This window comes from Verrucosispora sp. ts21, from assembly GCF_002879555.1.
GTDB lineage: Bacteria > Actinomycetota > Actinomycetes > Mycobacteriales > Micromonosporaceae > Micromonospora > Micromonospora gifhornensis.
In genome coordinates, this window is record NZ_PNOZ01000039.1 from 1 (window position 1) to 57,319 (window position 57,319).

General features: G+C 70.3%; 49 protein-coding genes and 3 pseudogenes (1 of these 52 cut by a window edge). 31 read left to right on the forward strand and 21 right to left on the reverse strand.

What is annotated here, in order from left to right:
• The coding region (locus tag C1A38_RS17870; protein WP_233196883.1) for a cellulose-binding domain-containing protein at positions 1-526 on the reverse strand (526 nt) is incomplete at its 3' end.
• A gap of 281 nt (positions 527-807) precedes the next feature.
• Here C1A38_RS17870 and C1A38_RS17875 point away from each other — a divergent pair.
• Positions 808-2,523 (forward strand): cellulose binding domain-containing protein, encoded by a 1,716-nt coding sequence (locus C1A38_RS17875; protein ID WP_102658925.1) that lies wholly within the window; start codon positions 808-810, stop codon positions 2,521-2,523.
• An 86-nt stretch (positions 2,524-2,609) separates the two neighbouring features.
• Here C1A38_RS17875 and C1A38_RS17880 read toward each other — a convergent pair whose 3' ends face one another.
• Positions 2,610-4,760: an APC family permease gene (locus C1A38_RS17880; RefSeq protein WP_199180238.1), complete on the reverse strand. Its 2,151-nt coding sequence runs from the start codon at positions 4,758-4,760 to the stop codon at positions 2,610-2,612.
• A gap of 67 nt (positions 4,761-4,827) precedes the next feature.
• On the opposite strand from C1A38_RS17880, the gene C1A38_RS17885 reads away from it, so the two are divergent.
• The 4 genes and pseudogenes from C1A38_RS17885 to C1A38_RS17900 all read left to right on the forward strand — a co-directional run.
• Complete coding sequence (locus C1A38_RS17885; protein ID WP_233196884.1) at positions 4,828-5,196, forward strand: cupin domain-containing protein; 369 nt, start codon at positions 4,828-4,830, stop codon at positions 5,194-5,196.
• Positions 5,180-5,785 (forward strand): DUF6624 domain-containing protein, encoded by a 606-nt coding sequence (locus C1A38_RS17890; protein WP_199180239.1) that lies wholly within the window; start codon positions 5,180-5,182, stop codon positions 5,783-5,785. Before C1A38_RS17885 ends, C1A38_RS17890 begins: the two co-directional genes overlap by 17 nt.
• A gap of 26 nt (positions 5,786-5,811) precedes the next feature.
• Complete coding sequence (locus tag C1A38_RS17895) at positions 5,812-6,153, forward strand: hypothetical protein (RefSeq protein WP_146017573.1); 342 nt, start codon at positions 5,812-5,814, stop codon at positions 6,151-6,153.
• 142 nt (positions 6,154-6,295) lie between these two features.
• A pseudogene (locus C1A38_RS17900) lies at positions 6,296-6,766 on the forward strand (AAC(3) family N-acetyltransferase); the annotation flags it as partial.
• Between the two features lie 186 nt (positions 6,767-6,952).
• Here the strand turns inward: C1A38_RS17900 and C1A38_RS17905 are convergent.
• Entirely contained in the window at positions 6,953-7,699 is a 747-nt protein-coding gene (locus tag C1A38_RS17905) for an XRE family transcriptional regulator (RefSeq protein WP_233196885.1), read from the reverse strand.
• A 304-nt stretch (positions 7,700-8,003) separates the two neighbouring features.
• On the opposite strand from C1A38_RS17905, the gene C1A38_RS17910 reads away from it, so the two are divergent.
• A complete protein-coding gene (locus C1A38_RS17910; protein ID WP_102658929.1) occupies positions 8,004-9,143 on the forward strand; it encodes a helix-turn-helix domain-containing protein in 1,140 nt (379 codons plus the stop codon).
• Between the two features lie 87 nt (positions 9,144-9,230).
• Entirely contained in the window at positions 9,231-10,118 is an 888-nt protein-coding gene (locus C1A38_RS17915) for a class I SAM-dependent methyltransferase (RefSeq protein WP_102658930.1), read from the forward strand.
• A 98-nt stretch (positions 10,119-10,216) separates the two neighbouring features.
• On the opposite strand, the gene C1A38_RS17920 is transcribed toward C1A38_RS17915, so the two are convergent.
• On the reverse strand, positions 10,217-10,636 hold the full coding sequence (locus C1A38_RS17920; RefSeq protein ID WP_102658975.1) for an SRPBCC family protein: 420 nt from the start codon (positions 10,634-10,636) through the stop codon (positions 10,217-10,219).
• 252 nt (positions 10,637-10,888) lie between these two features.
• Here C1A38_RS17920 and C1A38_RS17925 point away from each other — a divergent pair, with 252 nt between their 5' ends.
• From C1A38_RS17925 to C1A38_RS17950, 5 genes are all read left to right on the forward strand, one after another.
• Complete coding sequence (locus C1A38_RS17925; protein WP_199180243.1) at positions 10,889-11,356, forward strand: hypothetical protein; 468 nt, start codon at positions 10,889-10,891, stop codon at positions 11,354-11,356.
• Positions 11,356-12,753 (forward strand): hypothetical protein, encoded by a 1,398-nt coding sequence (locus C1A38_RS17930; protein WP_102658932.1) that lies wholly within the window; start codon positions 11,356-11,358, stop codon positions 12,751-12,753. The genes C1A38_RS17925 and C1A38_RS17930 overlap by 1 nt, the downstream gene beginning before the upstream one ends.
• Entirely contained in the window at positions 12,750-14,114 is a 1,365-nt protein-coding gene (locus C1A38_RS17935) for a VWA domain-containing protein (protein ID WP_102658933.1), read from the forward strand. Before C1A38_RS17930 ends, C1A38_RS17935 begins: the two co-directional genes overlap by 4 nt.
• Before the next feature lie 14 nt (positions 14,115-14,128).
• Entirely contained in the window at positions 14,129-15,241 is a 1,113-nt protein-coding gene (locus C1A38_RS17940; protein WP_102658934.1) for an ATP-binding protein, read from the forward strand.
• Positions 15,242-15,318: 77 nt separating this feature from the next.
• Positions 15,319-18,084 (forward strand): DUF5682 family protein, encoded by a 2,766-nt coding sequence (locus C1A38_RS17950; protein ID WP_102658976.1) that lies wholly within the window; start codon positions 15,319-15,321, stop codon positions 18,082-18,084.
• A gap of 182 nt (positions 18,085-18,266) precedes the next feature.
• On the opposite strand, the gene C1A38_RS17955 is transcribed toward C1A38_RS17950, so the two are convergent.
• The 4 genes from C1A38_RS17955 to C1A38_RS17970 form a co-directional block, all read right to left on the reverse strand.
• Positions 18,267-19,478 (reverse strand): PP2C family protein-serine/threonine phosphatase, encoded by a 1,212-nt coding sequence (locus C1A38_RS17955; RefSeq protein ID WP_102658935.1) that lies wholly within the window; start codon positions 19,476-19,478, stop codon positions 18,267-18,269.
• 101 nt (positions 19,479-19,579) lie between these two features.
• Positions 19,580-20,008: an ATP-binding protein gene (locus C1A38_RS17960; RefSeq protein WP_102658936.1), complete on the reverse strand. Its 429-nt coding sequence runs from the start codon at positions 20,006-20,008 to the stop codon at positions 19,580-19,582.
• A 135-nt stretch (positions 20,009-20,143) separates the two neighbouring features.
• Positions 20,144-21,136, reverse strand: a complete 993-nt coding sequence (locus C1A38_RS17965; RefSeq protein ID WP_199180240.1) for a DUF1700 domain-containing protein — start codon at positions 21,134-21,136, stop codon at positions 20,144-20,146.
• A complete protein-coding gene (locus C1A38_RS17970) occupies positions 21,133-21,471 on the reverse strand; it encodes a PadR family transcriptional regulator (protein WP_102658937.1) in 339 nt (112 codons plus the stop codon). Before C1A38_RS17970 ends, C1A38_RS17965 begins: the two co-directional genes overlap by 4 nt.
• Positions 21,472-21,602: 131 nt before the next feature.
• Here C1A38_RS17970 and C1A38_RS17975 point away from each other — a divergent pair, with 131 nt between their 5' ends.
• The 3 genes from C1A38_RS17975 to C1A38_RS17985 are packed head-to-tail and all read left to right on the forward strand — an operon-like array spanning position 21,603 to position 22,767.
• Positions 21,603-21,950, forward strand: coding sequence for an ArsR/SmtB family transcription factor (locus tag C1A38_RS17975; protein ID WP_102658938.1), 348 nt, complete (start codon positions 21,603-21,605; stop codon positions 21,948-21,950).
• Complete coding sequence (locus C1A38_RS17980) at positions 21,947-22,381, forward strand: SRPBCC family protein (protein ID WP_102658939.1); 435 nt, start codon at positions 21,947-21,949, stop codon at positions 22,379-22,381. Before C1A38_RS17975 ends, C1A38_RS17980 begins: the two co-directional genes overlap by 4 nt.
• A gap of 29 nt (positions 22,382-22,410) precedes the next feature.
• Positions 22,411-22,767: a nuclear transport factor 2 family protein gene (locus C1A38_RS17985; protein WP_102658940.1), complete on the forward strand. Its 357-nt coding sequence runs from the start codon at positions 22,411-22,413 to the stop codon at positions 22,765-22,767.
• A 31-nt stretch (positions 22,768-22,798) separates the two neighbouring features.
• Here the strand turns inward: C1A38_RS17985 and C1A38_RS17990 are convergent, their stop codons facing one another.
• The 4 genes and pseudogenes from C1A38_RS17990 to C1A38_RS32445 all read right to left on the reverse strand — a co-directional run.
• Positions 22,799-23,935 carry a caspase family protein gene (locus tag C1A38_RS17990; RefSeq protein ID WP_102658941.1) on the reverse strand — a complete coding sequence of 379 codons (1,137 nt, stop codon included), beginning with the start codon at positions 23,933-23,935 and terminating at the stop codon, positions 22,799-22,801.
• Positions 23,935-24,324, reverse strand: a complete 390-nt coding sequence (locus C1A38_RS17995; protein ID WP_102658942.1) for a hypothetical protein — start codon at positions 24,322-24,324, stop codon at positions 23,935-23,937. Before C1A38_RS17995 ends, C1A38_RS17990 begins: the two co-directional genes overlap by 1 nt.
• Before the next feature lie 160 nt (positions 24,325-24,484).
• On the reverse strand, positions 24,485-25,051 hold the full coding sequence (locus tag C1A38_RS32220) for a GMC oxidoreductase (RefSeq protein ID WP_353505520.1): 567 nt from the start codon (positions 25,049-25,051) through the stop codon (positions 24,485-24,487).
• Positions 25,052-25,177: 126 nt separating this feature from the next.
• Positions 25,178-25,728 (reverse strand): annotated as a pseudogene (locus C1A38_RS32445) (GMC family oxidoreductase); the annotation flags it as partial.
• A 167-nt stretch (positions 25,729-25,895) separates the two neighbouring features.
• On the opposite strand from C1A38_RS32445, the gene C1A38_RS30890 reads away from it, so the two are divergent.
• Together C1A38_RS30890 and C1A38_RS18015 are read left to right on the forward strand one after the other, a co-directional pair.
• Positions 25,896-26,888, forward strand: a complete 993-nt coding sequence (locus C1A38_RS30890) for a helix-turn-helix domain-containing protein (RefSeq protein WP_146017574.1) — start codon at positions 25,896-25,898, stop codon at positions 26,886-26,888.
• Positions 26,872-27,582: a sigma-70 family RNA polymerase sigma factor gene (locus C1A38_RS18015; RefSeq protein ID WP_102658943.1), complete on the forward strand. Its 711-nt coding sequence runs from the start codon at positions 26,872-26,874 to the stop codon at positions 27,580-27,582. Before C1A38_RS30890 ends, C1A38_RS18015 begins: the two co-directional genes overlap by 17 nt.
• A gap of 81 nt (positions 27,583-27,663) precedes the next feature.
• Here C1A38_RS18015 and C1A38_RS18020 read toward each other — a convergent pair whose 3' ends face one another.
• Positions 27,664-29,025, reverse strand: a complete 1,362-nt coding sequence (locus C1A38_RS18020) for a cytochrome P450 family protein (protein ID WP_199180241.1) — start codon at positions 29,023-29,025, stop codon at positions 27,664-27,666.
• A 166-nt stretch (positions 29,026-29,191) separates the two neighbouring features.
• On the opposite strand from C1A38_RS18020, the gene C1A38_RS18025 reads away from it, so the two are divergent.
• Together C1A38_RS18025 and C1A38_RS18030 are read left to right on the forward strand one after the other, a co-directional pair.
• On the forward strand, positions 29,192-29,743 hold the full coding sequence (locus tag C1A38_RS18025; RefSeq protein WP_102658944.1) for a sigma-70 family RNA polymerase sigma factor: 552 nt from the start codon (positions 29,192-29,194) through the stop codon (positions 29,741-29,743).
• A 7-nt stretch (positions 29,744-29,750) separates the two neighbouring features.
• Positions 29,751-30,341, forward strand: a complete 591-nt coding sequence (locus C1A38_RS18030; protein WP_102658945.1) for an alpha/beta fold hydrolase — start codon at positions 29,751-29,753, stop codon at positions 30,339-30,341.
• A gap of 35 nt (positions 30,342-30,376) precedes the next feature.
• On the opposite strand, the gene C1A38_RS18035 is transcribed toward C1A38_RS18030, so the two are convergent.
• Complete coding sequence (locus tag C1A38_RS18035) at positions 30,377-31,720, reverse strand: BTAD domain-containing putative transcriptional regulator (RefSeq protein WP_158244911.1); 1,344 nt, start codon at positions 31,718-31,720, stop codon at positions 30,377-30,379.
• 312 nt (positions 31,721-32,032) lie between these two features.
• The gene (locus C1A38_RS18040) at positions 32,033-32,608 is read right to left on the reverse strand and encodes an MBL fold metallo-hydrolase (RefSeq protein WP_102658947.1); all 576 of its coding nucleotides are present in this window, start codon (positions 32,606-32,608) and stop codon (positions 32,033-32,035) included.
• Positions 32,609-32,982: 374 nt separating this feature from the next.
• Between C1A38_RS18040 and C1A38_RS18045 the strand changes: the two genes are divergently transcribed.
• Positions 32,983-33,450, forward strand: a complete 468-nt coding sequence (locus tag C1A38_RS18045; protein WP_158244912.1) for an acyl-CoA thioesterase — start codon at positions 32,983-32,985, stop codon at positions 33,448-33,450.
• Between the two features lie 588 nt (positions 33,451-34,038).
• Here the strand turns inward: C1A38_RS18045 and C1A38_RS18055 are convergent.
• Positions 34,039-34,662, reverse strand: coding sequence for a helix-turn-helix transcriptional regulator (locus C1A38_RS18055; protein ID WP_102658950.1), 624 nt, complete (start codon positions 34,660-34,662; stop codon positions 34,039-34,041).
• 365 nt (positions 34,663-35,027) lie between these two features.
• Here C1A38_RS18055 and C1A38_RS18060 point away from each other — a divergent pair, with 365 nt between their 5' ends.
• Entirely contained in the window at positions 35,028-37,754 is a 2,727-nt protein-coding gene (locus C1A38_RS18060) for an ATP-binding protein (protein ID WP_199180242.1), read from the forward strand.
• 19 nt (positions 37,755-37,773) lie between these two features.
• On the opposite strand, the pseudogene C1A38_RS32630 reads toward C1A38_RS18060, so the two are convergent.
• Both C1A38_RS32630 and C1A38_RS18070 read right to left on the reverse strand, forming a co-directional pair.
• Positions 37,774-39,193: pseudogene (locus tag C1A38_RS32630) on the reverse strand (FAD-dependent oxidoreductase).
• Entirely contained in the window at positions 39,084-41,849 is a 2,766-nt protein-coding gene (locus C1A38_RS18070) for an ATP-binding protein (RefSeq protein WP_102658952.1), read from the reverse strand. Before C1A38_RS18070 ends, C1A38_RS32630 begins: the two are co-directional and overlap by 110 nt.
• A 261-nt stretch (positions 41,850-42,110) precedes the next feature.
• Between C1A38_RS18070 and C1A38_RS18075 the strand changes: the two genes are divergently transcribed.
• Positions 42,111-44,255: an MMPL family transporter gene (locus tag C1A38_RS18075; RefSeq protein ID WP_102658953.1), complete on the forward strand. Its 2,145-nt coding sequence runs from the start codon at positions 42,111-42,113 to the stop codon at positions 44,253-44,255.
• Positions 44,256-44,654: 399 nt separating this feature from the next.
• The gene (locus C1A38_RS18080) at positions 44,655-45,257 is read left to right on the forward strand and encodes a DUF998 domain-containing protein (protein WP_102658954.1); all 603 of its coding nucleotides are present in this window, start codon (positions 44,655-44,657) and stop codon (positions 45,255-45,257) included.
• A 70-nt stretch (positions 45,258-45,327) separates the two neighbouring features.
• Here the strand turns inward: C1A38_RS18080 and C1A38_RS18085 are convergent, their stop codons facing one another.
• Both C1A38_RS18085 and C1A38_RS18090 read right to left on the reverse strand, forming a co-directional pair.
• Positions 45,328-46,101 (reverse strand): hypothetical protein, encoded by a 774-nt coding sequence (locus C1A38_RS18085; protein ID WP_102658955.1) that lies wholly within the window; start codon positions 46,099-46,101, stop codon positions 45,328-45,330.
• Positions 46,102-46,245: 144 nt separating this feature from the next.
• A complete protein-coding gene (locus C1A38_RS18090) occupies positions 46,246-47,109 on the reverse strand; it encodes a MaoC family dehydratase (protein ID WP_102658956.1) in 864 nt (287 codons plus the stop codon).
• Positions 47,110-47,251: 142 nt separating this feature from the next.
• Between C1A38_RS18090 and C1A38_RS18095 the strand changes: the two genes are divergently transcribed.
• The 8 genes from C1A38_RS18095 (at position 47,252) to C1A38_RS18130 (ending at position 57,306) form a co-directional block, all read left to right on the forward strand.
• A complete protein-coding gene (locus tag C1A38_RS18095; RefSeq protein ID WP_102658957.1) occupies positions 47,252-48,214 on the forward strand; it encodes an ABC transporter substrate-binding protein in 963 nt (320 codons plus the stop codon).
• On the forward strand, positions 48,211-49,095 hold the full coding sequence (locus C1A38_RS18100; protein ID WP_102658958.1) for an ABC transporter ATP-binding protein: 885 nt from the start codon (positions 48,211-48,213) through the stop codon (positions 49,093-49,095). Before C1A38_RS18095 ends, C1A38_RS18100 begins: the two co-directional genes overlap by 4 nt.
• On the forward strand, positions 49,092-49,922 hold the full coding sequence (locus tag C1A38_RS18105; RefSeq protein WP_102658959.1) for an ABC transporter permease: 831 nt from the start codon (positions 49,092-49,094) through the stop codon (positions 49,920-49,922). Before C1A38_RS18100 ends, C1A38_RS18105 begins: the two co-directional genes overlap by 4 nt.
• A gap of 83 nt (positions 49,923-50,005) precedes the next feature.
• Positions 50,006-52,015: a hydantoinase/oxoprolinase family protein gene (locus C1A38_RS18110; protein ID WP_102658960.1), complete on the forward strand. Its 2,010-nt coding sequence runs from the start codon at positions 50,006-50,008 to the stop codon at positions 52,013-52,015.
• A 2-nt stretch (positions 52,016-52,017) separates the two neighbouring features.
• A complete protein-coding gene (locus C1A38_RS18115) occupies positions 52,018-53,583 on the forward strand; it encodes a class I adenylate-forming enzyme family protein (RefSeq protein ID WP_102658961.1) in 1,566 nt (521 codons plus the stop codon).
• Positions 53,583-54,941, forward strand: coding sequence for an adenylosuccinate lyase (gene purB, locus C1A38_RS18120; protein WP_102658962.1), 1,359 nt, complete (start codon positions 53,583-53,585; stop codon positions 54,939-54,941). Before C1A38_RS18115 ends, purB begins: the two co-directional genes overlap by 1 nt.
• Positions 54,941-55,687, forward strand: coding sequence for an enoyl-CoA hydratase/isomerase family protein (locus C1A38_RS18125; RefSeq protein ID WP_102658963.1), 747 nt, complete (start codon positions 54,941-54,943; stop codon positions 55,685-55,687). Before purB ends, C1A38_RS18125 begins: the two co-directional genes overlap by 1 nt.
• Positions 55,684-57,306: a thiamine pyrophosphate-binding protein gene (locus tag C1A38_RS18130; RefSeq protein ID WP_102658964.1), complete on the forward strand. Its 1,623-nt coding sequence runs from the start codon at positions 55,684-55,686 to the stop codon at positions 57,304-57,306. Before C1A38_RS18125 ends, C1A38_RS18130 begins: the two co-directional genes overlap by 4 nt.
• 5 nt (positions 57,307-57,311) lie before the next feature.
• On the opposite strand, the gene C1A38_RS18135 is transcribed toward C1A38_RS18130, so the two are convergent.
• Positions 57,312-57,319: the 3' portion of an IclR family transcriptional regulator gene (locus tag C1A38_RS18135; protein WP_102658965.1), read on the reverse strand. The gene runs 820 nt beyond the window's last position; the window shows 8 of its 828 coding nt (coding positions 821-828); its start codon lies off the right edge, out of view; it ends in the stop codon at positions 57,312-57,314.

Genomic DNA, 57,319 nt, shown 5'->3' on the forward strand with positions numbered 1-57,319 from the left:
TCGACGACCACCGGTACGACGACGGCAGGTTGCAGGTGCCCGTCGGCGGCGGAGTCGTCGGGGGCGGGGTGGTCGGCGGCGGAGTAGTGCCGGGTGGCGGGGTGGTGCCGGGTGGCGGAGTGGTGGGGGTGGTGCCGCCGGTGCAGGTCACCCCGTTGAGGGCGAAGCTGGTCGGCACCGGGTTGCTGCCGCTCCAGGACCCGTTGAAGCCGAACGAGGTGGTGCCGTTGGTGGAGATGGTGCCGTTGTAGCTGACATTGCGGGCGGTTACCGCCGCCCCGCTCTGGGTCAGCTCGGTGTTCCAGAACTGGGTGACCCGCTGCCCGGCACCGAAGGACCAGGTCAGGGTCCAACTGGTCACCGGGTCACCGAGGTTCGTGATGGTGATGTTGGCGCCGAAGCCGTCCTGCCACTGCGACGGCACCTCGTACTTCACCGAACAGCCGGCAGCCGCGGCACTGGCCGGCAGGGCCACGATGGCCGCCGAGGACGCCAGCAGCGCGACCCCGACCGATGCCAGGTACATATTGGTTCGTCTGGATCTTGGCATAGCGCAACCTCCCGGCTGACATGACCGCATCGCATTGTCGAAAGTCGATGCAGGTTAACGTTAACAGCTGCGTCCGGTACATTACGGGAGCGCTCCCATCTCATCAACCACGGTCGATGTCGATCACCTCTCCGACCCAAGTCCGAAACACGAGTTGTGGCCGGGATCGTCCACCCAGGAGCGCACCGGGACCAACGCAGCGCGGCGTCGGGACCGAGCCGGCAGGTGAACGTTCACTCACGAAGGGCACGGCAGCGATGAGACACGTCAAGGACAGATTCAGGGTCAACGCCGCTCGGGTGACGACCGGTGCCGTGCTCCTGGCATCGGCCGCCGTCGCCGTGGCGTTGCCGGCCGGCGCGGCAGCGGCCGGCTGCTCGGTCACCTACGCGGTGTCGTCACAGTGGCAGGGTGGCTTCGGCGCCAACGTGACGATCACCAACCTCGGTGACCCGGTCACCAGTTGGACGCTCAACTGGAACTACAGCGCCGGCCAGCGTGTCGCGGAGGCCTGGAACACCACGGTGAGTCAGAGCGGCGCGGCCGTCACCGCCCGCAACGTCAGCTACAACGGCACCATCCCGACCAACGGCTCGACGTCGTTCGGCTTCAACGGGACCTGGTCGGGCAGCAATCCCGACCCGACCAGCTTCACGCTCAACGGCGTGACCTGCACCGGCAGCACGACCCCCACCACACCACCGCCGCCCACCACCCCACCGCCGACCACGCCGCCGCCGACCGGCCCGGCGGACATCACGGTCAACAGCAACACCCGCTACCAGACGGTCGACGGATTCGGCGCGGCCACCCCGATCTGGGGCGGCACCTGGTCGACCTCCGACACCCAGACCCTGGTCGGCCTGGGTGCCAACCAGCTCGGCCTGTCGATCGTGCGTACCGGCATCTCGCCGGTCTCCGGCGAATGGTCGACCCAGGTCAACGCCCTGCGTACGGCGAAGTCCGCCGGGTCGAACGTGAAGATCCTCGCCTCGCCGTGGACCGCGCCGGCGGAGTGGAAGACGAACAACAGCCGGGTCAACGGCGGCAAGCTGCGCACCGACCGCTACGCCGACTACGCCAACCACCTCAACAGCTACGTGCAGTACATGCGTAACCAGGGCGTGACCATCGACGTCACCTCGGTGCAGAACGAGCCGGACTGGCACCCCGACTACGACTCGATGGACTGGAGCGGCACCGAGCTGCGCAACTTCGTCCGCGACCACGGCACCCGGGTGCAGAACACCAGACTGATGGTCGCCGAGGCGGTGAACCTGAACTACAACTACACCGACCCGACCCTCAACGACACCACCGCCCGCAACAACATCGGCTACATCGGCGGCCACCTGTACGGCACCGAGGCTTCCGGCCGGCTGCGCTCGTACCCCCTGGCCGATCAGCACAACAAGCCGGTGTGGATGACCGAGTGGAACCTGCACGCGGCCGACGGCAACGGCTCCAACATCTGGGGCAACCCCGCCAACCTGGCGGTCTGGAACGAGACGCTCGACGACATCATGCGTACGGTGCACCGGTCGATGGAGGCGAACTGGACCGCCTACATCTGGTGGTACGGCAAGCGGTACTACTCGTTCATCGGTGACGGCGAGGCCGCCTTCGGCACCACGGCAGGAGCACCCCTCAAGCGCGGGTACGCCTTCTCGCAGTACTCGAAGTACGTCCGCCCCGGCTACCAGCGGGTGGCCCTGACCAAGAGCACCAAGGCCAATCCGCTGGAAGTGACCGCCTACACCGGCGGCGGGAAGACCACCCTGGTGATCCTGAACCGCTCGACCAGCGCGGTCAACAACGCCATCATCCAGGTACCGCAGAACGTCACCCAGGCCGAGCACTACCTGACCTCGCAGAACGCCAACGCGGCAAGTCAGTCGGTCAGCGTGAACGGCGGCCAGGTGAGCGTCAACGTCGGCGCCCGCAGCATCTCCACAGTCGTCCTCACCCACTGATCAACTGATCGGAAGCGGTGGCAGCCCAGCTGTCCGATATCCCACACACCGGCCAGCCCAACTGCCACCGCTCACCGAGAGCCTGCTCAGCGGGTCAGGTGGGTGGGCAGGCTGGTCACGACGATGCCGGGGTGTCGGCGCAGGGCCCGCCGCAGTCGCTGTTCGGTGCGGTAGTGCAGCACCCGCTGCCACGGATGGTCGACCACCACGTCCGGTACGACGACGGTGATGGTCAGGTCGGGGTGGGTCAGGCGCAGTGCGCTGGCGTACCCGGCGAGCGGTTGGATGATCACGCGGTGCGGCGACAGGATGGTCTCCAGCGGGATGTGGTCGCCCCAGGTGTTCCACTGCTCACGGAACCGGTCGGCTTCGGTCCGTTCGGGGCTGACGTGCAGCGCCAGCGCCGGTTGGCCGAGCGAGCCGACGTAGGCGAGGGTGCGTAGCGCCGCCTGGTTGAGGCGGGCCACCGGCACGAGGAAGAGGTGCCGTACCTGCTGCGGGACGACGGCGGGTGGCGCGTCCTCGGCCGGTTCCACCCCGCTCGGATGGTCGGGGTGCAGACCGAGGGCCTGCTGGACGTGGTCGTAGTGGCGGCGTACCCGACGGAACAGGTAGATCAGCAACGGTACGGCGAGCACCACCGCCCACGCGCCCTCGACGAACTTCGTGACCGCGGCGGTCACCAGCACGACTGCCGACAGCACCGCACCGACGCCGTTGATGGCCGCGCGTCGTCGCCAGCCGGGGTCGCGGTGGTGCCGCCAGTGGTTGACCATGCCGCTCTGGGAGAGGGTGAAGGCGAGGAAGACACCGACCGCGTAGAGCGGGATCAGGGAGTGCGTGTCGCCGCCGAATGCCACCAGGATCGCCGCGGCGGCGACCGCCAGGGCGATCAGCCCGTTGCTCAGCGCCAGCCGGTCACCCAGGTGCAGGAAGCGGCGCGGCACGTACCCGTCGCGGGCCATGAAGTACAGCAGGCGCGGCAGGTCGTTGAAGGCGGTGTTCGCCGCGAGCAGCAGCACCAGCGCCGTCGCGGCCTGGATGATCGCGTACCAGGGGCCGGTGGGGAAGGTCAGCCGCGCCAACTGCGACAGCAGGGTCTGGTCGGCACGCGGCACCAGACCGTTGAGGTGGAACAGCAGGGTCAGCCCGACGAACAGCACGATCAGGATGCTGATCATCCAGGTCAGCACGGTGCGGGCGTTGCGCCACGCGGTGGGGCGGAACACCGGCACCGCGTTGGAGACCGCCTCGACGCCGGTCATCGAGGTCGCGCCGGAGGCGAAGGCACGCAACACGACCAGCAGACCGAGCCCTTCCACCGCAGGCGTCGGCGGCGGGGCCACGACGGTGAATCCGCCGGTCGCGGCCCGGACGAACCCGGCGGCGATCAGCCCGAGCACGGCGACGAGGAAGACGTACGTCGGCACGGCGAAGGCGTTGCCGGCGACCCGGATGCCACGCAGGTTGCCGATCAGCAGCACACCGATGACCGCCAGCGCGATCGGCACCCGGTACGCGGCGAGGGAAGGCAGCGCCGAGGTGATCGCGGCAACCCCGGCGGACACCGACACCGACACGGTCAGCACGTAGTCGAGGACCAGTCCCGCCGCGGCAGCCAGGCCGGCGCGCGACCCCAGGCTGTCGCTGGCCACCAGGTACGACCCGGCGCCGTGCGGATAGGCCCGGACGGTCTGCCGGTACGAGGTGCCGACGGCGACCATCAGCACCACCAGGGCCGCCGCGATCGGCAACGACAGCCCGAGGGCACCGCTGCCGGCCAGCACCAGCACGGCCAGCATCGCCTCCGGCCCGTACGCCACCGAGGAGAGCAGGTCGGAGGCGAGCACCGGCAACGCGATGACCTTCGACATCCGCTCGCGCAGGATCGACGCGCTGGTCAGCGGCCGACCGAGCAGCAACCGACGCAGACCACCGGCGACCCGCCCCTGGGCGGTGTCGGGCCGCTCCACGACCGGGGTGGCGGTGAGCTGACCCGGGGCGTCCGGCAGGAAGAGCATGGCGGCCCGGTGTGCTCCGCCGACCGCCGACGAGCGGATCTCCCCCGCCTGCGGATCCACTGGCAACGCCCGTACCGTGTCGGTGATCTGCCATCGCGCGCCGACCTGCCGCAACATACCGAGGTCGGCCGGGGACAGCGGCGGCAGCTCGGCGGACGGGCTGAAGGTCGGCGACCCCGCGTCCTCTTCCGGGTCGTGCCCCGACCTGCCCACCATCCCCCCGCCTCCCGTCGGTGGTGCCGGCGGCACCGCAGACCAGGCCGGCCATGTCAGGATGGTGGATGTGACGCATGTAGCTGTCGACATCGCGGAAAAACTGTCCCGCTTCTCGCAGTACTGGTCACCGAAAGTGGTGGCGCGGCTCAACGACTACGAGATCAAGGTCGTCAAGGTGCAGGGCGAGTTCGTCTGGCACAGCCACGAGGACACCGATGAACTGTTTCTCGTGGTGAGTGGGGAGTTGACCATCCAACTGCGCGACGGCGAGGTGGTCCTGGGCCCGGGGCAGCTGTTCGTCGTACCCCGTGGTGTCGAGCATTGCCCGGTCGCCGAGGGTGAGGTCCACGCGGTCCTCATCGAGCCGGCCGGGGTGGTGAACACCGGCGACGCCGGTGGCCCGCTGACCGCCACCTACGATGCCTCCCTGCTCTGACCGGCGCGAAACCCACGCCCCGGCCACCGACACCCCTCACCGTCCGGTACCGGCCGATGTCGCCGCCGAACTGGTCGAGCGGATGGACCGGGACCAGCAGGCACGCTCCGGGGTGCCGGGCCGGACCCTCGATGACGTCTTCTGGGCTTGGGCGTGCCAGGTCGACGTCGACAACACGGCGTGGCTCAAACAGGTCATCGACCGGTACGGCTGGCCTCGGAGCAGCGACGTCGGGACGGAGGCGGCCGACGCCGCCTGGCTGCTCGCCCAGCACGCCGACCACGACCCGGACTTCCAACGCCGCTGCCTGGCCCTGCTCGATGAGGCGGTCCGCGACGGCGAGGCCAGACCCCGCCACCTGGCCTACCTCACCGACCGGGTGCTGCGCGCCGAGGGCAGACCCCAGCGGTACGGCACCCAGTTCTGGTACGGCCCCGACAACGCCGGTCCGCTGCAACCCCAGCCGATCGAGGACCCGGAGCAGGTGGACGATCGCCGCCACAGCGTCGGACTGGACACCCTCGCCGAATACACCGAACGCCTGCGCCAGCGGGAGTCCGGACACCAGCCCGCGACGACCGAGTCCTGAGAGCGGCGAACGATACCCTTGCCGAGGTGAGTGACGTCCAGGTTGGAGTGCCCTCACGCGCCCGATCGTGGCTCGCGGCGGCGACGGCCACCGTCATCGCGGTGGCGGCGTGGGCAGGCTACTGGTGGCTTGCGGTGCCACGCCATGACATCTGCGCGGCGGTCCTACCCGCTTCGGCCGGTTGCCGGATCGCCGACCGGGTGCCCACGGCAACGCTCTGGACGGTGATCGTCGCGGCGCTCTGGTCGGCGACCGTCGTTCTGGCCTTCGCCCGCCCGCGCGGTAGCCGGTTGCCGTTCGTCGCCGGCACCACGGTGCTGATCATCGCGGCTTTGCTGGGCTATCGGAGCGTGCTGTACCAGTCCTGACGGATCCTGCCGGTCCATTGCCTGCTCAGGTAGGGTCTGCCGATGATCAGCACCGACCTGCCCGCCACCCGCGCCTCGCTCGTCGGCGACCTGGCATCGCTCGGCGGGCAACACCGACCCCGGCGGTTGGCAGAACCCGCCCGTGCCGGAGTCCTGGTGGCCGGTGATCCGGGAACACATGCCCGCATTCGATCCGGCGGTGACCCCCAGCCAGTTCATGGGCGTGATCGCGGAAACGGTCCGCACCTGGCCGGGGGCCTGGCGCAGCGACCATCCGCAGGTGTCGTTCGCGGCCCTCGGCCCCGCCGCCGAAGCCGTGGTGACCGGGCACCAACTCGACGACATGCTGGGCGACCACTCTCCCCTGGGTGCGGTGTACCGGCTCGACGGTGACGTCCTGCTACTCGGCGTCGGACACCGCAACAACACCTCGCTGCACCTGGCCGAATACCGGGTGCCGGACCCACCGCGCCAGCAGGAAAGCTCCGCCGTACGCACCGACACCGGCCAGAGCTGGGCACGCTGGGAGGACGTCGCCACCGACGAGGGCGACTTCGACCAGTTGGGTGCCGCCTTCGAGGCCACCGGCCGGGCGAGCATCGGGCAGGTGGGCGCGGCCGACTCCCGCCTGATGCGCCAACGCGAGCTTGTCGACTTCGCCGTCGACTGGCTGGTCACCCACCGACCCCGGCGCCGACGGGACTCCCTCGCCCGAGACTCGACGCCATTGGCCCGATTGCGGCAGTGCAGCTGGTCCCGGCCCGGCGTGTCGAACAGAAGCACTGCCACACAAACGTCATCAGTGCTTCTGTGGATCGGCGGGTCTGCCATCGGCCCAGAGCGACTCGAAGTGCTCTACGTACCGATCGAATACTCCGCCGTCCTGCGCACGCCGCAGGTGCAGCGTCACCGAGTCCTGCCCGAGCCCGGAACCGATATGGGTGGCAACGATGGCCTCGTCGTCGAAGACCCACACGGACATGGCGATATGACGATCTGACAGCCGGACCGGAAGCGGCGCGTCGACCTTGCCGATCTCCGCGCGCGTCATCGCGATGCGCGTCGCCAGGGTGAGCGGAGTCGCTTCCAGCCGGTCGCGCTCGGCGGTGACGGGACTGTCCGGGTCGCCGAGCATGAAGCGCAGATCGACCCCGGCGTTGGCCTTGGCGGCGAGAGTGGTGGCCGCGTCGGGCATTTCCAGCCATACGAAGTAGCTGGTGTACCCGCCAAACCAGATTCGCGATTGGGCGCGCTCGATCGCTTCGCGGAAGACCGCTCGGGGCAGGTCTGCCCGGCGCGGGTACATGCCGACCAGTTCCCGATCGGTCCCTATCTTCGCAGCGCGTCGGATGATCTCAGGCCACAGCACACCTACATCTTTGCCCAGCACCGCTGCCGCACGCACCCTTGAGCGGGGGTGCGGCACGCGCCCTCGACTGACCCACCTTTCCACGGTCTTCGCGTCCACTTCGCAGCGTTCGGCCAGGTCAGAAGCGGTGAGTCCGGCTGTCACCATCGCTTGCCTGAGGCCATCGTTGCGTGCCATGGCAGGGGACCTTTCGTAGACGTCCCCTTATGGTCACACGCCAGCGGTGCAACCGTCCGTGACGCTCCGGCAACCTTTCGCATATGTCGCGAACTGCCATGAGGGGTCATGGATGCAGCGAGTCCGGCCCCTCGACCCCCGATTACGAGATGAGGGAGATCGTGCTTCACAAGGTCGTGTCGGTTGTACTCGGCGGGCTGTTACCAGGTTTCCTGCTCGGGCTGCTCGCGTTCAAAGTGAAGTCGCGGTGGTGTCCACGTTGTGGGGAGTCCACTCACACGATGCCGCCCGCCGGGGGCAGTCGATGACCCACCGGCGCGACCACAACTCCGTACCGCTCGGGCGGCGGGTGGCCGAGTTGCGGGCTCACCGGGGCATGAGCCAGCAGGCCTTCGCCGATCGGCTCGGCAAGTCGAAAAGCTGGGTCGACAAGGTCGAACGCGGCGTACGTCGACTCGACCGGTACTCGGTGATCCGGGACATCGCCGAGGTGCTGCGTCTCGACCCGCAGATGCTGCTCGGCCCCCGCCAACCACCGACCCCCGCACCCGCCGAGAACGGGATCGACGCGGTCCGGGCCGCCCTGGCCCGCTACCACCACCGACCCCAGTCCACGGTCGCCGCGCAGCAGGCCGGCGGCCAGGTCGCGTACGCCTGGATGGCCTATCAGCACGCCCGCTACCCGCAACTGCTCGGCGTGCTGCCCGACCTGCTCGACGCGACCCACGGGACCCGGGGCCTGCTGGTTTCCGCGTACCGGCTGACCGCCAGCGTGCTGGTCAAGCTCGACCATGCCGACCTTGCCTGGCTCGCCGCCGACCGGGCCGTCGCCGCCGCCGCCGGTGACCTCATCTGCACCGCCAGCGCGACCATTGCTGTCGCCCAGGCCCTGCGCGCCCTGGGCCACCATCGGATCGCCCTCACCGCTGCCCTGGCGGCGGTGGACCCCGCGGACGACGACGCCGTACGCGGCAGCCTTTACGTCCAGGCCGGACTCGCCGCCGCCGGCTACGGGGATCGCCGCAACGCCCACGACCTGCTCGATCATGCCGCCGCTCTCGCCGACCGGCAGGTCAGCGACACCGACCCCCATCACACCGGCTTCGGACCGGCTGCCGTTCAGACGGCCCGGTCCCTGGCCGCACACCGCCTCGGCGACACCGCCGAGGCGATCCTGCGCCACGAACATGTCCTCCGCAGCGACGCCTGGTTGCGCCTGCCGCCCGAGCATCGCGCCGCCCACCTCATCGACGCTGCCCGCGCCTACCTCGACGCCAGTCGCCACAGCCGAGCCGGGCAGACGCTACTGGCGGCTGACCGCATCGCGCCTGCCGAGGTCCGCAACCGTCCGGTCGCCCGTACGCTGCTCGCCGAGATCATCCGGGGCGGACCGGCGGCGGCCGACGTCGCGCGACTGGCCACGGTCGTCGGCCTCACCCATTGAATTCAGCTATCCGCCTGGATCGGAATGCGCGACGGAACCATTACTCTCCGCGTAACTGGTGCTCATCTGCCGTGCTAGCTTGCGTCGATGAGTTCGTCACCTGAACGCGTCGTCGTCTCCGGCCACGTCGATCGCGTCGCTGACTACTACGACGACAACACGCGTCGGTTTCTTCTGGTGGCCGAGAGCCCTGGCAGTGACGCTATCCACCGAGGTGTGTGGACGCCGGATGTCGTGAACGCGGCGCAGGCAATGGACACGGTCAATCGCCTGATGATCGAGCGTTTGCGTGGGCACATTCCGTCGGGCACCGCACAGGTGCTTGACCTTGGCTGTGGCGTCGGCGGGACGATGGTGCGCCTGGCCCAGGAGGTGGACGGGTCCATTTCCGGGGTGACAATCAGCCGTGTGCAGGCCGAGATCGCCGCGAAACGGTTCGCCCGCGAAGGATTGACCGACCGCTGTCAGGTGATCTGCGCCGACTTCGCGGAGCTGCCGGCGGAGCCGCATTACGACGCCATGGTCGCTGTCGAGGCGGTCGTCCATTCGCCGTCGTTGGAGAAGCTGCTTCCGTCCCTGGTGGATCGTCTGTGCCCCGGCGGTCGCCTCATTCTGTGCGACGACTGGATGACCGACAAGGATCGCGGGCTGGCCGCTCGTGAGCGGTGTCTGGACCAGTTCCGCGCCGGGTGGCGGGTCGGAAGTCTGCATACTGTCGCCGAACTGGGTGCCATGGCCGAGCGCGCCGGCTTGCGCCTGGTCGAGGATCTGGACCTGACCGCATATCTGCATCTCGGTCGGCCACGCGACCGCCTCATCAAGGTGGCGGTGGGCGCCACCGCAGTCGTGCCACGGCTTCGTGACCGTCTTGTGGAGATGCCGTTCTGGGCCAACATGATCGGCGGATCGGCGTTGCAGACCGGATTGTCGCGGCGGTGGCTGGAGTACCGCCTGATCGTGTTGGAAAAGGCATAGGGCACTGGTCGCGCAGTGGGTGGAGGCGCGGCCTCACCGACCCTTCAGGACCGCCGGCGGGGGGCATTTGGTGACCGAGTGGCAAGGGTGTCGCCCGGTCAGCTTTCGCTGCCTGCCTTGAGTCCGGCGGCCTCCAGCGCCAGGAACCGCCGGGTCCTGGCGCCGATCAGCAGGTCGAGCAGTCGCGCCACTGGCCCGGTCTGGTCCACGCCGACGGTAATCGAAGTGGTGCCGTCCGGGTTGGCGGCCAGCCGGTGGAACCCGGAGGTACGCACACCAGGCGAACGAGTCTCCCAAGTGAACGAGTCGCCAACCTGTAGCGCACTGACCCGCCAGACCAGGGCCGGCATGCCGGGCTGCTTGACCCGAAATCGGTGCCCGAGCGCCAGTTCGTCGCCGTCGAGCGGCTGCACCTCCCGCATTGAACTGGTCCACTGCGGCCAAGTGGTCACCGCGGCCAGCACCGCCCAGGCTCGCGCCTGATCGGCCCGCACCGTGATCGTCTGCTCATACCGCATGAACGGATCGTACATATCTCACCAACTACCGCCGCCAACCTCATGATCGACCGGCAGGGGCGGGGGCGGGCGGTGGTGTCCCGAGGCTCGGACGGCGGCGCTGAAGTGTCGTAGCCATCCGTCATGATCCTCCCGTCATGGCGGCGCCGACATCGGTCGGTGCGGCTTCACCACGCGCGGACGGTGTCCGCGACGGGGGCCGGGAGGACACAGGTGACGGACGCTGACGGGACGGCCTGGCGGCGCAGTAGCGTGCTGGCGGTGGTGCCGCCCGCCCGGCCACGCAAGTTGGCGAAGGTGCCCTTCGTCGAGTTGGCCGACGGGCGACTACAGGGTGTGGTCTCCAGCGGTTCGGACATCGAACGGGTCTACGTCTCGTCCGTTGCCGCCGGCAGCCACGCCTACCACTGCAGCACCAACAACAACCGGCCCTGCGGCGGGCTGCGCGGCGCGCCCTGCAAGCACCTGGAGGCCCTGGCCGAGGAGGCCGTCCTCCAGTACGGCGTGGACCGGGTCGCCCGCTATCTGCGGGTCGACGCCGGTGAGGGGGTACGCGGCGGAGCCGACCTGCTGGCCCGGATGGACACCCGACACGAGCCGACCCCGGCCGCGGTGGTGTTCAGCCGGTTCCTGCGTCACCTGGCGTACCTCGAACTGCCGGACAGCACCACCGCGCTGCCCGAGCTGCACTGGTTCCCGGCCACCGGGGCGGTGCGCTGATGCTGAGCACACAACTGGCGCAGCTGCAGGAGAACGTGCCGGTGGGGCTGGCCGATGCCGAGGCGGTGGTCGCCGGGTTCGACGACGCCCTGGTCGGTGGGTTCGCGCGGGTCGGTGACGAGCCTGCTGCCGCGCTGGCCGCCCTGGCCGGCGCGGTCGCGGGCACCCCGCTGCACGATCGGGTGGCCGAGGCGGTGGCCAAGGTGACCGCCGGGTCGTTCAGCCAGGAGGATCTGGCCGCCCTGGCCGGTGCCCGGTCGGCCCTGCTGGGTGCGGCCCACGACGCGCTGATCGGCCAGTTCGACGCCGCCGTCGGGCGCGAGCGGACGCCGTGGTCGGCGTCGGTGGGCGTACCGGCCGAGGTTTCTGCGCCTCGTGGCGCGGCGCGGGCCTGGTTGCACGAGACGGCCGTGGCGGGGTGGCGTGGGGTCGACCACGACCTGCTGTCGGCGGTCGGGACGCCGGTCGAGGCGGCCCTGGCCGAGCCGGGGCTGCGCCGGTTGGCGGTGCTGCTCGACGGTCTCGCCGCCGAGCTGCGGGCCAGCCTTCCGGTGGCGATGATGGCGCAGGTGCCGGCGCGGCGCTGGGCTGATCTGTGGTCCCGGGCCGTGCTGCTGGCCCAGGACTGGTCGACTCCGGCCGACGACGTCGAGACGATCTCCGGTCGTCTGCTGCCGCTCGGCGTGGACCTCCACGAGCACGGCACCGCCATCGGGGTGCAGGTGCACGGTGTCCTCGAACCGGCCGACGGCCGAGGCGCCCGGCTGGTGCGTACGACGGTGGTGGCGGCGAAGGTCGAGACGATCACCGGGCCGGCGGTGTGGCGCCTGTTGCAGGCACATCCGGTCCTGCTGGCCGCGCTGGCGCAACGGCGGGCGGTGACCGTCACCGACCTGCCGATGCACGGCGGGGACCTGCGGTGGATAGACGGTCAGGCCCGCGTCGGTGAGCCGGCCGACCCGTTCGCCGCCGCCCGGTTGCTGCTCACCACGGCGGTCACGGCGGCCACCGCGCCGCTGGACCGCCACCCGACGGCGATCGCCGAACCGGTGCTGCTGGAGGGCTACACGGTGCGGCAGGACGACGACGGGCTCACCGTCGAGTGGGACGGTCAGCAACTGCCGGTCGCGGTCGACCGGTTGCCGGCGGCTGGTCCGCTCACGCCCGCGCTGGTGGCTGCCTCGTCGTGCTGCCTCGGGTTGCTGCGCTTCGACGGGGGTCGCTGGCTGGTGCAGCCGTTGGCGGTGCAGGCCACCGTCAAGCGCAAGCCCGTGGAGGCGCACAACGGTGACTGGGCCGAAGGGATCACCGACCCGAAGGTGGCGAAGGTCGAGGCGAAGGCGGGCGACGCGGTAACGGTGCTGCGCGAGCGGGCGGGACGGTTGCTGCGCCGATGACCGACTCCGACCTCTCCCCCGACGACATCAGCCCCGGCGACCTGGCCGCCGCCAACCGCCGCCAGGTGCTCTACTGGCGGCTGCTGGGCCGCATCTTCGACCCGGACGAGCAGCCCACGCTGGAATCGGCGAGCATGGCCGTGGTCGACGACCTGGGTCTGCCCGCCATGCTGCTGGACCCGACGGTATCGGTGGACACCGTGGTCCAGCGGTTCCCGCAGCTCGCCGACGAACTACGCGGCCTGCTCGCGGACACCGAAGCCGACCCCGCCGACGAGGCCGCCGGGCCGCACCGGCCGGGCGAGGCCGAGGTACGCCGGGCGGCGCTGGTGTCGAAGCTGCTGCTCAACGTCTTCGCCACCGGTGCGGGGCCGGTCAGCGCCGGCCAGTTGGCCCGGTGGCAGTCCGACGCAGGCTGGTTCGAGCAGGCCCTCGGTGGCGAACCCGGCGAACTGCGTCGGCAGGGCACCGGGCTGGGTCCGACCCTGGCAGGCATCGAGGGTGACCTGGTCAACCGGATGCATCTGCGGGAGGTGCTGGCGGATTCGACGTTGGCCCGGCAGCTCACCCCGAGCATGTCGCTGATCGAGCAGTTGCTGCGGGACAAGGCCAACCTGTCCGGGGTGGCGCTGGCCAACGCCAAGTCGCTGATCCGGCGCTTCGTCGACGAGGTCGCCCAGGTGCTGCGTACCCAGGTGGAGCAGACCACGGTCGGTGCGATCGACCGGTCCGTGCCGCCGAAGCGGGTGTTCCGCAACCTGGACCTGGACCGCACCATCTGGAAAAACCTGCCCAACTGGAGCCCGGAGGACGAACGGCTCTACGTCGACCGGCTCTACTACCGGCAGACGGCCCGCAAGACCACGCCGTCGCGGCTGATCGTGGTGGTGGACCAGTCCGGGTCGATGGTCGACTCGATGGTCAACTGCACCATCCTGGCGTCGATCTTCGCCGGACTGCCCAAGGTCGACGTGCACCTGATCGCCTACGACACCCGGGCGTTGGACCTGACCCCGTGGGTGCACGACCCGTTCGAGGTGCTGCTGCGGACCAACCTGGGTGGTGGCAACGACGGGCCGGTGGCGATGGCGATGGCCCGCCCGAAGATCGTCGAGCCGAAGAACACCGTGATGGTGTGGATCTCGGACTTCTACGAGTTCGACCGCTCCCAGCCGCTGTTCGACGGCATCGAGGCGGTGCACCGGTCGGGGGTCAGGTTCATCCCGGTCGGCTCGGTCAGCAGCTCCGGTCAGCAGAGCGTCAACCCGTGGTTCCGGCAACGCCTCAAGGACCTGGGCACCCCGGTCATCTCCGGCCACATCCGCAAACTCGTCTTCGAGCTCAAGAGCTTCCTCACCTAGGAGAGACACCCCTCATGTCCGAGATGTTGCGTGCCCCCGCCGAGGTCAAGTACGCCGACGAACTCGACTACCTGGAGTCGGTCGACACCGGCCCCAAGCCGTACTCGTGGCGGCTTAGCCCCCGCATGGTCCGGTTGTTCGTCCTGGGTTCGGAGCGCGCCGACGGCCTGGACCGGGAGATCCCGCAGAAGTGGTTCGGTGACCGCAGCTTCGTCGAGCGCAGCATCGTCACGCTGGCCTCGGATCGGGGTCTGCTGCTCATCGGCGACCCGGGCACCGGCAAGAGCTGGCTGGCCGAGCTGTTGTCCGCGGCGATCTGCCGCAACTCGACACTTGTCGTGCAGGGCACCGCCGGCACCACCGAGGACCACATCAAGTACTCGTGGAACGTCTCCATGGTCATCGCCAAGGGGCAGTCCCGCGAGTCGATGATCCCCTCGCCGATCATGACGGCGATGGAGCAGGGGGTGATCGGCCGCTTCGAGGAGTTGACCCGCTCCACGAGCGACGTGCAGGACGCGCTGATCTCCATCCTGTCGGAGAAGTACGTCTCCATTCCGGAACTCAACGACGACAACATCGTCTTCGCCAAGCCCGGGTTTTCCATCATCGCCACCGCGAACAGCCGGGACCGGGGGGTCAACGACCTGTCCTCGGCGTTGAAGCGGCGGTTCAACTTCGTCCGCATTCCGGTGGTCACCAACAAGCGCAGCGAGGCGGAGATCGTCCGGTTCCGTACCGAGGAGCTGCTGCGCCGCCACCACGTCGAGCTGGAGGTGCCGCCGACCCTGCTGGACATCCTGTTGCAGAGCTTCGCCGACCTGCGGGCCGCCGCCACCTCGGCCACCAGCGACGACGAGAAGTTGGAGTCGGCGCTGTCCACCGCCGAGCAGATCGGGGTGCTGGAGGACGCCATCCTGCACAGTCAGTTCTTCGGCGACCGTACCCTGCGGGCCGGCACGTTGGCCGGGTCGCTTGTGGGGTCGCTGGCCCGGCGCAGCCCGGAGGACCTGGCGATCCTCAACAAGTACCTGCACGCGGTGGTGGAGCCGCGGGCCAAGCAGGACGGCGGCGAGTGGAACGACTTCCTCGACGGTGGCCGCCAGACGATCGCCGCCCTGTCGTGACCGCCCCCACCACCGCCGACCCCGCCGTCTCCGCCGCGGCCCCTGCCGCTTCCACCGATGTCGGTGCGTTCGCCGCGTTGCGGGAGCAGCTCACCGACGCCGCCGCCGCGTTCGCCGGCGGCCCGGACGCCCTCGCCGACATCCTCACCGGGATCGTCGACGACGTCGACCGGGCGTTGGGCGAACGGTTGGAGATCTTCCCGGTGTGCCATCACTCGCCGGCCTCCGCGCTGGCGATGGTGCGTCGGCTGCGGCAGAAGCAGCCCCGGGTGATCTACCTGGAGCTCTGCGAGGATCTCCAGCCGGTCCTGACGGAGCTGCGCAACTGCCGGCTGCCGGTGGCGGTGCAGGCGTTCGCCTCGGAACTCGACGGTTTTCCCGCCGCGTGGGCGCCGTTGAGTGTGATCGCGCCGGTCACCGAGGCGTCGGCGGAATACCAGGCCATCGCGTACGCGCTGGAGACGCCGGGCGTGGAACTGGTGCTGGTGGACCGCTCCACCGACCACGTCTTCCAGTGGTCGCCGCGCGACGAGTCCCCGACGTCGGAGGAGTCCACTGTCGACGGGGCCGATGACCAGGCCGCGCTGCACGGTGACGCGGTCGGGGTGGAGATCGGCGACCTGCGGCCCCGGTTCGCCGAGTTGGAGGCGTACCTGCTGCACCACGGCAAGGTGCGGCACTGGTCGGAATGGTGGGACAGCTACGTCGAACGGCCCCTGGCGGCCGCCGACCACGACACCTACCGCCAGGTGATGGTGCTGATCGGCAGCCTGTTCCGGCGGCTGCGTCCGTCGTCGTCGGAGCGTACCGACCGCGACGAGGATCGCGAGCGTTACATGTGGACCAGGATCCGGCAGCACCTGGCCGCCACCGGCGCGGACCCGGCCGACTGTCTGTACGTCTGCGGGGCCTTCCACGCCGCCAGCCGGGTCGAACAGTTCGGCCTCGACTCCCCCGCCCCCGACTTCGACATCACCGCCCGCACCGCGACCCGGTGGCAGTACGGGCTGATCCCGTCCAGCCACTCGGCGATCGAGGCGCAGTTCGGTCTCGCGCCCGGGTCGGTGTCGATCGCCGCCGCCACCTGGAGCAAGGCGGTGAGCGTCTCGGGCGTGACGCCGTACCGGTTGGGGGGTCAGCGGGGCGCGACGGGCCGTAAGCGACGTGGCAAGCCGGAGGCGGTGCCGGTCGGGCCGGTCACCGACCGGCTCTCCGGTTTCCTCGCCGCGCCGCCGACACCGGACGGGTTGGACGAGGCGGAGCTGCGCAGGTGGTGCGTGGACATCGTCCGGCTGGCCCGCCGCAACGGGTACCTGGCCAGCACCGCCGACGCGATCGCGGTGTTCGAGACCTCGATCCTGCTGGCCGGGCTGCGCAACCGGGCCCGACCCACCCCGTACGACTTCACCGACGCGGCGGTGACCTGCATCGAGAAGGATGTCGTACCGGGTCGGCGGGACGTGCGGCGGCTCTGCGAGATCCTGCTCGGCGGGGACCGGATCGGCCAGGTCGGCTACGACGCCCTGCCGCCGTTGGCCCGTGACGTGCTGCACCGACTTGAGCCGCTCGGGCTGGACCTGGAGAAACGCACCGTGCAGCGGGCGCTGCTGGACCTGCAGGGCAGCCCGGAGCTGGCCGGCTGCTCGGATCTGCTGTGGATGCTGCGGCACCTGCTGCCGCCGGGCGCGGTACGCCCGATCATGGGTGAGCGTCGGCTGGGCCACCGGTCGATCCAGGAGAGCTGGGATCTGGCGCTGGGTCGCCACCAACGGGCGCTCATCGAACTCGGCTACGAGGGGGTGACCGTCGAGCAGGTGCTGGAGCAGCGCCTGCGGCGGGCGGCGCACGGCCCCGAGGCGACGGCCGTCAGCGCCCTGACGGCGGTCGAGGACGCCATCACACTGTTGAACAGCCCTCGGCTGGTCGAGGAGTTGGGTGCCCGGGCGGTCGAGTTGCTGGCCGGCGAACGTACCGTCGACGACGCCCCGGACGTGCTGCGCCGCATCCGCCGCCTGCTCGCCCACCACCAGGCCACCGCGCCGAAGCTGCCGGCCTGGTGCGAGGCGTTCGTGACCACCGGGTACGCCCACTACTGCACGTTGCTGCCGACCGCGTTCGTCGATCAGGAGACCGGCGTACGGCAGGTCGGGGCGATGCTCGGTTTCCTGTTCAGCCTGGAGAGCCTGGCGTTGTCGCTGGGCTGCGACCGGTCCCAGCTCGAACTCGCGGTGGGCCAGTCCCATCCCGAGGCGCCACCCAAGGTCGCCCTGCTCTGGGCCGCCCACCACCAGCTCGGCATGCTGCCGTTGACGCAGTTGCGGCAGCGGTGCCGGGAACTGCTGTCCAACCCGCTGGTGGTGCCGGCCTTCCCGCAGTACCTGTCCGGCTTCGTGCACGCGCTGGAACCGGTGCCCGGGCTCACGCCGTTCGTGGTGGAGACGATGTCCACCGCGTTCGCCCGGCTACCCGACCCGGTGCTGCTGCCCTGGCTGCCCAACCTGATCACCGCGCTGCGCGAGCACGGGCCGGAGTTGGTGCCGTTGCTGGTCCGGGAGGCCGGGCGGACCTTCCCGGGCACGCTGTCCACGCTGGATTCCTGGGTGCCGCCCTGGTCTGGCACCGCTCCCGCGGCCACACCGGTCGTCCGGCAGCGGCCCGTGGGGCAGGTGCACGGCTTGCTGTCCGACCACCGGGAGCCGGTGGACGCGGTCGCCGCGCTGCTCGGTGTCGAGGGTGGTTGGCAAAGCCCCGACGACGGCGCGCCGAATTCCGCCGCAGCCGCTCTCGTGCAGGCGCATCCACGATCCGCCGAGGCGATCGGGTTGGTGTTGCGCCTGCCGTGATCCCCGCGCCCTCTCCCGCCCCGAAGCCGCTGCCAGCCGTCGCTCCGGTAGCGGCCGGGCTGGCGGGCGCGATCTTGCACTCTTGGTCGCCCTTATGCGGCATTCGCCCCCTCATGTCCCGACCGAAAGTGCAAGATCGATCTTCTTGTCGGGCGGGGTGGGTGGCGGGCCTGTCCGCCCGCTCAGTCGGGGCGGCGGATGGCCAGCAGGGCGACGTCGTCGGTCGGGGGCTCGTCGACCGCTGCCGCCATGATGTGGTCGCACAGCGCCTCGGCGGGCCCCGACTCGATGGCGTCGGCGAGACGCGCGATGCCGGTGTCGATCAGTTCGCCGCGGCGTTCCACAAGTCCGTCGGTGTAGAAGACGAGCGTCGCGCCGGGCGGCAGGTCGACCACTGTGGTGTGGCGGCCGGCCGGGGGCGTGCCGACACCGAACGGTCGGTCCACGACGACGTCCACCAGTCGGGTGGGCTCGCCGGGCACGGCCAGCAGCGGTCGGAGGTGACCTGCGCAGGAGAGGTGCACCGTGGCGCGGTCGGGTGCGATGAGGGCGTAGAGGGCGGTGGTGAGGGTGCCCGCCTCGAAATGGTGGATCTTGCGGTCGAGGGCGGTCAGCACCTCGGCGGGATCGTCGCGGTCGAGGGCGTAGGCGCGTAGCGCACTGCGAATGCGCCCCATCACGACGGCGGAGGGCAGTCCGTGACCGGAGACGTCGCCGATGACCGCGCCGAGCCAGCCCGACGGCAGGTTGAACACGTCGTACCAGTCGCCGCCGATGCCGAGGTCGTGGCCGGGCACGTACCGGGCGGCCAGGTCCAGGCCGGAGATGTCGGGCAGCCGGCTGGGCAGCAGGCTGCGTTGCAGGGCCAGCGCCGCCTGTCGGTCGAGGATCTGCGCCCGGACCTGCCCGGCGGAGCTGGCGCGGTCGGCGACGAGCTGCAACAGCTGCACGTCCTCGGGACCGAAGCGCCGCAGGGTCAGGGAGCCGACGTGCAGCACGCCGACGAGGCTGCCGTTGGCGAGCATGGGCACGCCCAGCAGGGCGCGTACCCCCGCGTCGAGCAGGATCGGGTTGACCACGTCGTTAGGGGTGACGTCGTAGATCATCACGGGGGCGGTGGTGGCCGCGACACGGCCGGCGAAACCCTCGCCGACCCGGATGCGGAATCCGCGGCGTACCTCTTCTTCTAGGCCCTTGGCCGCGGTCGCGACGAGTTCGCCGGAGTGCCCGTCCAGCAGCAGGATGGTGGCGGTATCTACCTTGAGCAGGTCCCGGACCCGATCGAGCAGCTCATCGAACAGATCGACGATGTTCAGACCCGACAGAGCCCGGTCGGTGATCGCCTCGAATCGGCGCAACCGCTCCTCGTTCGTCATCAGCTCGCCTTCGGCCACGCAGGCAGCCTAGCCGCCGAGGGACCGTCGATGCCCCTCAGGAGCCGGGCGCGGGCTCGGCGTGGCAGAGCACCCTGGGGCCAGGTCCCACGGTTGTTCGGCTACCTCGGATCGTCGTCTCGCGCTGCGGCTTCCTCGGCGGGCGGGTCAGCCCGCCGCACCGCGAAACGCAGGCGGACGATGGTGCAGTCGGGCTCGGCGTACGCGGTCACCTCGTCGCAGAGGCGCGCCACGATGGCGAGCCCCCGTCCCCGCTCCGCATCCGGCGTCGGCATGGCGCGGGGCACCGTGCGCATCGGGCCGCTGTCGACGACCTCGCAGTAGACCGACGTGTCGTCGCACCAGATGCGGACCTGCCCGCCGCCGCTGGTGTGCTGCAGGGTGTTGGTGACCAGTTCGTTGACCGCGATCGCCAGAGCGTCGGTCGAGTCGGCCGTCAAGCCGAGACGATGTGCCTGCTCCCGTACGAAGGCCCGAACCAAGGGAAGATCGTCGACGACGCGGTAGGGCATCACGGTGGCGTTGCGCATGGTCTCGTTTCGAGCGCCTTGTCGGAAGCAGGAACCTACCGTACCGCGCGACCCCGCCAGGGTGTTCGGCCTGCCTCGGCACTGTCAACCGCGACCGGCCGGATCCCCCACCGCCGCAGCCGATCGGGTGATCGGTCAGCCGGGCGAGGTGGAGGTGAGTCGACCTCGGCCCGCCGGAGGTCGCGGCTCGCGGTGACGCCGCCGGGCCCGGGCGGTGACGAAACCGCTGGCTCCGATCATCAGGTACAGTCCGCCGAACAGCCAGAAGGCCGCGAACAGCAAGCCCCGGTCGACCATCGCGAAGACCATGACCAGCGCGCCGGCCAGCGCGGTCAGCGCGTAGCCGGCCCGCAGGCCGTACGCACACAGCGCGCCGATGACGAGCGGCCCGACGATCCACAGCAGCACACCCACCCACTCGACACCCACCGAGCCGGTAGCTGCCGAGAAGGCGAGCAGCAGCCCGGGCAGGAGCACCACCGCCGTGGCGGCCAGGCGCCAGGACCGTACGGCGACCCGGCCGGGGTTTCGCCGCATCGCCCACGGCACGACCGTCGCCGCCCAGAGCATGAGCACGAGGGGAACGTAGTAGAGGCCGATCTCGCCGCCGGCGCAGGCGAGCGCGGTGAGCATCCCGGCACCGGCGAGCCCTGCCCCACCGCGCAGTCGGGCGGGCAGCACCATGGGCGCAGCCGCGATCAGCGCGGGCAGCAGGGTGAGCAAGGCGAATCCGGGGCCGAACCGCTGCATGATGCTCTGCCCGTCGGGGCCGGCCTGGGTCAGGTCCGACGGCAGTGCGGCGGACGGCAGCAGGAAGCTCACGCAGACGGCGGTCAGTACGCCGAGCGCCACGGCGATCGACCGCAGGGTCCGCCCGGCACGGGCCGCGCGGTCCGTGGTGCCGTCGGCGAGGGTGAGTTCGTCGCGCGCCTGCCTCGCCACGTCCTGTGGGCTGCCGAGACCGGCCAGGGCCTGGTCGATGCTTCGTCCGCTGTCCAGGGCGTCGACGATGTGCGCGCGGACGTCCTCGATGATCTCGCGCACCGTGTCGGGTGGCGCGTCGGCCAGTTCCGCGCCGAGCGCCCGCAGGTAGCTCTCCGCCGCTTCGGGCAGCGCGCCGTTGCTCATGTTTCCTCCGCTATCAGTTCATCCACGTGCGGCTGGATGTCACGCCACACCGCCGCGAACACCCGCAACTGCGCCCGGCCCTGGGTGGTGATCGCGTAGTACCGCCGGGCATGCCCCTGTTCGGGGGTCAGCCAGTGGGTCTCGACGCTGCCCGCCTGTCGCATCCGGGCCAGCAGCGGGTACAGGCTGCCCTCGCTGGCGATCAGACCGCGGGCGGCGAGCCAGTCCGCCAACTCCAGGCCGTACATGTCGCGTTGCGAGAGCAGCGCGAGCACGCAGTACTCAAGGACGCCCTTACGGATGTTTGTGGTGATCCGCTCGCGCGTGTTGTCCATGACAACAAGATACCTTGCATAGCAAGACCTCTGGCGAGGGGGTGCCGGTCACGAGCAACCCGAGGATCACCGTTGGCCAGCTATGGCAAACGTACGTTTGCACAAACGTACGTTTGCATTAAGGTGGGCCCATGGCACCCTCGCCCGTCGCGTCCGGGTCAGAACTCGACTCGGCCTTCGCCGCCCTCGGTGACCCCGTCCGCCGCGCCCTGGTGACTCGCCTCGCGCGCGGCGACGCCACCGTGGGTGAACTCGCCCAACCCTTCGACCTGACCCCACAGGCGATCTCGCACCACGTCGGTGTCCTGCGCCGGTGTGGTCTGGTCGAGCAGCGGCGCGAGGGCACCCGACGCCCCTGCCGGCTCAGGGTCGACCAGCTGACCCGGCTCGGCACCTGGATCGACGAGCAGCGCCGCGCCTGGGACGACCGCCTCGACGCCCTTGAACAGCACCTCAGCCAGGACGGAGCGACCCGTTGACCGCCGGCGCCAAACGTCGTGGCGACGAACTCATCGCCAGACGTCGTCTCTCCGCCGAGCCGGAGCGGGTCTGGGCCGCCCTCACCTCACCGGCGAGCGTGGCGGCCTTCTGGGGCGGCTCGCACGCCACCGTGCCGCCCGATTCGGTGACCCTCGACCTACGCCCCGGCGGGGAGTTCACACTCGACACCCGTGCTCCGGACGGCACGACCCGCCGGCTCCGGTTCGTCTACGTGTGCGTCGCCGCACCACACGAACTCGTCTTCGACGAGCCAGTCACCGGCCTGCGCACCACCATCAGCCTCCGCCCTGCCGACGGCGGCACGGATCTCACCGTCCACCAACGTCGACTGCCACCCGAGTTGCAGACCACCCAGGCGGCCGACGGGCTCGCCGCGATCCTCGACGCCCTCGCCGCACACCTGGCGTGACGCGACGCCGCACCATCAGGGAGAAGACAATGAGCCAGCAGATCCAACGCCACCTCGTCGCGGAGTACTTCGAAGGCTTCCGGACGAGCGATCACCAGCGCATCCTCGCGACCCTCACCGACGACGTCCAGTGGGTCATACACGGCCACCGGATTACCCACGGCAAGGCGGAGTTCGACGCCGAGATCGAGAATCCGGCCTTCACCGGCAGTCCCGAGCTCGACATCGAACGCATCCACGAGGACGGCCCGGTCGTCATCACCACCGGTGAGGGCCACGGGACCAGCGTCGACCACGGGCCGTTCCGGTTCGCCTTCAACGACCTGTTCACGTTCCGCGACGGGCTCATCGCCCGCGTCGACTCCTACGTCGTCCCGCTGCCCTGACCTGCCGTCGGTCACGCCCCGCCGGTACGCCTCAGCAGTCGCTGCCGAAGATGCGGTGTTCCAGGGTGTCCGCGCTCACCGCGAGGTGATAGCAGTGCGCCGCCAGTTGTTGGCTCGACGCCCCGGCCAACAGAGTGAACGACTGCGCGACGACCTGCGGAACTCCCGTGTCCGCGCTGACCAGCGCGATACGGCCGTAGCCGGGCCGGGCCGACCCGGCGAGCAACTGCTCCGGGGTGGTCAGCATCGACAGCGGCCCGACTTCGGCCTCCATCCCGCAGAGCTGCACACCCTCGATGAACGGCTCGGCGCCCTCGACGACGAAGATTCGCACCAAGTGGCTGCGGTCCTCCGGCAGCGGGACGGTCAGCTCGTAGTGGGTGTCGTACTCCTCCCACTGAGCGCCCAGCTGCGCGGCGATCGTGGGGATCCGTCGCTTCAGCGGGCCGCTGCGCCCGCCGGTCACGGCGGCCGGCGACAGCCCGGTCGTCACGACCGGCGCCGGGATCGGGTCGTCGGTCATCAGCCAGCGCTCGATCAGGTCGTCCAGGCCGATGTCGTTCTTCCGCTCCGCGTCCAGGAACTGCACCGCGCGTTCGATGGTCACCGGACGACCCCATCCGGCGATCAGCGGATGTCCACCCAGCGCGGTACGCCAGGCCGGCGCATAGGCGCCGACGTAGCAGGCGCCGAGGACCACCAGTCGCAGCCCGGGTGAGACGGTGCCCGGGTCGATGCCGTCGGGCGAGATCCTCGCCCCGTCGCAGCACTCCAGGCTGCCGTCGTCACCGCCGTGGGAACTCCAGTAGATGCCGGCCGGGACGAGGTCCTCGACGCCGGCGCCCTTGCCCGCGACCGCCTCCCGCAGGTCGTCCCCGGTGGCCTGGGTGTCGACGACCACCGTGTATCCGGCGGCGCGCAGGGTCTCGATGTCGTCGTCGATCTGGGCGAGTTCCTCGGCCAGCATCGCCCGGTCCTGCCCGCTGCCGGTCTTGAAGCCGAACAGGAACAGGAAAGACTTCCCCTCGCCCGGACCGGTGCCCGTCGGGGTGTGCACCACCCGGGCCGCCGGGTCGTCGGTGCGGCCATCGTCGGTCCAGCGCTTCGGGCCACTGCGGACGTTCTCCCAGCCGGGCGGCAGGAACACCTCGTCGGCACGCTCGGCCATCAGAACTCGTCCCCGGCGGTCAGCTGGTGCTCCAGTTCGTCGGCCGTGGCAGCGATCACCTGCAACGGGATGGCGAACTCGTCCGGGTCGAGCGTGGCGAGCAGCGCGTTGTGGATGAGGGCGTAGTCCCCCTCGTCGTCGAGCGCGAGCGCACCGAGATCGAGGTCGTCGTTCTTGCGCAGCGCGACTCGCGGCTTCATGTCCTTCCCCCCGCAGACGTAACTGCGGAACTCGATCCACTCCCGCTCGTGCGCCTCGTAACGGCGCACGGTGATCTTCTGGGTCCGGTCCGACTCGTACGTCCAGATCAGCGAGAACCAGTCGTCCTCCAGATCTTCCAACGTGTACTTGGTGCGTGCGTGTTCGCGCAGTTCGTACCAGGTCGGCATGGTGTCCTGTCTCCTGTCCGCTGAGACCCGAATCAAGTTCGATGACACCTTAGCGGCATTAGTCCCTTATGGACACATCTGTGCTGCGGGACCACGTCACTGTCGACGACGCATCGCCAGGCCGCCGGTTCACTGCCGACGGACCCGGCTCGGAATATCCCTAGAAATAGGTGGTGCGGATCAGGTCGGCGGCCTTCTCCCCGATCATCATCGTCGCCGGGTCCGGGCCGACGCTGACGATCCGTGGCATGACCGAGGCATCGGCGACACGCAGCCCGTCCAGGCCGTGCACCCGCAGGTCCGGTGCGACCACCGCATCGGGCCCGGTGCCCATCGCGCAGGTGCCCACCGGGTGATGAGCGGGCCCCACGCCCCACCGCAGGTACTCGCGTCGCGCCGCAGGGTGACGAACGTCGGCGCCGGGCAGCACCTCATCGCCGCGCCATCCGGCGAACGGTTCGGCGGCGGCGATCGTGCGGGCCACCTCGATCCCGTCCACGAGCCGCCGGACGTCTGCCTCGTCTGCGAGGTAGTTCGGGTCGATCATCGGAGGGGCCGACGGATCATCGGAGACCAGGCGTACGGTGCCCCGCGCCTGCGGCACCGTCGAGACGGCGAAGGTGAAGCTGTTCGCCGGGGCGTGCAAGGTGGGCCGGTGCGACGGCACGTGCAGGAAGACCAACCGCATGTCGGGGCCGGGCATCCGCGGGTCGCTGCGCCACAGCATCGACGCCTCGGCCTGGTTGTACCACCCGGGCGGAATCGGCTTCGTCGCCTCGTAGACCACGCTCACCACCGGATGGTCGTGGAGGTTCCGGCCGACGCCCGGCACGTCCTGGACCACCGGGAGGCCCAGGTGTTCGAGTTCCGACGCGTCCCCGATGCCGGACAGCATCAGCAGCCGCGGCGAGTCGACCGCTCCGGCGCTGACCACCACCTCGTAGTCGGCGTACGCAGAGGTGGTGTGCCCGTCGCGGGTGAAGGCGACACCCACACACCGTCCTCGCTTGAGGATCAGCCGGTGTGCGCGCGCCCCGGTGAGCACGGTCAGGTTCGACCGCCGACCGATGATCGGGTGCAGATAGGCGTCCGCGGCGCTCTGCCGCCGTCCGTCGACGACGGCCAACTCGTGCCAGCCCACCCCCTCGGCGAACGCGCCGTTGAAGTCGCCGGCCGGGCGAAGCCGGCCGCGACGGCCGCGTCCACGAACGCCTCCGACAGCGGATTGGGATCGGTCGGGACGGCGGGGCGCATCGGTCCTCCGTCACCGCGGAAGAACGGGTCGTTCCCCTCGATCGTCTCCATCCAGCGGAAGTACGGCAGCACCGAGGCGTAGTCCCAGCCGGTGCACCCCATCTCGGCCCAGGCGTTGAAGTCGACGGCGTGGCCGCGGAGGAACACCATCGCGTTGATGCTGCTGGAGCCGCCGAGGGTGTGTCCGCGCGGCCAGTGGTGGGCGGTTGCACCCGTGCCGGGCTGCGGGACCGTTTCGTAGGAGTAGTCAACGGCGCTGCCCGCGAGCGCAGACCTGTTCCGCCTGAACTTCCGCGTTCCGGCACGTCGGTAAGGGTGTGACTGCCTTTGACGCTGAGTTGTGGCGCCAGTCGTTGAGTGCGGAGTTCGGTGGTCTCGCGGCCGACAGCGCAGGCGAGCCGACCGGCACGATCTGCGGCACGGCACTCGGCCCGCTCACCGCGTACGACATCAGCGCAGGTCCGCAGGTCCTGCGCCGTACCCCGCAAGCGGTGCGACGCGAGCCGTTCGATCGGCTGGCGCTGCTCATTCAGCTGGCGGGCGCGGCCACGGTCGGCCAGGACGGCCGGCTGGTGCCCGTCGAGCCGGGGCAGATGGCCCTGTACGACGCCGGTCGGCCCTACGACCTGCTGCTGGCCGGGCAATGGACCGGTGTGGTGCTCACGTTCGCGCGGGACGCCCTGTATCTGCCGGACAGTGTCGTACGGCAGGCCAGGCAGCAGGTCCAATCACTTCTTGCAGGGCCGGGTGCGGTGCTGGCGAGCTTCGTCGCCTCGGTGACGGGCCAGCGCGCCTCGATCGGCGCCTCGGCCACCCGGCTCGGTGAGGCGGGGCTTCACCTCGTCGCCGGGGCGTTGGGGATGTCGCAGCCGCTGGAATCGCCGCCGCTCGACGGCGAGGCGGTGGCGGAATCTCAACGGATCCGGGTCCTGGAGTACGTGGGACGGCACCTCACCGACTCCACCCTGAGCCACGATCGGGTCGCCGCCGCACACCGGATGGCTCCGCGTACCCTGCACCGGCTCTTCGAACACAAGCCGTACACCGTCACGGAGTACATCCGTCTGCGCCGTCTCGAATCGGCCCGCCGCGACCTGGCCGACCCGTTGCTGAGTCACCTCAGTATCGCGCGGGTGGCGGCCCGATGGTGCTTCGGCAGCCAGGCCCATTTCACCCGGGCATTCCAGGCCCGGTACGGGGTGCTGCCGTCGGGGGTACGGCCACTCGGGCAGGTCCGGCGTCCGGCCCTGGTCGGCGGCGATAGCCGCGTGCGGCAGCAGAGAGAGGGCATCGATGAGACGGTCGGATGACCAGCGGGCGGCGCCGCACGAGGCGCTGGTCAGGCAGATCTGGCAGGAGCACGGCCGGGCGATGCTGGCGTACGCCGTGCAGGTCACCGGGAACCGCGCGGACGCCGAGGACGTCGTGCAGGAGACTCTGATCCACGCCTGGCGTCACGCGCACCACCTGTCCGCGCGTCGGGACTCCACCCGAACCTGGCTACTCACCGTGGTGCAGGACATCGTCGCTGCCCGCCCGCGTGCCGGGTCGGCCGGCACCCGACGGGCCGGCACGGAACCGTCCGACGTCACGGCCTTGCACGACCACGCCGAGCAGGTGGTTGACGCCATGGTGGTGGCCGAGGGCGTGCGCCGGCTGATACCCAAGCATCGTGTCGTGATCGAACTCATCTACCTGCGCGGCTATTCGCTGGCGGACGCCGCCGACGCCCTCGGCCTGTCGACGGACACCGTCAAGACGCGGGCCTACTACGCCCTGCGGGCACTTCAAGGGATGTATCCGGATCTCCCGCGTTCCGCCTCCCGCAGTCGACCGCTGGTCGAGGACACCGAAACCACCGTCGACCGCCACGTCGCGGGTCGGTGTCTGCCCGCCCGGCCAGGGCCGGGACGGTCGACGATCCGACGCGTCAGCGGCGGACGCTCTGCTCGGCCGGTGACGCCCCCGATTCCGAGCCGGACACCCGTCGACGGCGGTGCTTGACGACGACGTGCCAGTAGAGGAGGCCGACGCCGCGCAGAATCCAGGCGGCAGCGATGACGACGAGGGTGCGCATTCGAATCCTCAGCTCGTTGTCACGGGGAGTTCCTCGAGCCCGTGCATCAGCGCGCTGGCCCGCCAGCGGGGGGTGAATCCCTCGGCCAGTCGCAGCCCGGGGAGCCGCGCCGCCAGCCTGGTGAAGGCGATTCGTGCCTCCAGGCGGGCCAGCGGAGCGCCGAGACAGTGGTGGATGCCGTGCCCGAAGGCGAGGTGCGGGCTCCACGCGCGGCCCATGTCGAAGGCGTCGGGATCGGTGTACTGACCGGCATCGCGGTGCGCGGCCAGGATGGAGAGCAACACCGTCGATCCGGCCGGGATGATCTGATCGCCGTACGTGACGTCCTCGGTGGCCTTCCGATGGGTCCCCAGCTGCACCGGGCTCTCGTAGCGCAGCACCTCTTCGATGACCTGGGGCAACTGGTCCGGGTCGGCGCGGATCTGGCTCCACCGCGTGGGGTCGTCCAGCAGCAGCCAGGCGCCGTTGCCGATGAGGTTCCCCGTCGTGTCGTAGCCGGCGAGCAGCAGCAGGTACACCGTCGAGACGAGTTCGTCCTCGGTGAGCTGCTCACCGCTGTCACGCATGGCGATCATGGCGGAGATCAGATCGTCCCCGGGATGCCGGCGTTTGTTGCCGACCAGGTCGCGGATGTAACCGATCATTCCGATCATGGCGCCGGGCAGCTCGCGGATCCGGTTCGGGCCCGAGGCGATGATGCTCGCCGCCTCCATGAAGCTGCCACGGTCGTCGGCAGGGACACCGAGTAGCTCGCAGATGACCGTGATCGGGAGCGGAAACGCGAACTTCGAGATGAGATCGTGCGAGCCCGGGGTGCTCAGCTCGTCGATCAGATGATCGGCGGTGGCGGTGATGGCGGGCACGAGACGTCCGATCCGCCGCGCGGTGAAGGCACCCTGGATCAGCCGACGCAGGCGCGTGTGGTCCGGGGGGTCGACGGTGAGCATGTTCTGCGCGGTGGCGGCGTAGATGTCGGGCGGCAACTGCGGCCGTAGTCCGAGCGGGGAGAGCTGACCGTCCTTGACGAGCCGAGGATCGGCCAACGCCTTGCGCACGTCGTCGTGGCGGGTCAGGAGCCAGCCGGTCCCCCCGCCGGGCAGACGCAGCGGCGTCACCGGCCGTTGCTCCCGGTGACTGGCCAGTTCGCGGTGCACGTCACCGCGGAAGAAGCCCAGGAAGGGCTCCTCCTGCATCGGTGCTTGCGGGGTCTGAGGCTCCATACCGATGCCGACGTAGTGAGCCGCGGTGAGTTCACCCGTCAGCCCACCGCAGCCGAAGCTGCCGTCGCCGCCGTCGCTCGCCGGCCGGATGAACGTTCCCGGTGAGCCCTCGTCGAACAGAACGTGATGCCCTTTGGGCAGGGCGTCCAAAACCCTCGACTCCGTTTGGATATTGGCTATTCACCGAGTGTTGAATAAGCGACAGAAGCTTCGTGAGCCCCATCACTCACAACGAAGTAACAAGCAATAAAGTCGTCTTTCACTCACCCCTCATAGGCTTGCCACCCGATCTGCTGAAATTACTGGGGGATAAGCCATGACCATCGCCACTGCGCCCAGGAGCGCAGAACTGCCCGAATCCGAGGTCTGCCTTCAGGAAATCCACCGCAACAATGGCCGCGCACTGCTGCGTTTCCTGCGGAGTCTGGTGTCGTCGGACTCCGCCCACACCGCCGAGGATCTGGTGCAGGAAACGATGCTGCGCGCCTGGCGCAGCCTCGACGCGGTGCCGATCGAACCCGAGTCTCAGCGCCGCTGGCTGTTCACCGTGGCCCGACGACTGGCCATCGACGCGTACCGCAAGCGGCAGTCGCGACCGGCGGAGATCAGCCTGGTCGACACCGAACCCGTCGGTGTCGGAAGCGAAGCTGCGGAGACCGTGATCGCCAAGTTGACGTTGCAGCAGGCCATCGCCGGGCTGAGTCCCGCGCACCGGTCCGTTCTCGTCGAGTTGCACGTGAAGGGGAACTCCCTCGAGCAGGCCGCAGCACGGCTCGGCGTTCCCGTCGGCACCGTCAAATCACGCGCGCACTACGCCATGAAGTTCCTTCGAGAGGCGCTCGACGGCACCGAGACATTCCGCCGGTGATCGACGGATGGACCCGACGGTTGTCCTGGTGCAGGGCGCGTGCACCGATGCCACCCGTTGGCAGCATGTGACCAGGCGGCTGCGCCGAGCGGGACCTCGGGTGATCGAGGTCGCCAATCCGCTGCGCAACCTCTCCGGGGACGCCGCGTACCTGTCGTCGGTGCTGGCGAGCATCAGCGGGCCGATCGTGCTCGCCGGCCACGCGTACGGCGGTGTGGTTGCCACAGACGCCGCCACCGACCACGACAACGTCAAGGCGCTCGTCTATGTCGCGTCGATCGCGCCGGACAAGGGCGAGAGCGGGCCGGACCTGACCGGGAGGTTCCCTGGCACCCTGCTCGACCAGGCGATGCAGGTGAACCCGGCCAGCGGCGCCGCACACGGCGAGCCCTGCGGCGAGCCTGCCTGGCGGTTCATCCCGTCCTGGTTCATCTACAGCCGGCGCGACCCGGTCATTCCGGTCGAGGCGTCCCGTTTCATGGCTGATCGGGCCGGTGCCCAGGAATCCGTGGAGCTCCCGGGCGCCGCACACCCTCTCCCGGCGTCACGGCCGCAGGCGGTCGCCGGCATCATTCTGCGGGCTGCCGCCGCGGTCTGATCCGTCGGACGACAGCCGGCAGAGGTGAGCCCGCACTACCTCTGGGCGCCACGCTGCGACTGGTCGCTGTCGGAGCTCTCCGCGAGGTCGACAACCGCGACATCGCGCAGGAAGACCGCCCAGGCCGCGGCCGCGTCGTCGACCAGTCGCCGTTGCGCGATGTCCATCAGCCCCGTCACGCTGGTCACCACGGCAGCCAACGCTCCGTCGGACCGTCGGAACAGTGACTGGACGAGCCGAACAATCTTCGGAGACGGGTACTCGAACCGGGTCACGACATCCACCTCGTCGCCGAGAACCAGCTCGCGCAGGTATTTGATCGATACGTCCAGTTCCACCGGCCCGAGGCCGGCCGCTGCCAGTTCTTTGATGGACAGCCCGGCATCGGCGAGCGCCGCCCACCGGGCATGGATCGAATAATCGAGGTATTTCGAGCTGCGAACATTTCCGTTGGTGCCGATGTCGTCGGCACTAACGGTGATCGACGCGGTATGAGTAACGCCGTCATAATGTGATTGCAGATTGCGGTCGGGCGATTCGCTCGCTTGAGACACGGCGTGGCAGGTGTCTGGTCTCTGCTGTGCCGTACCGGTTATCTGTTGGCGCTGCTCGGTCTCCTGCGGCGCGCTGGAGTGCTGAAGAAGTTGGCGATACGCCAACTGAAGTTCGGGGCCAGGGTCGACGCCGAGTTCGTCCCGGAGCTTTCGACGGAGCATGTGAAAGCGGGCGATCGCCTCCGCCTGCTGACCGACGGCAGACAGCACCATCATGAGCCTGGCCTGGAGCCGCTCGTCATAGAGGTGATGCGTCGCCATGCGCCGCAGCGGGAAGAGCACGGCGTGACCGGAGCCCAGGCGCAGCGACAGGTCCACCGCGTCGATGGCATGCCCGACGCACTCCTGGTCGACGGCGCTGAAGGCGTCGAACCGCTCCGCCAGCAGGTCCGGGGCTCCTGCGCACGGGCCCCGCCACATGTCCAGGGCCTGGGAGTACGCGGTCAACGCCGATTCCGGTCGTCCGGCGCCGATCGCCGCGCGTGCCTCCAGTCCCAGCCTGCGGAAGGAGAGGAGATCGAGGTTCTTCTCGTCCACGTGGATGCGGTAGCCGGATGCGTCGGAACAGAGCCACTGTCCCCGCACCCGAGGCCCGATGTCCGGTTCGAAGAGGCGGCGCAGGTTACCCACGTAGCGATGGACGATGTTGACAGCACTGGCCGGCGGCTGGCTGCCCCACAACATCGAGATCATGTCTGCGGTGCCGACGGGCTCACCCCCACGGGCAAGCAGCAGAGCCAGGATCAACCGCTGCTGACGGGGGCCCAGGTCAAGTTCCTGGCCGTTACGCCGGACCCGGATGGGGCCGAGGACCTCGAACAGCAAGGGCGGGGACCTGTCAGCGTCGTTAATCACGGATAAACCTTTCTGCCGTGGATCCTGCACGTATGTCAGGGTCGTCTGATCGGCTGCGACCTGCCCGCGGCATCGTCTTCGTTCCCGTTCCGGGGCCGATCCATCTCGTCGTTCCTGACCGATGCGCGTGCGTCTCACCGGCTGCACCTGATGCTCCAAGCACACGTCGTTGCTGTGCTTGTCGAAGTCGGCAACGCGCTGGTCGAGACAACCCTGACCCGACGACTTCGGCTGTGAGGGTCGTCGCATACCGCGGCCGGCCAGGGACTTCGGACACCGGACCTAGACCGGTGTCGCCGAGCCGGGGATGAAGGGCGCTCCGTGCCCCGGCACGATGAGTCGTGGTTCCAGTGCGAGCACCCTTTCCCGTGACCGGCGCAGCACGTCGCGGTCGGCGGCAAAGGGATCGTCCGCCGGTCCGGCTTCCGACCACCACAGATGCGTGCATGCCACCAGACCGTCCTCGGTTTCCACGAAAGTCGTGACGTCCTGCGCGGTATGTCCGGGTGTCCGCACCATTCGCACCGAAGGAGCGAGCCGGCTGTCGCCGGACTCTTCGTCGAACTGGCGGGGCACCCACAGATCCCGGTGATAGGTGGCCTGGAAGTCGTGGACACGGGCGTTCGGGAACAGCGCCGCGTTGATGGTGTGGTCCGGATGGTGGTGGCTGAACAGGACATCCGTCACGTCGTCGGCGCCCAGCCCTTCGTCGGCGAGTGGGTCGAGTATCAGGGCCCGGTCGGCCACCATGCCCGGATCGATGACGGCGATGAAGTCCCCGTCGCGCACCAGCACGACGGTTCCCGCGACTCTTTCACCCGCGTAACCGACAGACAGAATTCTCAGTTCAGCGCTCACAGCAGATCCTCTACTCGGGTGCGGGCCGACGTCCTGGTAGCCCACCTTCTCAGCAGGCGTTCGACCCTGAATCAGTCATTCATCCCTGCGAAAGAAGGCGCGCCAGCGCCGGCTCCACGGAGGTACGGGACCGGTCCGACGCTGCCCGCCATGCCGGCGCCGTCGATTGCCGCACATCATCACCCCACCGGTCCTGGCGCGGACCGAGAAGATAGGTCATTCAACTGATGCACCTCGTCACGCAGGTCGAGGCCCTGGTCGCAGCAGTGCGTCGACGTCACGACCGCCGGCCACGACCGCCACTGAACCCGGGCACTTCCCACACGTTGGTACAGGTCAGAGGACACCTCGATGCCCCTGACGACGGAGACACCATGCCGCACTCGACACACATCATCATCCGTAGCGACGACATCGATGCGAACGGCCACGTGCAGAGCGCCCGATACCTCAACTACGCCCAACACGCCCGCTGGATCGCCGTCGCGCAGGCAGGGCTCTCGGTCAGAAAGCTTGCCGCAGCGGGTCTCAGCCCGGTCGAACTGGATGTCTCCATCAAGTACCTGCGCGAACTCGTGCTCGGCGATGAAATCGACGTCGAATCGCGGTTCGATTTCCCGTCACCGAAGACCATCCGAACCGTTCAATCGCTCGTCCGGCGCTCTGACGGTGCCGTGGCTGCCACGGTGACCAGCGTGACCGGCCTGATGAACCTCACGGAACGCAAGCTCGTCGACGATGCCGTCGGCGTCTGGCGTACGTTCCTCCGTGAGCCGTCCGTCGTCGACCTTCCGCCCCTGGATGAGGTGTTGACGCCGGCCGAGGCATCGGCCCAGCCCTGATCGCGGTGAGCGACAGCGCCGCAGCCCTACTCGTCCTGATCGGTGTGAGTGTGCGGAACCGGGCCCCCACCCGGTGGCACACTGGCGCCGGCGGTCTGAGCCGCCTGGAGACGCATCGTGTAGCCGTGGCCGGCGAACCGCCTGGTGATCCCCTCACCAGCCGGCACCTGCCGGCGCTCGGCGCTATCGGCACTGACGTCAATCCCGACAATGGAAATGCTCACGGAACCCCCCTGGCAAAGGCGTTGTTCACCGGAGCAACGGCGGTGAACTTGCTTCAAGCAGCGTAGTGGCGGGCGCGGCCGCCAGCCATATTCTGCGAATGGTGATCGCGGTGAGGAGTCACACCGGCCGGGTCGTGAACCAGAAAGCGTCGTTGTCCGTTTAAGCACGAACCGGCCCCGCCGACAACCAGCACAGAAAAGCGTACCGTCGGTGACGGCGGCATCCCTTCCGGTATTCGTCCGATACGCCGGCCGCCTCCGCGACGGTCGTATCCAGGGGTGCCACATCGGCTGGCCCGGCCCGAGCAGCAGGGCGGCGCACCGCACGACCAAGGTCCGGAGCAGCCTCATTGCCCGCAGGTCCTCAGATCAGACCCGCGCGCACCGCGTACGCGACCACATGTGACCGACTACGGAGCTGGTACCTGTCCATCACCCCGTAGATGATCGTCTTCACCGTCCGTACGGAGTACCGGATCTCCTCGGCGATCTCGGTGGTGTCCAGTCCGTCGGCCATCAACCGCAGCACCTCGATCTCGCGGGAGGTCAAGCCGGCCAGGGTCAGGCCGTTGGGCAGCAGCACCTCCCGCTGGAGTCGCCGGAAGTGTTCGAGCAGGCTGCCGATCAGGTGCGGCGGCATGATCCCGGCGCCCGCCTCGGCGGCCTGAACACTCTGGACGAGGCGTTCCTGGTTGACCGAGGCGCGGGGAAGGATGGCAACCACCCCGCACTCCACCGCGGTGATCAGCTGCAGCTCGTCGATGTCCGAGATGACCAGCACCACGGGCCGCGCGGCGGTCGCGGCCGTCAGGCGCAGCATCCTGATCGCCGCGGTGGTGAATCGCTCGGCCGCCACGACGGCGACGTCGAACGAGTCCGGATCGTCGGCCTCCACGACGGTGATGTCGGGATGCCCGGCCAGGTAGCTGGACAGTCCGACGGTCAGCAGCGGGTCGGTCGCCTGCACCAGAACACGCGTCTCCGCCACGACCAGCAGCCCCCAAACGGTAGTAGGTCTCGTCTCCTGTGAGGACGCGTGCTCTCGGCAAAAGTTCACTCGCGCTCGCCCATGACGGATTGCCGACTTGTCGCCCCTGGCCGCGTTGACAACGACTGAAATGTCAAGTGCAATATACCGCAGAACGATCTGACCGCTGCTGGCTCGCTCGCCGCTCCGCACCAAGATCCAAGACGCGTATCCGCGAACGAACGTCGATGACCTTCCGCTTCCGCGGCAGCCGATCCATCGACGGTCCGACCTCGCAGGACCGCGGACCTCAGCCGCACATCCCCGCTCGGCCTCAGCCGACGGGTCGCCCGACGGCCGCCATTCGACCTGACCGGAGTTTCGCCTTGGAACTGTTCGGACGCGAGGTAGAGCTGGCGCAGATGGCCCATTTCCTGGAGTCGGTACGCCGCGGCGGTGATGTGCGGGTGGTCCGCGGCGAGCCGGGTATCGGCAAGTCCGCGCTCCTCACCGCCGCCGCGACACTCGCGACCGACGCCGGCATGCGGGTCCTACGGGCTTCCGGCTCCGAGTTCGAGGCCGACATCAGTTATTCGGTTCTCAACCAGTTGCTGCTGCCCCTCTACAACGAGATCCAGCGGCAGCCGCCGGGGCTGCGTGACGCGCTGAACGTCGCACTGGGCTTCGGCCCCGGCGCGCCGCCGGCGGCCTTGCTGGTGTGCAACGCCGCTCTGTCGTTGCTGTCCGCCGTGGCGCGCAAGAAACCCGTCCTGCTGCTCGTCGACGACGTGCAGTGGGTCGACCGGCCGAGCGCGGTCGTGCTCGGCTTCATCGCGCGGCGGGTCCAGGGCAACCCGATCGGTGTCGTGGCGTCCTCACGCATGGATGCGGAGGGTTTCCTCGACCGCGGTGGTCTCACCGAGATCGTCGTGCCGCCGCTCGACCGGGAGGCCGCCACACGATTCGTCGAGGCGCGTCACCCGACCATGCCACCGCAGCTGCGGCAGCGGCTCCTCGATCTCGCGCAGGGCAACCCGCTCGCCCTCGTCGAGCTACCCACCACCCTCACGGACACGTCCCTACCCGGTTCCGATGTCGTCCCGCTCAACGATCGGTTGCAGGCGGTGTTCGCCGCGCGGGTCGGTGGGCTGCCCGACGCCACCCGGCGACTGCTGCTGCTGGCGACGTTCGAGGGCAGCGGCGAGGTCCGGGTCCTGCGCGGCATAGCCAGCCTCGCCGACCTGGCCCCCGCCGAACGCACCCAACTCGTCCAGGTCGACGACGCCACCGGCCGGATCGTCTTCCGCCACCCCCTGATCCAGTCGGCGCTGGTCGCCATGTCCACCCACGCCGAGCGGCGCCAGGCACACCTGGACATCGCTGCGGCAATGCCCGGTGACTGGGAACGCCGCGCCTGGCACCTGGCCGCAGCGGCGGCCGATCCCGACGAATCGATCGCAGCCATGCTCGACGAGGCGGCCCGGCGTGTCATGCAGCGTGGTGACGTGCTCGGTGCGGTTTCGGCCCTGGTCCGGGCCGCGGAACTGAGCGCGTCCGCGGAGAGCCGCGCACGACGCCTCGCCGAGGCGGCCTACCTGGGCGCGGAGGGCGGCGGCGCAGGTGCCGACCTCAGTACGCTGCTGACCAACGCGCAGACGACGAACCTGGGCCCCTCCGGCGCACTGCACGCGGCCAACGCGGCGGCGCTGTTGATGATCAACGGCGACGGCGACGTGCAGACCGCCCACCGGCTGCTCGCCGGGGCGATCGAGACCGGACGGCACGGGTGGCGCGGCGACGACCCGGCGCTCGACGAGGCCCTGCACACGCTGCTGCTGCTCTCCTGGTATGCGGGCACCCCTGAGCACTGGGCCGTTTTCCACCGGGCCCTGGACCGGCTCACCCCCGGGCCGTCGGACATTCTCGCGGTGATGAGCAAGACCTTCCCCGACCCGGTACGCACCGGCGCTGCCGCGAAACCCGCACTCGACGCGCTGCTCGCCACTCTTGCCGACGAGGACGACCTCACCCGGGTCCAGCGGATCGGCACCGCCTCGGTCTACGTCGACCGGCTCGCCGAGTTCCGGGACTCGGCCTGGAATCTGGTCCGGCAGGGCCGTGACGGCGCCGCACCCCGCCGACAACTCGGTGCGCTCATGCACCTGTGCCTCGACGGCTATCTCACTGGCCGCTGGGACGAAGCCGATGAGCTGGCCAAAGAAGCCCAGAAGGTCTGCGGCGAGGCTGGCCTACCCTTCCTCACCTGGTATTTCCTCTTCAACCGCGCGAACATCGCGGCCGGCCGTGGCCTGACCAACGAGGCGTACGCGCTGGCCGACGAGATAACCCGCTGGGCACTGCCGAGGGGAGTCGCCGGAGCCGTGGCCATCGCGCACTACCCGCGTACGCTCGCCGCCGCGGCCGACGGCGACTACCAGTCCGCCTATCTGCACGCCACCGCCATCAGCCCCGCCGGGGTGCTGGCACCGTACGCGCCGATCGCCCTGTGGGCGATGCTCGACCTCGTCGAGGCCGGGCTGCGTACCGGACGGACGGCCGAGGCCCAGGCGCACGCCGAAGCGATCCGTACGGCGGACGTGGCCGCGATCTCACCCCGGATGGCGCTGATCCACTGCGGCATCGACGCGCTCGTCGGAGATGACGATGAGTCCGGTAACCGCCTCGAAGAGATGCTCCGCTCCCCCGCTGCCGAACGTTGGCTCTTCGAGGCGTCCCGCATCCGGCTGGCCTACGCCGAGAAGCTGCGCCGGGGCAAGGCCTTCGCCCGCGCCCGTGAGCATCTACTCAGCGCGCAGACCGGTTTCACCGCCATGGGTGCCGAGCCGTGGCTGGCCCGCACCGTGCAGGAGTTGCGGGCCACCGGTTACCGACCGGCCATTGCCGACGGGCCGGGCCTCGCCGCGCTGACCACTCAGGAGCTGGAGATCGCCCGGCTGGCCGCGAGCGGCCTGAGCAACAAGCAGATCGCCGAGCGGTTGTTCCTGTCTCATCGCACCGTCGGCGCCCACCTGTACCGGATCTTCCCGAAACTCGGCATCTCCTCCCGGGCCGGCCTGCGCGATGCGCTGTCCGCCCGTGGCCTGACGTCCTGACCGCAGCGCTGTGCGCCGGTCAGGGCGTCAGCCGCAGCGCGGCGGGAGAATGCGCCGGGATGGCCGGCTGCCGAGGGGCGACCGGTTCGACCGGCAGGTACGCCTCGCCGACCGGGGGACGGGGATCGGGGTCGCCTGCGTTGGGCCAGAACGCGGCGGCCCGCTCGGCGAGCGCGGTGATCGTCAGGGCCGGGTTGACACCGAGGTTCGCCGGAATCACCGACGCGTCGAAGATGTGCAGACCTTCACAGCCGTACACCCTCTGGTAGGCGTCGACCACGCCGGTCGCCGGCGAGTCACCGATCGTCGCTCCACCGAGGATGTGCGCCGTGGTCGGCTTGTCGAAGATGTCGCCGACGGATCCGGCCGGCTGCCCCTGGATCTTCGCGGCGACGCGTCGGGCCACCTCGTGTCCGATTGGGATCCACCGGGGAACGGGGGCTCCTTCGTCGGGGCGGTGACGAGCCGGCCGCGCCGGGTCCGCCTGATCGTGAGCGAGTTGTCCAGCCGCTGCATCACCAGCAGCATCACCGTCCGGTCGCTCCAGCGCCGTTTGTGCATGCTGCGAAGCAGGGCCACCGGATGGCGCAGGGCGACGCCGATGAACTTCAGCAGCCGTGGTACCCGCCCACCGCCGTCGACCAGCAGCGTCGTCAGGAGACCACCGGCGTTGCTGGTCGGGCCGGCACGCCGGCGGCCAACACCACCTGGTCGCACCGGAAGAGCTGCGATCCGGCGGACACCTCCCACCGCCGCCCACCGCCGGTCGGCCGTAGCGCGGTCACCTCCGTCTCCGGATGGACCGTCGCGCCGGCCCGCTCGGCCAGGTGCAGATAGTTGAGGTCCAGCCGGTTCTTCGCGCCGATCCGGCATCCGATCAGGCAGTCACCGCACTGCGTGCAGCCGCTCCGGTCCGGACCGGCTCCGCCGAAGTAGGGGTCCGGCACCCGGTGGCCTGGTGTGCCGAAGAAGACCCCCACCGGGGCGCGTACGAAGCTGTCCCTGACCCCCATGTCCTCGGCGACGTCCCGGATCACCCGGTCCGTCGGCGTGATGCTCGGCTGCCGGACCACGCCCAGCATGCGCGACGCCTGCGCGTAGCAGGGCGCCAACTCCCGCTGCCAGTCGGTGATGCCCGACCACCGCCGATCCGCGAAGAACTCGGCCGGCGGCTCGTAGAGGGTGTTGGCGTAGATCAGTGACCCGCCGCCGACGCCGGCCGCCGAAACGACGATCACGTCCGGCAGCACGGTGACACGCTGCATCCCCCGCAGCCCGAGCGCCGGCACGCAGCGACGGTCACCCCGTTCACTCGCCGCAGCGGATCTCTCAGTTGCCGGTGCCGTCCTCGGGTGGTGTCTGTCGCCTGGAGAGGGCGTCCCGCAGCCCGGCCCGTGAGGCGATGCCGAGTTTGCGGAAGGTCCGGTGCAGGTGGGCACCGACGGTGCGATGGGACAGGAACAGCCGCTCGGCGATCTGCTTGTTGGACAGCCCGCCGGCAGCCAGGTGGGCTATCTCGCGTTCCTGGGCGGTCAGGGCGGCCGCCGTGCTCCGGGCGGCGGCGGGCCGGTGACCGGTGGCCCGCAGTTCGTCCACGGTACGGGTGAGCCACGGTTCGGCACCCATCGCGGCGAACCCGGTTCGCGCGTTGAGCAGGTGAACGCGGGCGGCCGGGAACGCCTTACGGCGGCGGAGCTTCTCGCCGAAGGCGAGACGAATGCGCGATGCGTCGACGAGCCAGCGTTCGGCGGCGGAGTCCGCCAGGGCTTCCTCCAGCCGTCCGTCGGCTTCCTCGTCGTCGGAGACCAGAGCGTCGACCCCGCGTTGAACGAGCGCCATCCGCGGCGAGAGCGCCGACACGTCGGCCGCACGCATGGCGTCGGCGTGTGCCCGTGCCTCGGCGGTGCGGCCGGTCCGCAGCGCCGCTTCGACCAGGTCGAACATGACGTAGGTCGCGGGCCCCACGTAGGGTGCCAGCAGGCCGGCGGGGCTGATCGCGCAGACGTGCCGGTAGGCCGCCTCGAAGTCGCCCTGGGCGGCAGCGGCCAGCGCACGCGGGTGGTGGGCGATGGTCGCGGTGACGCCGACGCCGCGCGGTCTGCCCCACAGGGTCAGCTCGTCGGCCAGTTTCACCGCCTCGCCGACGCGCCCTCGACCTGCCGCGAAGAGGGCCCGGCAGTACAGGAAGTTCCAGGTCAGGAACTTCAGACCACGGGTGGTGCAGAGGTCCTGTCCCTCCTCGGCCAGCTCCTCACCCTCGTCCCAGCGGCCGGCGAAATAGTCGTCCAGGCACAGGTGCATCAGCGCGCCGAGTTGCCGGCGGGGCGCGCCGCCCTCGCGGCCGTACCGGACCAACCGCCAGGAGAGGTTCCGCATCTCACCGAGTCGGTCGACGTACACCGCAGCCGATCCGACGCGCTGGATGCGAGTGAGGTCGTCCCCGTCGGTGAGGGTGGCGAGCAGGGCGTCGAGCGCGGGAAGGGCGGGGGCGGCGGTGCGTACCGGATCGGGGATGGTCCTGCTCATCACGGCCAGCACATCCGACGGGGCTGGTTCGAGTCGGTCCACCAGACGCAGGAAGGTCGCCCAGTCCTCCGGGGTGTACCGGTACCAGCAGAGGTTGAGCAGGTGGTGCATGGCTTCCTCGAGCGCCGGATCGTCGGCGCGCCAGGCGTGGTCGCCTGTCTCGATCGCGCCGGCGAGCAGCCCGAGCGCGGTGCGGACGTCACCGTCGTTCTCGAGCATCAGCAACACCGCCGCGGTGGCCGCCGGCAACGAAGCGACGGAGTCCGGGCTGGTCGCCCGCGCGGTGTCCAGCAGGGCACCGATGCCGTAACCGGCGCCGCCGGCCTCTGCCCCGAGGTAGGCCGCCTGGACCAGCCGTCGGGCCCGTTCCGCGGTGGTGGCGCTCAGGTCCGCCGCCCGCACCAGGGCGGCGATCGCCCCCAGCGGGTCGCCGCGTTGCAGGATCTTGTGGGCCGCCCGGTCCAGCAACGTCGCCACGTTCTCGTCCGGTCCGGCCGTGGCCGCTGCCAGATGCCAGGCACGGCGCTCCTGGTCGGCGGCGAGGGCGTCGGCGAGGACCAGGTGGGCAAGGCGGCGTTCCTCGTGCGTCGCCGACGCCACGATCGCTGACTTCATCAACGGGTGGCGGAACACGAGACGGCCGTTCGCGTCCTCCACCCGCAGGATCTGCGCGCGTTCGGCGGGGGCGAGATCGGTGAGGTCGGAGATGCCACGAAGGAGACGGATGTCGCCGTGACCTTCGAACGTCGCGATCAGCAGCAGCCGTCGGGTCGCCTCGGGCAGGTCGGAGATCCGTGCGGAGAACAGCTGCTGTAGCCGTTCGCTCAGCGGCACCACCTCGTTCGGCTGCCAGTTGTTGGCCTCCGACTGCAGGAAGGTGGCCGGCAGCTCGACAAGGGCGAGCGGGTTGCCGGCCGCGAGGTCGAGCACACGCTGTCGCAGCCGAGCAGGCAGTTGCGGGAAGCGGGCCGCGACCAGCCGCTCGGATGCCTCCCTGCTGAGCGGAGGCACCTCGACCTCGGCGAGGCCCCGCCACTCGAGGAAGTTCTCCGTGGCGGTGCGGGTGGAGACCACGAGACCGATCGGGTGACGTTGGACGCGTCGGGCGATGAAACTCAACGCCACCGCACTGGGACGGTCGACCCACTGCACGTCGTCCACCATCAGCAGGATCGGCTTCTGTTGTGCGGCTGCCGCCAGCAGTGACAGGGCTGCGTTGCAGACCAGCAGGGCGGCGGGCGGCGAGCCGGGGCCGAAGCCGAGGGCGACCGTCAGCGGATCGCGCAGCCCCGCGGGAAGGTGGTGCAGCTCGTCGCGCAGCGGCAACAGCAGTTGGTTGAGCACCGAGTAGCTGATGTCCACCTCGAACTCCGCGCCGGTGGCACGCAACACCCGCAGACCCGCATCGTTCGCGAGGTCCACAGTGGCGTTGAAGAGTGCGGACTTGCCGACGCCGGGCTCACCCCGGACCAGCCGGGTGTCGCCCGTCGAGCGCACCGACTCGAGGAAGCGGCCGATGCGGGCGAGCTCCACTTCCCGTCCGTACAGATCGTCCAACAGGTCTTCCATGACACGCCCCGATCGAACGCTGCATCCGCCGCTGCCAAGCCTCAGGCACGAGGTGGAACACCATCAAAGAGGTGGTCATCAAACCATGCCGCCGGAGTCTCCCGGAGCGAGTGTGACTACGGCGTGAAACTCACTGATTCGGTGCAACGGCCGTGAACGCACGCGAATTCGGCACGTCGTCGTTGGCATGAGGTTGAGCTCAATGTTGGACGTGCTGACGACGGCACCCGCCCTGACATCGCATCGTGAAAGGGCCGGCCGGTGAACCGTACGCTGCACCGCATCGGCGCGATCTGCGCCGCACGTCCCTGGTTGACCCTCTCCGCCTGGGTCGCCACCCTGGTCCTGGCGCTCGGGCTGGCGGCCACCGTCGGCGGCACACCCCGCGACGACTACGACGTGCCCGGCACCTCGTCGCAGGCCGGCACCGACCTGCTGCGCGAGCGGTTCCCCGCCCTGTCCGGCACCGAGGCGCGGGTGGTCGTGCACGACCCGGACGGCGGCCAGCTGGATCCGGCGCTGCTGGACCGGGTGATCGGCGAGCTGCGCGGCGTGCACCAGGTGGGCGTGGCCGGCCCCGCGCAGCCCTCGACCGACGGGGACACCGCGATCATCGACGTCCGCTACACCGTGCCGGTGACCGACCTGGACGACGACGCGATGGACCAGCTGCGCGCGGCCACCGGGCCCGCACGGGACGCGGGCCTTCAGGTGGAGTACGCCGGTCAGGTGCCGGAGGGCGACAAGTCGACGAGCCACACGGGCGAGCTGATCGGCGTGCTCGTCGCGCTCGTCATCCTGATCATCGCCTTCGGGTCGGTGGTGGCGGCCGGTTTGCCGATCATCGCGGCGTTGATCGGGCTCGGCATCGGCTCGTCGGGAATCCTGCTGCTGGCCGCGCTCACCGACATCGGCACCACGGCGCCACAGGCCGCCGCGATGGTCGGTCTGGGTGTCGGCATCGACTACGCCCTGCTGCTGGTGACCCGACACGTCGAGGGGCTACGTGCCGGCCTGACGCCACGAGCGGCGGCGGCCCGGGCGACCGCGACCGCCGGCCGGTCGATCCTGGTTGCCGGCGCGGTGGTGCTGCTGTCCCTGTTCGGGTTGGTCTTCTCCGGCCTCGCCGCGTACCGGACCTACGGGTATGCCACGGCGATCGTGGTGGCGACGGTGATGCTGGCCGCCATCACGCTGGTGCCGGCGCTGTGCACGATCGCCGGTCGGCGGATCGTCCGCCGTCGACGCATCGAGGAGACCGCCGAGCCGCAGCGGCCGCCGATGACCGCCCGCTGGGCGGCGCGGGTGGGTCGACGGCCCGCCGGTTGGGCCCTGCTCGCCCTCGCGGTGCTGCTGCTGCTCGGTGCTCCCGCGCTGACCATGCGGACCTGGCCGCAGGACGCCGGTAGCCAGCCCACCGAGAACACCGTCCGGCGGGCGTACGACCTCATCGCCGCAGAGTTCGGACCCGGCGCGTACGCCCCGCTCGTGGTGGCGGTGGACCTGACCGAGGTGTCGCAGGATTCCGTACCGGCGTTGCGGGACCAGATCTCGGCGGTGCCGGGGGTGGCGACGGTTTCCAAGGCGCTGCTGTCGCCCGATGCCACGGCGGCCGTGCTGAGCGTGCAGTTGGAGTACAGCCCGCAGGACGCGCGCTCCGGTGAGCTGGTCGACCAGCTCCGCGCCGACGTGTTGCCGGCCGGCGCGGAGATCACCGGCGTCACGGCGGTCTTCGTCGACATCGCCGACCTGCTGGCCGAGCGGCTGTGGCTGGTGGTCGGCGTGGTGGTCGGGTTGTCGCTGATCCTGTTGACCGTGATGTTCCGCAGCGTCCTGGTACCGATCAAGGCCGCGCTGGTCAACCTGCTCAGTGTCGCCGCCGCGTACGGCGTGCTGACCGCGGTCTTCCAGTGGGGCTGGGGCAGCCAGCTGCTCGGCGTCGACCATCCGGTGCCGGTCTCCACCTGGGTTCCGCTGCTGCTCTTCGCCGTCCTGTTCGGGCTCTCGATGGACTACGAGGTGTTCCTGCTGTCCCGGGTCAGGGAGGAGTGGCTGGCCACCGGGGACCCGTTCCAGTCCGTGGTGCGTGGTCTGGCCGCCACCGCCCGGACCATCACCGCGGCAGCACTGATCATGGTGGTGGTGTTCGCTGGCTTCATGACGAACGCCGACATCGTCACGAAGATGATCGGTGTCGGGCTGGCCACCGCGGTCGCTCTCGACGCCACGATCGTCCGGCTCGTGCTGGTGCCGGCGACCATGATGCTCTTCGGTCGGGCGAACTGGTGGCTGCCGGGGTGGTTGGACCGGCTGCTGCCGAACCTGGAGCGGCGACGCGCACGCTCCGGTGCACCTGTCGACAAGGATGAGACGGACCGTCCGATGGAGCCGGTCAGCGCCGGTTGATCCACGCGGCATCACCGGCCCAGGCGTGGTGTCCGGGGCCGGTGATGCCCGTCCGTATCCGGTAGTCCCAGTCCAGCGGCTGCCGCCATCGACCCATTCGGCGAAGACCCGGGGGATGCCGTCGATGCGGCGTACGTAGGCGCAGCTGACCACCTGTGGGTGCACACCCAGACCGACCCATGCCTTTCCTGGGTGATCGCCTCGGTCAGCGCGCCGGATCGACACAGCCGCTCCCCGCACGCTTTGCCATCACTGCGATCCTATCGGTGAATGTAGTCGTCGAGCGGCCCCCGTTGTCCGGGCCGTGGATGCCATGACCATCGGCACTGTGGCCGCGGCAGCTCGCTCGATGTACTGGAACCGCCGGAGATTCCGGCACGCAGTGGAAAGAGGACGCACGTGGCCTTGTGGGCGGGTGCCGCCGGTGCGGTGTTGTTCGTGCTGGTGTTCCTCATCGACGGCGGGAGCCGCCCGCACTACGCGTCAGCACGCCATCCGGTCAGCGCGCTGACACTCGGCAGCCGAGGCTGGATCCAGACGGCCAACTTCGTGGTCTGCGGTTCCGCCATCACGGCAGGGGCGGTCGCAGTGATCGTCGAGGGCCTGAGCGTCCTACTCGGTGTTGTTCTGAGCATCTTCGGGCTCGGTCTTGTCGCCTCCGGGGTGTTCCGGATGGACCCGATGCTCGGCTACCCGCCGGGTGCCCCGGCCGGCATACCCGAGCGGCACAGCACCGCGCACCGGGTCCACGACATCGCCGGTGCCGTCGTCTTCCTGTCCCTGCCCCTCGCCGCGGCCATCAGCGCGTTCACCCTGTCCGTGACGTCCTGGCGGGTTGCCTCGGGTTGCGTCGCGGTGGCCCTGTTCCTCGGGCTCGGTCAGTTCGGCAGAGCCTGGGAGCGGGTGTCACCGCGCATCGGCCTCATCCAGCGCGCGATGATCATCCCGGGATGGAGCTGGCTCGCCGCGCTGTTCACCGCGCTGGCGCTCGGGCTGAGCTAGTCAGGGTGCCGACCCGCACCTCGGGCGGAGCGGGTCGGCACCTGTCGTGCCTGCGGACCGCGCTGCCGGGTCAGCAGCCGATGCGCTTGGTGGACAGCGCGATGTCGTCGATCCAGAGGTCGAACTCGCCCGGGGTGGTGCCGCCCTGGTAGAGCTGCCAGCCGATCTTCACGGTGTTCACCGTCGGCAGGATGAACGGCACGTCGTTGCCGCCGTGCTGCGTGGTGGAGGCGGTCAGCTCCGGGTTCGCCACCCCGTCGATCCACACCACGACGCGGTTGTCCTTCGGGTCGAGTTGCCACTCGAAGCACTGCCAGGTGTCTTCGACCACGGGCGCCGACTCCCGCCAGTTGGTCCAGTCGCCGGTCGGTCCGCCGTCGGCGCCCACGCCCCAGAAGATGCCGGGGACCGTGGGTGCGTACTGGCCGCCGATCGGTCGGACGATCTCCGAACTGCCGGTGCCGGTCGCCTCCACAAGTGTGAAGTGCGCCCAGTCGGGGGCGGTGGGGAAGGCGTCGACGCGCAGCCGCATCCGGCCGTAGAAGCGGTTGCCCGGTGCGGCGAAGTCGTCGACGCGCAGGAAGGCGCGCCCGTTGTCGACGGTGTGGATGTGCAGCACCTGATTGCCGCGGCGGGCGCGTTCCACGGTGAGGGTGCCGTTGCGTGTGTCGATGCCCCAGTCCAGGGTGCTGGCGCCGCCGGGGCGTAAGCCCTCGAAGTCCTCGCAGAAGAGCAGGTGCCGTGGACAGGAGCCGTGGTGTGCGGCGTTCGCGGCGTCGGTGGGCACGCTGCCGGCCGTGACGCCGAGCATCAGGGCGGTCAACGCGGCAAGAAGGTTACGCATGGTTCCTCCGTGAGTTGGTTCCCAGCGTGCCGGGGACAGGCCGCCCGTGGAAGCGTTCCCATATATAGCAGACATTCGATGCCTCGGTGGCCCGTCGCCCGCTACCGGTGCGCCGCCGCACGGGGCGGCAGGTCAGCCTGCCGGCTACCGCACCCCGGCAGTACCTCGGTCGAGCACGACCCGGCCGGTGGCGTCGACGACCTGGAAGACGGCACCGAGGCGACGCCGCCAGATCCGGATCGTCAGGGTGGTGCCCGGATACACGGGTGCGGTGAAGCGGGCGTCGACGCCGCGCAGCCGGGCCGGATCCGATCCGGCTACCGCGTGCAGCAGGGCACGTCCCGCGTAGCCGTAGGTGCAGAGTCCGTGCAGCAACGGCTGCGGCAGGCCGGCGCGTGCGGCGACCGTCGGGTCGCTGTGCAGCGGGTTACGGTCGCCGCTGAGCCGATAGAGCAGCGCCTGATCGCGGGGCACCGGGTAGTGGATCTCGCGGTCGGGCGCGGTGGTGGGAGTCGGCCAGGCCGGGGCGGACGCCCGGTCGCCACCGAAGCCGCCCGCGCCGACAACGAAGAAGCCCGCCCTGGCGGTGGCCAGTGGGCGACCGTGCTCGTCGCTGATCCGGGAGAGAACCCGGACCAGGGCGCCGCTGCCCTGGTCGTGGACGGCGGTGACGGCGGCGGTGACGCGGGCGACGCCTGCGACGGGTACTGCGCGGTGCAGCAGCAGGGACTGTTCGGCGTGGCGGACGTTCGCCGGGTCACCCAGGGGCGGCGGGTCGGCGGCGAGCAGGGCGGCGAAGGTCGGCAACGCGGCCTGCGGATGGCCGACGGAGTTCTCGGTGGTGAAGCGCAGCTCGGCCGTGGGGTCGTCCTGGCCGGCACCGACGCCGAGGGCGTACAGCAGCGAGTCGGTGCTGTCCCAGTGCCGTTCGACGGTGCACCTCCAGCGCAGCAGCGACGCCGGGTGCGGGCGGTCGTCGAGCGCTTCGGGGTCGGCAGTCAGGGCCATGGGACCTCGTTTCTGGGCCGGTGCCAACAAAGTGCTGGTCAGCGCCTTGGGAATCTCTTGACGCTGTGGTTGGCAGCACAGTACCGTCCCACATTAAGCAACACGGACCACCATATGAGCCAGTCGAAGGACTGAGGTAGCCATGAAGATGCGCACGTTGCGGGTAGCAGCCGCGGCCCTGCTGATTACGGTCGCTGGGGCCGCATGCGCGGAGAACCAGACGGCAGACGGCTCCGGTGGCTCCGCCGCCGAACCCTCCGCCAACGTCACGTTCGGTGTGGGGGTCGACCCGGCCTACTCGCCGATCTACCTCGCCGACCAGGAAAAGCTGTTCGCCGAGTCGGGGATCAACGTGACGGTGACCCAGTTCCAGGAGGGCACCGGCGGCCTCGACGCGATCCTGGCCAAGCAGGGTCAGTTCACCGCCAGCACCGAGTCCAGCCTACTCAACCGGGCTACTCGCGGTGACATCAAGGGCCTGGCCGTCTTCTCCCAGTCGCCCAGCTTCATCAAGCTCGTCGCCCGCGACGGAATCGCCGACGTGACAGGCATCAAGAAGTACGGCGTCGTGCCCGGCACGGTCAACGAGTACGCCACCAACAAGGTGCTCGCGGCCAAGAACATCAGCCGGGACTCCGTCGAGTTCGTCAACGCCTCCCCCGCCGAGATGCCGGCGCTGCTGCAGCGCGGCGACGTCGACGGTTACATCATGTGGGAGCCGTGGCCGTCGCGCGGCGTCGCCAACGGCGGCAAGATCCTGCTCACCAGCGGCGACATCGGCTACGTCTACAACCTCGTGATCGGCGTGGACGGTGCCTGGTACGAGGCGAACAAGGACGCCGCCAAGAAGGTCGTCGACACCATCGGCAAGGCGTGCGAGCAGCTCACCGCCGACCCCGCCAAGGCCGGCTCGGTCACCGAGAAGGCGATCAAGGTTCCGGCCGCCGAGGCGGAGACCCTGCTCAAGGGCGTGGAGTGCAAGGTCCGCGACTTCACCGACGAGGACCTGAAGCGCTACGCCGAGATCGCCCAGTTCCAGCAGGACAGCAAGATCGTGGAAAAGGCCGCCGACCCTGCGACGGTGATGATCAGGGGTCTGGTGTGACACCCCACGGCACCCGTACGGCAGCCCCGACCGGCCGGTCGTCGTCGACCGGCCGGGGCGGGGCCCCCGTCTCCCTGCGCGATGTCGACATCCGCTTCGGCGACTTCGACGCGGTGCGCGGGGCGACGCTCGACATCGCGGCAGGCGAGTTCGTCTGCCTGCTCGGGCCCAGCGGTTGCGGCAAGTCGACGCTGCTCAACGCGGTCGCCGGGTTCGTCACACCGGCCGGCGGCGAGGTCACCTGCGGCAACGCCCCGGTCACCGGGCCGGACGTGTCGCGCGGTGTGGTCTTCCAGAGCGCGGAGGCACTGTTCCCCTGGTTGACCGTCCGGCAGAACGTCAGCTTCGGCCCCCGGATGCGGCGCATGCCGAAGGCGCAACGCGCCGCCGTGGAGGACCGTTACCTGGCGATGGTCGGGCTCAGCCACAGCGCGGACAAGTTCCCCAGCCAGCTCTCCGGCGGCATGCGACAGCGGGCGCAGCTGGCCCGGGTACTGGCCAACGAGCCCTCCGTCGTCCTGATGGACGAGCCGTTCGGGGCCCTGGACGCGCAGACCCGGCTGGTCATGCAGGTCGAGCTGGACCGGATCTGGCGCGACACCGGTGCCACCATCCTGTTCGTCACCCACGACATCGGCGAGGCGATCCTGCTCAGCGACCGCATCGTCACCATGACGGCGGGTCCGGCCGCCGCCATCAAGAACGTCTACCCGTGCGACCTGCCCCGACCGCGTGACCTCACCGACCCGGCCAGCGCCGCCCTGTTCCGGCAGCTGCGCGAGGACATCGGCGAGGAGGTGGCCCGGACCCTGCGGGCCCAGGGGCTCGACGACGGGCACGACGGCCGGTCGACCGGCGATCAGAAAGGGGCGGGACGATGACCGTCGACGTACGCACCGACCCGGCGCCGGCCTCGGTCGCGCCGCGCCGGCCGACGCGGCGCCGTAGCGCCAAGCCCCGGCTGACCCGGATCGGGCTGTCGGTGCTCTCCGTGGCCCTCGGCATCCTCGTCTGGGACCTGGTCAGCCGCAACTACACCGCGTTCTTCCTGCCGTCGCCGATGCTGACCTGGCAGGGCGCCGTCGACCTGATCCGCGACGGCACCCTGTGGGACTCGATCACCGCCTCGTCGACCCGCATCCTGACCGGTTGGGCGCTCGGTGTGGTGATCGGTGTGCCAGTGGGGCTGCTCATGGGATGCATCCCCTGGCTGCGGCTGATGCTCGACCCGTACATCCAGTTCTTCCGGTTCGTGCCGCCTATCGCCTTCGTCACCCTGGCGATCATCTGGCTCGGCCCGGGCGAGGCGTCCAAGGTCGCGCTGATCTTCTACACCACCGTCTTCATCGTCGCGCTCAACACCCTTGCCGGTGTGCTGGCCGTCGACGATCTGCGGTTGCGGGCGGCCCGTGCGCTGGGCGCCTCGCCGCTGCGCACCCTCGTGTCGGTGGTGCTGCCGTCCACGGTGCCGCACGTCGTCACCGGTGCCCGGCTCGCCATGGGCAACTCGTTCCTGACGATCGTCTCCGCCGAGATCGTCGCGGCGCAGAGCGGCCTGGGCTCGTTGATCTGGACCGCTCGCAACTACGCCAAGACCGAGTGGGTCTTCGTCGGCATCCTCGCCCTCGGACTGCTCGGCTACCTCTTCGACTGGATCTTGCGCACCGTCACGCGGACCACCCTGCGCCGCTACGGCGTCACCTTCTGACGCCGCCACCGCGTCACCTGTTGACGCCGCCACCGCACACCGCCTGACGGTCGGTCTCCCCTCTTTACGAAAGGCACTTCCGCATGCTCTGCATCGGCGTCGACATCGGCGGCACGTTCACCGACGTGATCGTCTACGAGCCGGCCACCGCACGGCTCGCCGAGGCGAAGACCCTGTCGACGCCGCACGATCCCGCGGCGGCGATCTTCGAAGGGCTGGCCAAGCTCGGCGTCTCCCTGGACGCGGTGGACCGCTTCGTGCACGGCACCACGCGGGTGACCAACGCCCTGCTCGAGGGCTCCGGCGAGCCGGTCAGCGTGGTCACCACCGACGGCTTCCGCGACGTGCTGGAGATGGGCCTCGGGCACCGGCCGCAGCTCTACAGCGTCAAGGAGGCGGCACGCCCGTCGTTGGTGCCCCGCTCCCTGCGGCACACGCTGCGGGAGCGGGTCGCCGCCGACGGCTCGGTCATCGAAGCGCTCGACACCGACCACTTGGACGAGGTCCTGGAACGGGTCGCCGCCGCCGGTCCGGGCACCGTCGCGGTCTGCCTGCTGCACTCGTACCGCAACCCGGCCCACGAGCGGGCCGCGGCGCAGCGGCTCGCCGAGCGCTACCCGAACCTGGTCTGCACGGTCTCCTCGGACGTGGTGCCGGAGCAGGGCGAGTACGAGCGGTTCGCCACCACGGTGCTCAACGCCAGCGTCCGGGGCACCGTCGCCGACTACCTGCGCGGGCTCGGCGCCGCCCTGGCCGGTGCCGGCTACCTGCACCCGCTGTCGATCATGACCAGCAGCGGGGGCGTCGTCTCCACCGACGAGGCCAGCCGGCTGCCCATCAACCTGGCGCTCTCCGGCCCGGCCGGTGGTGTCGCCGCTGCCGTCTACGTCGCCGGTCTGGCCGGCTACTCGAACGTGATCACCTGTGACATCGGCGGCACCAGCACCGACGTCTGCCTGATCAAGGACGGCGCGCCGCTGATGACGAGCGACGGGACGATCGCCGGTTACCCGAACCGCACGTTCCAGGTGGAGATCAACACGATCGGGGCGGGCGGCGGTTCCATCGCCTGGCGTGACCTCGGCGGCGAGCTGCGGATCGGTCCCCGCAGCGCCGGCTCCACGCCCGGCCCGGCCTGCTACGGCCGCGGCGGCACCGAACCGACTACCACCGACGCCCACCTGCTGGTCGGGCACCTCGACCCGCAGGAGAGTCTGGGCGGCGAGGTGCAGCTGGACCCGGCACCCGCGCAGGCGGCCACGGCGGTGCTCGCCGAGCAGCTCGGGCTGGACGCGATGGAGTTGGCGCACGGCATCCTGCGGCTGGCCACCATCAAGATGACAAGCGCGATCAAAGAGATCTCGGTGGCCCGCGGCCACGACCCCCGCGACTTCGTGCTGATGCCCTTCGGCGGCGCCGGTCCGATGCACGCCACGGCGCTCGCCGACGAACTGGGCATCAGCCGGGTGCTGGTGCCGCCGGTGCCGGGCAACTTCTCCGCGCTCGGGTTCGTCACCGCCCGCGCCCGGCACGACTACGTGCGTACCGTCCTGGCCGCCGCCGACGAGTCCGGCCTGGCCGCGGCGCGGGCGGTCGTCGCCGAGTTGGAGGACGCCGCCCGGGCGCAGCTCAAGGCGGAGGACGGGGTCGAGGCCGACCAGGTGTCGTTCGCGCTGACCGTGGGCATGCGTTTCCGCGGCCAGAGCCACCACCTGGCCGTCGCCGTCGACGGCCTGCCCGCCACCGCCGAGGACCTGGTCGCGGCCTTCCACGCCGCGTACGCCGAGCGGTACGCCTACGTACGCACCGACCACCCGGCCGAGATCGTGAACTGCCGGCTGACCGCCTTCGGGCCCAGCCCCGTGGTGCGTTTCGCCGCCCCCTCCGGCGGCGAGGCCCAGCCGGAGCGGACCCGGCTGTACGGGCCGGACGGCTGGGTGGACGCCGCCGTGTGGCGACGCAGCGAGCTGGGACCGGGCATCCGGGTGACCGGCCCGGCCGTGGTGCGGGAGAACGGCAGCACCACAGTCGTCGGGGCCGGCTGGAGCGGCGCGGCCGACGAGCACGGCAACCTGCTGCTCACCCGGGACTGACCATGGCGACACTCGCCCTCGACGCCGTGCTGCTCGACGCGGCGGCGCGGCACCCGGACCGACCGCTGTACGCCTTCGCGGAGCTGGACCGCCCGGTCACGTACGCCGAGTTCGCCGAGCTGGCCGGCCGGGGCGCCGCCGTGCTGGCCGCCCACGGCATCGGTCGCGGTGACCGGATCGCGGTGTGGTCGGAGAACAGCCTCGCCTGGCTGACGCTGCTCGCCGCGGCGGCCTGGCGCGGCGCGGCACTTGTCACCCTGCACCCCGGTCTGACCGGGGCGGAACTGGCCGAGGCGGTGGCCCGCGCCCGTCCGCGCCGGCTGTTCGTGGCCGGCCGGATCCGCGACCGGGACTCCGTCGCCGAGGCGGTCGCCGCACTGGCCGGAGCGCCGTACGCGCCGGACGGCATCCACCCGCTCGGTGACGACGGCGGCCGGGAGGCGCTGGCGGCGTTGCCCGGCTGGGCCGACCCGACGCCGGAACCGGTCGGTGCCGCCGACGCGGTGCTGAACATCCAGTTCACCTCGGGCTCCACCGGCCCGGCGAAGATGGTGACGTTGAGCGGCCGCAACCTGGTGCGCAACGCGCAGTGGACGGCCCAGGCGGCCGGGCTGCACTCCGGCGACGTGCTCGCCTCACCGCTGCCGTTGGCGCACGCCGCCGGGCTGAGCAGCGGTGCGGTGCTCGCGCTTGTCACCGGGGCGCTGTGGGTGTCGACTCGCCGGTTCCGTTCCGAGACGGTGCTGGATCTGATCGAGCGGCACCGCTGCACGGTGCTGCAGGCCGTGCCGACGATGGCCACGATGATCGCCGATCGGGTGCAGGCCGAGCCGCAGCGGTGGGACATCTCCTCGCTGCGGGTCGGTTTCCTCGGCGGCGCGCCGTGCCCGCCCGCACTGCGGGAGCGGACCGTACGCGTGCTGGGCCTGGACCGGGCGGCCGTCATCTACGGCCAGACCGAGGCAGGTCCCACGATCAGCGTCGACCCGGGCGACGGCAGTTGTGCCCCGGTCGGGCTGACCGTCGGGCGGATCGTGCCCGACCTCGACGCGGTCGTGGTGCAACCCGGCACCCGGCAGCCCCTGCCGTCGGGTGAGGCCGGGGAGCTGCTGGTACGCGGCGAGTCGGTCACCTCCGGCTACCTGGACGACCCCGCCGCCACCTCCGCCGCCCTGACCGCCGACGGTTGGCTGCGCACCGGCGACCTCGGCGCGCTCAGCGCCGAGCGGGTGTTCACGCTCACCGGCCGGGTCAAGGAACTCATCATCCGTGGCGGCGAGAACGTCAGCCCGGCCGAGGTGGAGGCCGTGCTCTGCGAGCACGACGCCGTCGGTCAGGCCTGCGTGCTCGGTGTGCCGTCGGCGCGCTGGGGTGAGGAGGTCGGTGCGCTGCTGATCGCCGCGCCCGGCGCACGGCTGGACGTCGACGACGTGCTCGCCGCGGTGGCCGGGCGACTGGCCCGGCACAAGCTGCCCACCCGGGTACGCGTGGTCGCCGACCTGCCGCTGCTGCCGTCCGGCAAGGTCGACCGACGCGCCGCGCTGACATTGTTCGAGGGGGAGAACTGATGCAGCTGGGGTCGTGTTTTCTCGATTCGTTGACGGTCACCAGCTTCTTCGGCAACGCCGAGATGCGCGGGGTGTTCAACGACCGGCAGCTGATGCAGTCCTGGCTGGACGTGGAGGCCGCGCTGGCGCGTGGGCAGGCGTCGCTGGGGATCATCCCGCAGGCTGCCGCGGATGCCATCTCGGCGACGGCCCGGCTGGAGAAGCTGGACGCGGCGGCCCTGGCCTCCGATGCCGAGGACACCGTGCACCCGCTGGTGCCGCTGGTGCGTGCCCTGACCGCGGCCTGTCCGGGCGACGCGGGACGTTACGTGCACCTGGGCGCCACCACGCAGGACGTGATGGACACCGGCTTCGTGCTGCGGGCCCGGGCCGGCCTGGACATCGTCGGCCGTCAGCTCGACGAGTTGGTGCGGCTGTTGCGGCGGTTGGCGCTGCGGCACCGCAGCACCCCGATGCCGGCGCGCACCCACGGTCAGCAGGCGTTGCCGACGACGTTCGGGCTGCGTCTGGCGGTGTGGCAGAGCGAGTTGCAGCGTCACCGTGCCCGGCTGCGGGAGATGCGCGCCCGGCTGTTGGTGACGAGCATGGGTGGGGCGGCGGGCACCATGGCCGGGTACGGGCCGCAGGCGTTCGCGCTGGAGCGGGCCGTCGCCGAGGAGTTGGGGCTGGGGGTGGCGGACACCCCCTGGCATGCCACCTCCGACCGGTTCGCCGAGTGTCTGATGGTGCTGGGTCTGGTGGCGTCCAGCGGCGAGAAGCTGGCTCGGGAGGTCTACTTCCTGGGTCGTACCGAGGTCGGTGAGGCGTACGAGCCGCAGCGGGCGACCCAGGTGGGCAGCAGCACCATGCCGCACAAACGCAACCCGATCCGCTGCGAGGCGGTGATCGCGGCGGCCAGTACGCTGCGGGCGCAGGTGCCGTTGGCGCTGCAGACGATGGTCGCGCAGGACGACCGGGACATGGGCGTCGGCATGACGCTGTGGAAGCTGCTGCCGGAGTGTTTCATCCTCATCGGCGGTGTCCTGGAACGCCTGGTGGAGGTCTTCGGTGACCTGGGTGTGAATCCGGACCGGATGCGCGCCAACCTCGACATCACCGGCGGGCTGGTGCTGTCGGAGGCGGTGATGTTGCGGCTGGCCGGCCCGTTGGGCCGTGAGCAGGCGCACCACCTGGTGATGCGGGTGGTGCGCGACAGCCTGGAACAGGGTCGCCCGTTCGCCGAGGTGCTGCGCGGCGACCCGGAGGTCGCTGCCGCCCTGTCCGGCGGGGACATCGCCGAACTGCTCGATCCCCTGTCGTACGTCGGTCACGCCGCCGCCCTGGTGGACCGCGCCCTGCTCACCTCGGAGTCGCCCTGATGAACGCACCGTCCGTGTTGCTGGAGCGGGCCGGCCGGCTGGCCCGGATCACGCTGAACCGCCCACACCGGCGCAACAGCTTCGACCTGGCGATGCTGGCCCGGTTCGAGGACGTGCTGCACGAGGTGGGCCGCGACTCCGAGGTGGAGGTGCTGGTGCTCACCGGCGCCGGATCGGCGTTCTGCGCCGGCACCGACCTCGACGAGCTGGCCACCCTGGACGCGGCCACCACCATGCACGTGCAGCGCCGTACGGCCGAATTGGTGGAGCGCTGGTACCGGATGGAGCAGACCACGGTGACCGTGTTCAACGGCCCGGCGATCGGCTCCGGCGCGGTGCTCGGCCTCGCCGCCGACCTACGGGTGGCCGCCGACAGCTGCTTCTTCACCTTCCCCGAGGTCACCTTCGGCATCCCGCTGACCTGGAGCGGCATGGCGATCCTGGCCGACCTGGTCGGCGCGGACCGGGCGAAGCGCTGGCTGCTGCTGGGCGATCGGATCACCCCGGCCGAGATGCTGCGGCACGACCTGGTCACCGCGGCGGTGCCGGCGGACGAGCTGGGCGCGGCGTGTGACGCGGTCATCGAACGGCTGCTGGCCGTCTCGCCGGTGGGTCGGTCGATGACGAAGCGCGCCGCGCGGCTGGCCGGGCCGAGGTTCGAGGCCGCCGCCAACGATTCGTATCTGGGGGCATTGAGCGTCGCGTTGCGGCCGGCGGGCGCCTATCCGAAGGGCGGGAAGTCGTGAAGGTGTACCAGTTGCTGGCGGATGCGCTTGTCGCCCAGGGCGTCGACACGGTGTTCGGTCTGCTCGGCGACGCGAACATGTTCCTCGTCAGCGACCTGGTGGCCCGGCACGGCGTGCGGTTCGTGGCGGCCCGCAACGAGAACGCCGCGGTGATGATGGCCGACGGGTACGCCCGCGCGACCGGTCGGTGCCCGGTGGCCACCGTGACGCAGGGCCCGGGATTGGCCGTGGCCGGTGCCGCGCTGACCATCGCCCGTCAGGCGCGTACGCCGCTGGTGCTGGTGGCGGGTGACACCCCGCCCGGCGATCCGCAGCACGTGCAGAGCTTCCCGCAGCAGCCGTTCGCGTTGGCCACGGCGGGTGAGATGGTGCCGGTGGTGGCCGCGGCGAACGTGGCCCGGGACGTCGCCACGGCGTTCCGGCTGGCCCGCTCGGCTCCTGGGCCGGTGGTGTTGAACGTGCCGATCGATCTGCAGGACGAGGACGTCGCGGACGACGTGCCAGCGCCGGTCGCCGTGGCGGCTACCCGCCGGCCGGGGCCGGCGGCGGCGCACCCGGACGACGTGGCGATGCTCGCCGCGCTGCTCCAGCAGGCCGAACGGCCGGTGGTGCTGGCCGGGCGGGGCGCGGAGACGGCTGCGGCGGCGGTACGGGAGTTGGCGGATCGCAGCGGGGCGGTGCTGGCCACCACGCTGATGGCCGGGGGTCTGTTCGCCGGCCATCCGTACTGTCTGGGGGTGGCGGGCGGTCTGGCCCGGCCGCTGACCCGGCGGGTGTTGGGTGAGGCGGACCTGGTGGTGGCGTTCGGTGCCGGGCTCAACCGGTGGACCGCGGACCACGGCCGGCTGTTCGGCCAGGCCAGGGTGGTGTGCGTCGACATCGACCCGGCGGCGTTGGGTGACCGTTGGCCGGTGGATGTGCCGGTGGTGGGCGACGCGGAGATGGTCGCTTCGGCGGTGTCGGCGGCGCTACCGGTGATCTCGCGGCCGCAGTGGCGGTCGGCGGAGCTGGCCCGGCAGGTGGCGGCGGCCGACGCGTTCGCCGGGCTGGAACCGTTGCAGGCGGCGGACCGGATCGACCCGAGGGCGTTCATCCGGGTGTGCGCCCGCAGACTGCCGCCACAGCGCACCACTGTGGTGGGGGTGGGGCACTTCGGCGGCTGGCCGAACCTGCTGCTGGATTCACCGGCGACGGACCGGGCGCTCATCGCGCCGTGGGAGTTCGGCAGCATCGGCGTGGGGCTGCCGTTCGCGGTGGGTGCCGCGGTGGGCCGCCCGGACCGGCCGGTGGTCGCGTTCGAGGGTGACGGCAGCCTGTTGACCGGGCTCGGTGAGCTGGACACGTTGGCCCGTACCGGCGCGGCGGTGCTGTTGATCGTCCTGGACGACTCGGCGTACGGGGCGGAGGTGCGCAAGTTGCGTCCGCGTGGGGTGGATCCGTCGCTGGCCCGCTTCCCCGAACGTGACCTCGCCGCGGTGGCCCGGGCGCTGGGTGTGCCGGCCTGGACGGTGACGGACGAGGCCGGTGCCGACGCCGCGTTCGACGCGGTGCTGCCGGTCACCGGCCCCGCCCTGCTGCACGTGCGGGTGCACCCGGACGCCGTGCAGGAACACTTCTGAGCCGGTCAGTCCC

Bases quoted from the DNA above. Each gene is read 5' to 3' on its own strand.
- C1A38_RS17875 (WP_102658925.1), top strand. From the start codon at position 808: ATGAGACACGTCAAGGACAGATTCAGGGTCAACGCCGCTCGGGTGACG.
- C1A38_RS18070 (WP_102658952.1), bottom strand. From the start codon at position 41,849: ATGGAAGACCTGTTGGACGATCTGTACGGACGGGAAGTGGAGCTCGCC.
- C1A38_RS18025 (WP_102658944.1), top strand. From the start codon at position 29,192: ATGACCATCGCCACTGCGCCCAGGAGCGCAGAACTGCCCGAATCCGAG.
- C1A38_RS17975 (WP_102658938.1), top strand. From the start codon at position 21,603: ATGGCACCCTCGCCCGTCGCGTCCGGGTCAGAACTCGACTCGGCCTTC.
- C1A38_RS18090 (WP_102658956.1), bottom strand. From the start codon at position 47,109: ATGGCCCTGACTGCCGACCCCGAAGCGCTCGACGACCGCCCGCACCCG.
- C1A38_RS17880 (WP_199180238.1), bottom strand. From the start codon at position 4,760: ATGGTGGGCAGGTCGGGGCACGACCCGGAAGAGGACGCGGGGTCGCCG.
- C1A38_RS18095 (WP_102658957.1), top strand. From the start codon at position 47,252: ATGAAGATGCGCACGTTGCGGGTAGCAGCCGCGGCCCTGCTGATTACG.
- C1A38_RS18105 (WP_102658959.1), top strand. From the start codon at position 49,092: ATGACCGTCGACGTACGCACCGACCCGGCGCCGGCCTCGGTCGCGCCG.
- C1A38_RS17920 (WP_102658975.1), bottom strand. From the start codon at position 10,636: ATGCGGTATGAGCAGACGATCACGGTGCGGGCCGATCAGGCGCGAGCC.
- C1A38_RS18015 (WP_102658943.1), top strand. From the start codon at position 26,872: ATGAGACGGTCGGATGACCAGCGGGCGGCGCCGCACGAGGCGCTGGTC.
- C1A38_RS18030 (WP_102658945.1), top strand. From the start codon at position 29,751: ATGGACCCGACGGTTGTCCTGGTGCAGGGCGCGTGCACCGATGCCACC.
- purB (WP_102658962.1), top strand. From the start codon at position 53,583: ATGCAGCTGGGGTCGTGTTTTCTCGATTCGTTGACGGTCACCAGCTTC.
- C1A38_RS17995 (WP_102658942.1), bottom strand. From the start codon at position 24,324: ATGCCGACCTGGTACGAACTGCGCGAACACGCACGCACCAAGTACACG.
- C1A38_RS17935 (WP_102658933.1), top strand. From the start codon at position 12,750: ATGACCGACTCCGACCTCTCCCCCGACGACATCAGCCCCGGCGACCTG.
- C1A38_RS17915 (WP_102658930.1), top strand. From the start codon at position 9,231: ATGAGTTCGTCACCTGAACGCGTCGTCGTCTCCGGCCACGTCGATCGC.
- C1A38_RS18045 (WP_158244912.1), top strand. From the start codon at position 32,983: ATGCCGCACTCGACACACATCATCATCCGTAGCGACGACATCGATGCG.
- C1A38_RS17985 (WP_102658940.1), top strand. From the start codon at position 22,411: ATGAGCCAGCAGATCCAACGCCACCTCGTCGCGGAGTACTTCGAAGGC.
- C1A38_RS17905 (WP_233196885.1), bottom strand. From the start codon at position 7,699: ATGGCACGCAACGATGGCCTCAGGCAAGCGATGGTGACAGCCGGACTC.
- C1A38_RS18115 (WP_102658961.1), top strand. From the start codon at position 52,018: ATGGCGACACTCGCCCTCGACGCCGTGCTGCTCGACGCGGCGGCGCGG.
- C1A38_RS17970 (WP_102658937.1), bottom strand. From the start codon at position 21,471: ATGGACAACACGCGCGAGCGGATCACCACAAACATCCGTAAGGGCGTC.
- C1A38_RS17965 (WP_199180240.1), bottom strand. From the start codon at position 21,136: ATGAGCAACGGCGCGCTGCCCGAAGCGGCGGAGAGCTACCTGCGGGCG.
- C1A38_RS17910 (WP_102658929.1), top strand. From the start codon at position 8,004: ATGACCCACCGGCGCGACCACAACTCCGTACCGCTCGGGCGGCGGGTG.
- C1A38_RS18125 (WP_102658963.1), top strand. From the start codon at position 54,941: ATGAACGCACCGTCCGTGTTGCTGGAGCGGGCCGGCCGGCTGGCCCGG.
- C1A38_RS17940 (WP_102658934.1), top strand. From the start codon at position 14,129: ATGTCCGAGATGTTGCGTGCCCCCGCCGAGGTCAAGTACGCCGACGAA.
- C1A38_RS18085 (WP_102658955.1), bottom strand. From the start codon at position 46,101: ATGCGTAACCTTCTTGCCGCGTTGACCGCCCTGATGCTCGGCGTCACG.
- C1A38_RS17990 (WP_102658941.1), bottom strand. From the start codon at position 23,935: ATGGCCGAGCGTGCCGACGAGGTGTTCCTGCCGCCCGGCTGGGAGAAC.
- C1A38_RS17930 (WP_102658932.1), top strand. From the start codon at position 11,356: ATGCTGAGCACACAACTGGCGCAGCTGCAGGAGAACGTGCCGGTGGGG.
- C1A38_RS17960 (WP_102658936.1), bottom strand. From the start codon at position 20,008: ATGCGCAACGCCACCGTGATGCCCTACCGCGTCGTCGACGATCTTCCC.
- C1A38_RS18110 (WP_102658960.1), top strand. From the start codon at position 50,006: ATGCTCTGCATCGGCGTCGACATCGGCGGCACGTTCACCGACGTGATC.
- C1A38_RS17890 (WP_199180239.1), top strand. From the start codon at position 5,180: ATGCCTCCCTGCTCTGACCGGCGCGAAACCCACGCCCCGGCCACCGAC.
- C1A38_RS32220 (WP_353505520.1), bottom strand. From the start codon at position 25,051: ATGCTGTGGCGCAGCGACCCGCGGATGCCCGGCCCCGACATGCGGTTG.